This is a genomic window from Sporosarcina limicola (genome assembly GCF_014873855.1).
GTDB classification, from domain to species: Bacteria; Bacillota; Bacilli; order Bacillales_A; family Planococcaceae; genus Sporosarcina; species Sporosarcina limicola.
Window position 1 is genome coordinate 1 of the sequence record NZ_JADBEL010000028.1, and the last position, 43527, is coordinate 43527.

The 43527-nt window shown below is 40.8% G+C and carries 41 protein-coding genes; 9 read left to right on the forward strand and 32 right to left on the reverse strand.

Going from position 1 to position 43527, the window contains the following annotated elements; genetic code table 11:
* Positions 1–268 precede the first annotated feature (268 nt).
* Positions 269–1033 carry a peptidoglycan editing factor PgeF gene (pgeF, locus tag H4683_RS17540; RefSeq protein WP_192600131.1) on the forward strand — a complete coding sequence of 255 codons (765 nt, stop codon included), beginning with the start codon at positions 269–271 and terminating at the stop codon, positions 1031–1033.
* Between the two features lie 87 nt (positions 1034–1120).
* On the opposite strand, the gene H4683_RS17545 is transcribed toward pgeF, so the two are convergent.
* The 18 genes from H4683_RS17545 to rpsF form a co-directional block, all read right to left on the reverse strand.
* On the reverse strand, positions 1121–2584 hold the full coding sequence (locus H4683_RS17545; protein WP_225942192.1) for a protein adenylyltransferase SelO: 1464 nt from the start codon (positions 2582–2584) through the stop codon (positions 1121–1123).
* 111 nt (positions 2585–2695) lie between these two features.
* Complete coding sequence (gene rlmH, locus H4683_RS17550; RefSeq protein ID WP_192600133.1) at positions 2696–3175, reverse strand: 23S rRNA (pseudouridine(1915)-N(3))-methyltransferase RlmH; 480 nt, start codon at positions 3173–3175, stop codon at positions 2696–2698.
* Positions 3176–3254: 79 nt separating this feature from the next.
* Positions 3255–3419, reverse strand: coding sequence for a CxxH/CxxC protein (locus tag H4683_RS17555; protein WP_192600134.1), 165 nt, complete (start codon positions 3417–3419; stop codon positions 3255–3257).
* A 168-nt stretch (positions 3420–3587) separates the two neighbouring features.
* A complete protein-coding gene (locus H4683_RS17560; protein ID WP_192600135.1) occupies positions 3588–4838 on the reverse strand; it encodes a S1C family serine protease in 1251 nt (416 codons plus the stop codon).
* A 100-nt stretch (positions 4839–4938) separates the two neighbouring features.
* The gene (locus H4683_RS17565) at positions 4939–5727 is read right to left on the reverse strand and encodes an MBL fold metallo-hydrolase (RefSeq protein ID WP_192600136.1); all 789 of its coding nucleotides are present in this window, start codon (positions 5725–5727) and stop codon (positions 4939–4941) included.
* A 12-nt stretch (positions 5728–5739) separates the two neighbouring features.
* Entirely contained in the window at positions 5740–6552 is an 813-nt protein-coding gene (locus H4683_RS17570; RefSeq protein ID WP_192600137.1) for a two-component system regulatory protein YycI, read from the reverse strand.
* Positions 6539–7867, reverse strand: coding sequence for a YycH family regulatory protein (locus tag H4683_RS17575; protein WP_192600138.1), 1329 nt, complete (start codon positions 7865–7867; stop codon positions 6539–6541). Before H4683_RS17575 ends, H4683_RS17570 begins: the two co-directional genes overlap by 14 nt.
* Positions 7858–9687, reverse strand: a complete 1830-nt coding sequence (gene walK, locus H4683_RS17580; RefSeq protein WP_192600139.1) for a cell wall metabolism sensor histidine kinase WalK — start codon at positions 9685–9687, stop codon at positions 7858–7860. Before walK ends, H4683_RS17575 begins: the two co-directional genes overlap by 10 nt.
* Before the next feature lie 5 nt (positions 9688–9692).
* On the reverse strand, positions 9693–10403 hold the full coding sequence (yycF, locus tag H4683_RS17585; RefSeq protein WP_192600140.1) for a response regulator YycF: 711 nt from the start codon (positions 10401–10403) through the stop codon (positions 9693–9695).
* 212 nt (positions 10404–10615) lie between these two features.
* On the reverse strand, positions 10616–12088 hold the full coding sequence (locus H4683_RS17590; protein WP_192600141.1) for a M23 family metallopeptidase: 1473 nt from the start codon (positions 12086–12088) through the stop codon (positions 10616–10618).
* A 368-nt stretch (positions 12089–12456) separates the two neighbouring features.
* Positions 12457–13743 (reverse strand): adenylosuccinate synthase, encoded by a 1287-nt coding sequence (locus tag H4683_RS17595; RefSeq protein WP_192600167.1) that lies wholly within the window; start codon positions 13741–13743, stop codon positions 12457–12459.
* A 138-nt stretch (positions 13744–13881) separates the two neighbouring features.
* Positions 13882–15237, reverse strand: coding sequence for a replicative DNA helicase (gene dnaB, locus H4683_RS17600; RefSeq protein ID WP_192600142.1), 1356 nt, complete (start codon positions 15235–15237; stop codon positions 13882–13884).
* A gap of 12 nt (positions 15238–15249) precedes the next feature.
* A complete protein-coding gene (rplI, locus tag H4683_RS17605; RefSeq protein WP_192600143.1) occupies positions 15250–15699 on the reverse strand; it encodes a 50S ribosomal protein L9 in 450 nt (149 codons plus the stop codon).
* Entirely contained in the window at positions 15696–17672 is a 1977-nt protein-coding gene (locus H4683_RS17610; protein ID WP_192600144.1) for a DHH family phosphoesterase, read from the reverse strand. Before H4683_RS17610 ends, rplI begins: the two co-directional genes overlap by 4 nt.
* Before the next feature lie 12 nt (positions 17673–17684).
* Entirely contained in the window at positions 17685–18623 is a 939-nt protein-coding gene (locus tag H4683_RS17615) for a YybS family protein (RefSeq protein ID WP_192600145.1), read from the reverse strand.
* A 204-nt stretch (positions 18624–18827) separates the two neighbouring features.
* On the reverse strand, positions 18828–19064 hold the full coding sequence (rpsR, locus tag H4683_RS17620; protein ID WP_192600146.1) for a 30S ribosomal protein S18: 237 nt from the start codon (positions 19062–19064) through the stop codon (positions 18828–18830).
* Between the two features lie 42 nt (positions 19065–19106).
* On the reverse strand, positions 19107–19643 hold the full coding sequence (gene ssb / locus H4683_RS17625; RefSeq protein ID WP_192600147.1) for a single-stranded DNA-binding protein: 537 nt from the start codon (positions 19641–19643) through the stop codon (positions 19107–19109).
* A gap of 57 nt (positions 19644–19700) precedes the next feature.
* Complete coding sequence (gene rpsF / locus H4683_RS17630) at positions 19701–19988, reverse strand: 30S ribosomal protein S6 (protein ID WP_192600148.1); 288 nt, start codon at positions 19986–19988, stop codon at positions 19701–19703.
* A gap of 146 nt (positions 19989–20134) precedes the next feature.
* Between rpsF and H4683_RS17635 the strand changes: the two genes are divergently transcribed.
* A complete protein-coding gene (locus H4683_RS17635; RefSeq protein ID WP_225942193.1) occupies positions 20135–20692 on the forward strand; it encodes a DUF3267 domain-containing protein in 558 nt (185 codons plus the stop codon).
* A gap of 66 nt (positions 20693–20758) precedes the next feature.
* Here the strand turns inward: H4683_RS17635 and ychF are convergent, their stop codons facing one another.
* From ychF to H4683_RS17650, 3 genes are all read right to left on the reverse strand, one after another.
* The gene (ychF, locus tag H4683_RS17640) at positions 20759–21859 is read right to left on the reverse strand and encodes a redox-regulated ATPase YchF (protein WP_192600149.1); all 1101 of its coding nucleotides are present in this window, start codon (positions 21857–21859) and stop codon (positions 20759–20761) included.
* A gap of 122 nt (positions 21860–21981) precedes the next feature.
* Positions 21982–22179: a DUF951 domain-containing protein gene (locus H4683_RS17645; protein WP_192600150.1), complete on the reverse strand. Its 198-nt coding sequence runs from the start codon at positions 22177–22179 to the stop codon at positions 21982–21984.
* Positions 22180–22212: 33 nt separating this feature from the next.
* Positions 22213–23091: a mechanosensitive ion channel family protein gene (locus tag H4683_RS17650; protein ID WP_338062496.1), complete on the reverse strand. Its 879-nt coding sequence runs from the start codon at positions 23089–23091 to the stop codon at positions 22213–22215.
* A 118-nt stretch (positions 23092–23209) separates the two neighbouring features.
* Between H4683_RS17650 and yyaC the strand changes: the two genes are divergently transcribed.
* Positions 23210–23767 (forward strand): spore protease YyaC, encoded by a 558-nt coding sequence (gene yyaC / locus H4683_RS17655; protein ID WP_192600151.1) that lies wholly within the window; start codon positions 23210–23212, stop codon positions 23765–23767.
* Here the strand turns inward: yyaC and H4683_RS17660 are convergent.
* The 11 genes from H4683_RS17660 to rpmH form a co-directional block, all read right to left on the reverse strand.
* Complete coding sequence (locus H4683_RS17660; RefSeq protein WP_192600152.1) at positions 23762–24466, reverse strand: DUF554 domain-containing protein; 705 nt, start codon at positions 24464–24466, stop codon at positions 23762–23764. The two genes, yyaC and H4683_RS17660, sit on opposite strands and share 6 nt — an antisense overlap.
* Before the next feature lie 63 nt (positions 24467–24529).
* Positions 24530–25369, reverse strand: coding sequence for a ParB/RepB/Spo0J family partition protein (locus H4683_RS17665; protein WP_192600153.1), 840 nt, complete (start codon positions 25367–25369; stop codon positions 24530–24532).
* Positions 25362–26123 carry a ParA family protein gene (locus H4683_RS17670; protein ID WP_192600154.1) on the reverse strand — a complete coding sequence of 254 codons (762 nt, stop codon included), beginning with the start codon at positions 26121–26123 and terminating at the stop codon, positions 25362–25364. The genes H4683_RS17665 and H4683_RS17670 overlap by 8 nt, the downstream gene beginning before the upstream one ends.
* Before the next feature lie 118 nt (positions 26124–26241).
* Positions 26242–27105 (reverse strand): nucleoid occlusion protein, encoded by an 864-nt coding sequence (gene noc / locus H4683_RS17675; RefSeq protein ID WP_192600155.1) that lies wholly within the window; start codon positions 27103–27105, stop codon positions 26242–26244.
* Positions 27106–27271: 166 nt separating this feature from the next.
* A complete protein-coding gene (gene rsmG, locus H4683_RS17680; protein WP_192600156.1) occupies positions 27272–27985 on the reverse strand; it encodes a 16S rRNA (guanine(527)-N(7))-methyltransferase RsmG in 714 nt (237 codons plus the stop codon).
* A gap of 60 nt (positions 27986–28045) precedes the next feature.
* A complete protein-coding gene (gene mnmG, locus H4683_RS17685; RefSeq protein ID WP_192600157.1) occupies positions 28046–29935 on the reverse strand; it encodes a tRNA uridine-5-carboxymethylaminomethyl(34) synthesis enzyme MnmG in 1890 nt (629 codons plus the stop codon).
* Positions 29936–29960: 25 nt separating this feature from the next.
* The gene (gene mnmE / locus H4683_RS17690; RefSeq protein WP_192600158.1) at positions 29961–31346 is read right to left on the reverse strand and encodes a tRNA uridine-5-carboxymethylaminomethyl(34) synthesis GTPase MnmE; all 1386 of its coding nucleotides are present in this window, start codon (positions 31344–31346) and stop codon (positions 29961–29963) included.
* Between the two features lie 247 nt (positions 31347–31593).
* On the reverse strand, positions 31594–32349 hold the full coding sequence (gene jag, locus H4683_RS17695) for an RNA-binding cell elongation regulator Jag/EloR (RefSeq protein ID WP_192600159.1): 756 nt from the start codon (positions 32347–32349) through the stop codon (positions 31594–31596).
* The gene (gene yidC / locus H4683_RS17700) at positions 32346–33110 is read right to left on the reverse strand and encodes a membrane protein insertase YidC (protein ID WP_192600160.1); all 765 of its coding nucleotides are present in this window, start codon (positions 33108–33110) and stop codon (positions 32346–32348) included. Before yidC ends, jag begins: the two co-directional genes overlap by 4 nt.
* An 84-nt stretch (positions 33111–33194) precedes the next feature.
* The gene (gene rnpA / locus H4683_RS17705; protein ID WP_192600161.1) at positions 33195–33539 is read right to left on the reverse strand and encodes a ribonuclease P protein component; all 345 of its coding nucleotides are present in this window, start codon (positions 33537–33539) and stop codon (positions 33195–33197) included.
* A gap of 96 nt (positions 33540–33635) precedes the next feature.
* The gene (gene rpmH, locus H4683_RS17710) at positions 33636–33770 is read right to left on the reverse strand and encodes a 50S ribosomal protein L34 (protein WP_192600162.1); all 135 of its coding nucleotides are present in this window, start codon (positions 33768–33770) and stop codon (positions 33636–33638) included.
* A 505-nt stretch (positions 33771–34275) separates the two neighbouring features.
* Here rpmH and dnaA point away from each other — a divergent pair.
* The 6 genes from dnaA (at position 34276) to gyrA (ending at position 42985) form a co-directional block, all read left to right on the forward strand.
* Positions 34276–35625, forward strand: a complete 1350-nt coding sequence (dnaA, locus tag H4683_RS17715) for a chromosomal replication initiator protein DnaA (RefSeq protein ID WP_192600163.1) — start codon at positions 34276–34278, stop codon at positions 35623–35625.
* Between the two features lie 166 nt (positions 35626–35791).
* On the forward strand, positions 35792–36928 hold the full coding sequence (dnaN, locus tag H4683_RS17720) for a DNA polymerase III subunit beta (RefSeq protein ID WP_192600164.1): 1137 nt from the start codon (positions 35792–35794) through the stop codon (positions 36926–36928).
* A gap of 98 nt (positions 36929–37026) precedes the next feature.
* Entirely contained in the window at positions 37027–37266 is a 240-nt protein-coding gene (gene yaaA / locus H4683_RS17725) for a S4 domain-containing protein YaaA (RefSeq protein ID WP_192600165.1), read from the forward strand.
* Positions 37256–38374, forward strand: coding sequence for a DNA replication/repair protein RecF (gene recF, locus H4683_RS17730; RefSeq protein WP_192600170.1), 1119 nt, complete (start codon positions 37256–37258; stop codon positions 38372–38374). The genes yaaA and recF overlap by 11 nt, the downstream gene beginning before the upstream one ends.
* Positions 38375–38474: 100 nt before the next feature.
* Positions 38475–40397 carry a DNA topoisomerase (ATP-hydrolyzing) subunit B gene (gyrB, locus tag H4683_RS17735; RefSeq protein WP_192600171.1) on the forward strand — a complete coding sequence of 641 codons (1923 nt, stop codon included), beginning with the start codon at positions 38475–38477 and terminating at the stop codon, positions 40395–40397.
* Positions 40398–40441: 44 nt separating this feature from the next.
* A complete protein-coding gene (gene gyrA, locus H4683_RS17740; protein ID WP_192600166.1) occupies positions 40442–42985 on the forward strand; it encodes a DNA gyrase subunit A in 2544 nt (847 codons plus the stop codon).
* Positions 42986–43527: the final 542 nt, after the last annotated feature.

Below are 43527 nucleotides of genomic sequence, written 5' to 3' on the forward strand. Positions count from 1 at the left end.
TAGCTTTGACTGAACTTGGGGATTCACGAAATTCAGGAATAAAACTTCGGAAATAATAAACTAGCTAAATGCGACAACTATGTTGACAACTACCGATAACACTAGTAGGCCAATATGAGGAAAACTATGTATCATACCCGCATCTATAATACATCATAGGTATGGTCTTTTGCTCCTTCAATAAATTTATCTGATTGGATTACTATAATTCCCAGACCTGCCCTATACATCAGCAGTACACTACTATATATTAAAACAAGGTGATGATATGAAAACAAACATTTACGTAAACAATGAAAAATTCATAACAGGAATGACCATGAAGGATGATGCCGAACTTGAACACAACAACATGGCTCTTCATGCCTGTGAAAACCCTGATTATATAGTGGAAAATCGTAAGAAACTAGCTACTTCCCTTCATTGCGAGCTGCACAATTTCGTTTGTGCCAATCAAACACATAGCGCGAATTTCCATCGGGTAACGCTTGATGATAAAGGGCGAGGCGCTGAGCAAATGGACACCGCCATTACGAATACAGATGCCCTATACACCTATGAGCCAAATTTAGTATTATGCAGCTTCACTGCCGATTGCGTCCCCGTGATTTTTTACAATGAAGTGAACGGTCTCATTGGCGTAATTCATTCCGGATGGCAAGGTACAGTCAAAGAAATCTCCTTGAAACTTTTTGAGCATTTAACACAAGTTGAACAATGTAATCCGAGTGATTTACACGTCCAAATTGGTGCAGCGCTAAGCCAGGAAAATTTTGAAGTCGATGAAGATGTGTACTTAAAATTCCAAGACCTTGGCTATGCGGATGATTTTATGTATACCAATGACCACACCCATAAGTATTATATTGACATTCAGCAAACCGTGAAAAAGCAATGTGAGTTGGCAGGAATACCGGCCGAGCAAATTACGATTGATCAGACCTGTACGTATGTAAGCCTAGATGGTTTCTCTTATCGGCAAGACAAACAAAGCGGAAGGCATTTGAGTTTTATTATGAAAAAAGGCGATTGACCAAGTGGAGATAAAGTAACAATCGGTTTTATCAGCAAAATATATTCAAAAAAGCACATCGACTTTATACACCGATGTGCTTTTTTATTAGGTACCGCAAAAGGTTTGATAAGGAGTTGTTGACGCAGGCAATGTGGCGTATTCAGCCTGTTCGGTGGAGTGCATGTAAGGGTTTGAAAGAACACCCAAAAGTCTTTCCATCACGCTGTAGTCTCCATGTTCCACCGCGGCTTCCAGTGCCGCTTCCACCCGATGGTTCCGTGGGATTAGCGCTGGATTGCTGTTACGCATCAACTGATTCGAGGAGGCTTTCGATTCCTGTTGTCTGCCTAGTCTCGCCTGCCAGAGTCCATGCCATGGAGCGAATTCCGGAGTTCCAAACAGGACCGTATCTTCCGGCGTATCAAAAGTTAATGCGCGAAAGGTATTGGTATAATCCGCATGATACTTCTTCATCAAACTGAGGAGTTCATTAATAAAAGCCTCATCTTGTGTCTCTTCATTCAATATCCCCAGTTTTGCCCTCATTCCCGTGAGCCAATTCCAGTGATACAACCCCTTAAAACCCGAAATCTTATCCTGGGCCAGTTGGACAGCCTGCTCCTGGTTATCATGCAACAGCGGCAATAGGGTTTCAGCAAATCGCGCAAGATTCCACCCGGCAATAGTCGGCTGATTACCATAGGCATAGCGACCTTGCATGTCAATGGAACTGAACACCGTTTCCGGATCATAGGCGTCCATGAAGGCGCAGGGACCATAATCGATGGTTTCTCCGCTAATGCTTATGTTATCGGTGTTCATCACCCCATGAATAAAACCAACCAGTTGCCATTTAGCAATAAGCTCAGCCTGGCGCTTGATCACTTCCTGAAGTAGTGAAAGGTATCGGTTCTCATCAGCTTCGACGTCTGGAAAATGACGCTTTAGTGTATAGTCAGCCAGGGTCCGGAGTTCCTCAACTGTGCCCCATTTTGCAACGTATTGAAAGGTACCCACGCGCAGATGACTGGCAGCAACACGGGTCAGAATTGCACCAGGTAGCTCGGTTTCACGGATGACTGACTCACCAGATGTCACCACCGTCAGACTACGGGTGGTAGGAATACCAAGCGCATGCATAGCTTCGCTGATAATATATTCACGTAGCATCGGTCCTAGTGACGCTCGACCATCACCTCCGCGGGAATACGCCGTTCTACCTGAACCCTTAAGCTGAATATCAATCCTTTCACCATGGGGCGTGATCTGCTCGCCTAGCAACACAGCCCGGCCGTCCCCTAACATATTAAAATGCCCGAATTGATGCCCCGCGTAAGCTTGAGCAAGAGGCCAAGCACCTTCGGGAATCTGATTTCCAGCAATCACCGCTACGCCATCCTCGCTTTGCAACGCCTGAACATTCAAACCTAGGGATGTCGCCAATTGATTATTGAGAATGATCAACTTCGGCGAGCGTACAGGGGTTGGGTTGACGTTGGTAAAAAATGATTTCGGCAGACGGGCATAACTGTTGTCTAAGTTCCATCCTGTTTCTTTACTCATTGTCATCGTTTCTCCTTTTCTTCTTTTGTATAATGGTTTTTTCTTTTATGGAACAAAATTCATAAGCTATTTAGTATTTTTTTATAGTGCAACATGGGTAGAAAATTAAAACCTTCTTTACTTATGATACGGCGCCCCATTAATTATCCGAAAAGCCCGATAAACCTGCTCCAGCAAAATCAATTTCATCATCTGATGTGGAAAGGTCATCTTTGAAAACGACAACAGCTCATCCGACCTCGTCATCACACTGTCATGCAAACCAAGTGATCCCCCAATTACAAACACCACTTTACTCCGCCCATACGTCATCAATGAATCCAAATCAGCTGCCAATTGTTCCGATGTTTTCATTTTTCCTTCGATAACAAGTGAAATGACGTAGGCATCTGCTCCGATTTTCGCAAGAATTCGCTCAGCTTCTTTTTTCTTGACAATTTCCATATCAGCTTCACCTAATGACTCCGGTGCTTTTTCATCAGTCACCTCTATCAAATCGATTTTCGCATAGGACCCGAGTCGTTTTGTAAACTCTTCAATGCCCATTTTTAAATACTTCTCTTTTAGTTTACCTACAGTCAAAATTATTATATTCACAAGTTGTCCACCTTTTTTTATTTGTTATAAACAGAACTTATACACATATCCACAATACTTATCTACATCTTGTGTCTACTTATTCGTTCGCCACAACATATAATGCAACCATTTCACAGTAAGCACAGTTTGTGGATAACTTTTCTTCTTCCGCTATCGATTCCATTATTGGAAATTTTCCTTGCTCTGCCACAAAAACATCAAGTGTATGATTTATATGGGTTTCGCAGCTATACAACTTCATCTTTATCCCTACTTTCGGTTTTTTTCTTTTACACAAAGTTATTCACAAATAATTCGATTTATCCACAAAGCGTGAAAATATGAGAAAATCAGGCAGATAGCACTCACTTTGCTATTCTGCCTGATTGTGGATAAGTTTTTATAATTAACTATGTGTACAATTTTATAATTAGAACGAGGTTCCGTTCTTCAACACCATTTCAATTTCCATTAGTTGACCTTCCCGGTACACTTTCATGTGCATGGCGTCGCCCACTTCCTTTGCATTGTACAGATGTTTTCGTAGGCCGACCATGTCTTCAATTTTTTTGCCATCCATTTCTACGATTGTATCATATTTCTTAACTCGCGCTTGTTCTGCTGGTGATTTGGGAATGACATCCGTGATAACGACACCGGCTGTTACATCAGCAGGAAGTCCAAGTACTTCCCGTTGTTGTCGTGCTGGCACATCCCTAAGATCGAGTAATGTGACACCCATCGTCGGCCTGTCTACTACACCCTTCGTTTCAAGTTGTTCTATAATTGGCGTGGCAAGATTGATGGGAATTGCGAGTCCGATTCCTTCGACTGTTGCCTCTGATATTTTCATCGAGTTGATGCCAATCAATTGGCCTGCCATGTTAATAAGCGCACCGCCCGAATTCCCTGGATTAATGGCGGCATCTGTTTGCAGTACATCCGCTTGCCAATCGATTGTTCCATTCTTGTCAAAGTCGATTGGGATGGAACGATCTTTTCCCGACACGACACCGACAGTTACAGAACCTGAAAAGCCAAGTCCAAGCGGATTTCCAATTGCGATGACCGGTTCACCACGTTTCAGTGCATCCGAATCACCGAATTCGACGATTGTAGTAACGTCTTTAGAATCAATCTCAATCACTGCCAGATCTGTCCATATATCGCTAGCAATTAATCTTCCTTCTGTTTTCGTACCATCATCAAAAGTGATTTCAAGTACCTTTGCATCTTCTACGACATGCTGATTGGAAACAATATACGCCTTGTCTCCCTGCTTTTTATAAATAACACCTGAACCCGATCCTTTTTCAGCCGTCTTTTCTGCCGTTGACCAAAAATCGCGGACCGTTTGTAAATTTGACACACCAACAACCGCATTCGCCACTTGTCCAACAATCTCCGTGACATCTGTATTCACATCCACTGAAAGTCGTTTAGTCTGTGTATTTCCTTTTGGCAGTTCCGATTGATTGGATTCCTGTTTTGGCGCACCATTTAGATTCGTCATTAAAAACCAGACAAGGAGTCCCCCGATGACCGCACCAACTAACGATGGCAAAAAGCTACCTTTGCGCTTCGGTGGCTCGGTTGGCAGCCGTGTTGAATAATGCCGTTCATTTTCAGTTATAGGAAGTTCATGCTCTCTTTTTTCAGGATTCTGATTAAATTCGTCCATACTTCTCTCCCTTTCAGCTTCTACTATATAATCTTACCCTATTTACAGAAATTCAAAAATAAAAACCTTACCCGTAGGCAAGGTCCGTTTATATATTGCCCTATACGGTCACAAGTTCAGTCGGCTGATCAGCATCTGTATCATGTAAATGGACATATTCACCCGTAATGATTCCACATGTTTCTAATGTCTGTGTAACACTCATTCTTGCAAGGTCTTTCATATTATTATCTTTGCTTAAATGTGACAGATAGATTTTCGTCTCTTTCTGCTCCACCACTTCGCTCATTGCCACCGCTGCATCCTCATTCGATACATGTCCGACATCGCTCAATATTCTTCGTTTGACCGACCACGGATAGCGTCCCATCTGCAACATACTCACATCATGATTGCTTTCAAAGACAAAGGAATCTGCACCCTTGATATATCCTTTCATCCTGTCACTTACATATCCCGTATCCGTTATAATTGCCAATTTCCTATCTTTTTCATGAAAAACATAAAACATTGGATCGACGGCATCATGCGAAACAGCGAACGATTGAATGTCGATTGAACCAAATGATTGCACCGTTTCCATATCAAATTGAAACCGCTGTTCAAGTGGGATGTTGCCAACAAGACTGTCCATCGCTTGCCATGTCTTTTCATTGGCATAGATCGGTGTCCCATACTTTCGTGCTACAACTCCAATACCTTTTATATGATCGCTATGTTCATGCGTTACAAATATACCATCAATTTGTTTCATGGAACGACCAAGACCCGCCATAAGGCTATCCATCTTTTTCGCACTAAAGCCAGCATCAACAAGAAAAGCATGGTTATCATTCTCAATATAGATTGCATTGCCACTACTGCCACTTGCGAGCACACTAAAACGCATTACAAAAACCTCTCATTCGATGTCCTCTTCCTTTTTTTCAAGCTGGAATTCTATTACTTTACCTTCTATCGCATTGATGAAATAATTTTCAATTTTACCATCTTTCAATTCTACATGGACACTCCACGTTGGAGCAAACACTTGCGTTTCCGTAAACTGAACTAATGTCGAATAACCCAGCTTCATATTTATCACTTTTGAATCCTGTTTCAAATGACCGCGTGAAAATAATGAACCCAGTGCATCTATTGGAGATAGCAAATCTTTTTTATGGTTGAAGGTGACAAACTTCTCAAGCATATGCTGTTCATAATTTATCACTTCGCCTTCTTCATTCCAGTCCAACTTCAACATTGCCTTCTGGTTGAAATAGATTGGAGTATCCTTGACTTGTTGGAAAAATAACGCTTGTTGTTCCTCTTCATTTACTTCCCATAGGATATATTCTCCACCATGAAGGATATATCTTGATAGAAACTCTGTGAACTCGTAGTCCCCTTTAGCATTTCGAACAGTTACCGGAGTCTTCATTTTAGAATGGAGTTCTGTTCCATTCAATACGTTGGTTTTTTGATTCTCAAGACTTTTTAGCTGTTCATCCGTGAATATCAATGCTTTTGCGGATACGAAGGCTGAATCCTTATTCACATGTGGTAATTCCTTGACTACAATATTTTCCAACTTCAGTGATTCCTCGGTTGATGTCTTCCCCATTACCTGCATATTTTGCGTCTCTAAGCTCCGGTTAATATAAAGCGAATACAGGAATACATTCAATATCGAGAATACGATTATGAAAATCGTTTTTGTCTTATTCCAATCCAACCTGTTCACCTCCCGAAAGTTCGGGTGAAAAGCGAATCCATGTACCATTTGCCAGATAGAACCAGGATGGCTCCATGATGAACAATCTTTGTTCCCGATCGTGTTTCATGAAATAACCAGGTATAATTTCTTCAACGGTATCTAAATCCACTGTTTCCGAAGCTCGCAACATCTCGATGACTTCTATTCCTGATTTAAGAAATTTCACATCCGTTTGTAGCGTTAGATCCAGTGTATAGTAGGGTCTCATATAACGGAAGACCAGATTATCTCCCCATACTTGTGTGATTTCGGTAGATCCAGGCGTATCGCCAAAAACCGGCAAGCCATGGACGAATAGCTGGTACTTCACATAACGTTTCTGCGGATTCATATACATATACCTGTATTCATCTGTCCAACCGCCATGTTCATTGACAAATTTAAGCGTATTCAGAAATATCTCGGATGGTATTGCGGTTTCCGAACTTTCCGCAGATGGCAAGACATAATTCAATGTTTTCTTTTCTGTATCCACCTTCATCAATGCATGGTCATCCTGGTACTCCTCATGGTTAGATCCTGATTGGCTTAGTCGAACAGCATTAGGATCGGTAAATAAGGCATCCCGGAACCGAGATGGGACAATTTCCTTTTCATAATATGTGTTCCCGATGACTTCAATAGACGATGCCGGTACTGCTAAAAATGGTGATCTGTCTGGATCCACCTCCACGTATTCCCCGAGACCTCTTCCCCATGTCAAAACAGAGCGGTTAAAAGTTCGATAATCCTCCACCTTCGCCTTTACCTTATACAGATAACCATTGTTCTTTCTACTGATGAAAATGACGTCCATCGAAATACCTGCTGGGTTCCAGTCGACCACAATACGATCAAAGGATGTTTCAGGAATATTGGCATCCGTGATATTTAAAACATTATCAAAAATAGGTAGGGGAACATCACCATGAAAGTAGAGTGTAAGTCGATTCGGTTTCCGCATCAGTGCATCGAGCTTCGCAGCTGAGAAGCTATTATCTGCCAGTGTAAGGTCCGAAAATTCCCACTTTTCAAGCTCTTTCATAACATATTCAATTTCAGTGGAATCATAGGTCCCCTTTAAATTCCCATCAAAATTCAACAGCAATTTATAAGGTTTGATGACCTCATCGATTATCTGTTTTTTAGCAATTGAAATATCGACCGTTGGTAATTGTTCAATTGTTTCATAACGGGGTGTATACGTCCATATTGCAAAGGTGAACAGGAAACTCAGCATGACAAGGATTAAAAGTACAATCGATTTAACTATCTCAATATATTTCAATCCCATTCACCATCCTCCTGAATTTCAAACGGCAACGTGAAGAATATTGTCGTCCCTTCCCCTTCTTCACTCTCCGCCCAGATTTCCCCGCAGTGTGCCATAATCATTTCACGAGCAATCGCTAAGCCCAATCCGGTTCCACCCATCGCTCGTGACCTAGCTCGATCCGCACGATAAAATCTATCAAAAATCCGGTTGACGTTCGCTTTTGGAATACCCATTCCGTCATCCGAAATCATCACCTTAATGAAATTATCCGCCATGATCACACCGAAACGAATACCCCCGCCGTCTGGGGAATATTTCAGAGCGTTAGAAATAATATTATCGATAACCTGCGTCATCTTATCCGCATCGATTTCTACAAATAAATCTAAAGAAGGAAGTAATCGTTTAAAATAGACATTTTGAGACTTTGAAAATTCAAAACGATCAATGATTGCATTGAAAAAATGATTGAATTCAACCCATTCTTTATTCAAATCATAATCTCTACTGTCCATCCGTGATAGTTTCAATAAATCATTTACGAGTCGGATCATCCGCTCTGTTTCGGTTTGGGTCACATGAAGGAAAGACGGAGCAATCTCCTCATTCTTCCACGCTCCATCCGCAAGTGCTTCCAAATAGCTACGCATTGTCGTAAGCGGCGTACGTAATTCGTGTGATACATTGGAGACGAACTCCCGCCTTTCCATATCAATTTTTTCCTGTTCTGTATTATCATGAAGAACAACAATCAAACCATTTACAAAGCCGGTTTCCCTTTGAGTCACCGAAAAATTCACTCGTAAAATATACGGTTGTTCTTGCGTACTAAAATCCAATGCAATTGAATCCTTAATTTGAATAAGATCTTCAAATGTGTACTCTTGCTCAAGACCCAGTATGCTAGAAATCGGTCGATTCAAGACAAGATCCCGTGTCATTCTAAGCATGAGCAGGGCAGAATCATTAATAAGGCTAACGCGACCTTTCCGATCAGTTGCGATGACACCATCCGTCATATTTTCCAATACAGAAGCCAATTTACGCCGTTCACTTTCGGTCGTTGATTGGGACTCTTGTAGTTGGTTTGTTAAATGGTTGAAAGCAATGGCTAGCTGCCCTAGTTCATCATTTCCGTAGACTCGTACTTTCCGAGAGAAGTTTCCTTTTGCCATTGTTTGTGCTTGGCGCCTCATATCAGATATCGGTCTTGTCATAGTCTGCGCAATGAAAATTCCAATGATAATTGTAATTGTCAATGAAACAGCTGTTCCTCCAGCGAGAATATGGTTTATTTCATCGATTTGTTTAAATACCTTTTCAATATTCGATTCCACATAAAGTGTCCCAATAACTTCCTCCCCGACAATTATCGGTTTTGCACGGCCCCATATCCGATTCCTTGATTTTTGTTCAAGGAAGGTAATGTCAAATTCCGCTTCGGATGTGAGAGACTTTTTGACAATATCATCTCTTGTAAGACGACCGACCATTTGCTGATTATCTAATACGGATGTCGCACGTATCTTCTTTTTTGAGTCAATAACCCGAATTTCATTGATATCTTTATCTTCTGAAGTAAAGCCTGAAAGGACGGCCCACAGACTCGTCTCGAGTGTCGGGTCGTCCGCTGTGCGTTCCTTTGTCATCTCCTCACGTACACTGAACTCGACCAGGTTCATGCGATCGACAATCGATGTCGTGAAGTTTGCTTTCAATGTCTGTTCGAGCTCCCTTGCGAAGTAAAGTCCGATAATCTCCATTGCAATTATGATTAACATGACATAGATCAGAACGAACTTCACATGAATGGAACGGAAAATACCAACTTTCTGCATAGCTGTTACTCCTGTTCCGGATCTCTTAAATAATAACCAACCCCGCGCCTTGTCACGATCCATACTGGGTGGCTTGGTGCATCTTCAATCTTTTCACGCAAACGACGAATTGTTACATCGACAGTCCGTACATCGCCAAAATAATCGTAGCCCCATACCGTTTGGAGGAGGTGCTCACGCGTCATTACTTGACCAATATGTTTGGCTAGATAATGAAGAAGTTCAAATTCACGATGAGTCAATTCAATCGTTTCATCCCTTTTCAATACAAGATAAGCATCTGGCTGAATAATAAGATTACCTACCGTGATATTATTATTCAGCTCTTCCTGCCCATCCGAAACTGGTTTCATTTGTCTTCGCAAATTCGCCTTTACACGTGCAATAAGCTCCCGAGTACCAAATGGTTTAGTTACATAATCATCTGCACCCAATTCTAGACCAAGCACTTTGTCAATCTCAGAATCTTTCGCTGTCAACATGATGATTGGAAAGTCATACTTTTTACGGACTTCACGGCATACTTCCATGCCATCTCGTTTTGGAAGCATGATATCAAGCAGCATCAGATCTGGCTTTACTTCCTCTACTAACTCCAATGCCTCTTCTCCATCATACGCACAAAAGACATTAAACCCTTCTTTTTTCAAATTAAACTCCAGTATATCAGCAATCGGTTTTTCATCGTCAACGATTAGAATTGTTTTATTTTGCATAATCTTTTCCTTTCCCGCCCTATTGGCGCCTCTTTCATTGTCCTTTTACTCTATCATTCTTTATACCGATTCGCACGTTCTACAGCAAGAACACCTCTAACTATTTCCCGGGTAATATTTCCTTAAAGACTCATTAATTGTTTAAAAAAGACGATACAAGATTATGTATCGTCCCCATTTCATATTGAACCTGTATTAAAGGAAGTTTCACTTTATCTTAATACGCTTAGCGGATTGATGTTCTCACCATCTTTGAGCACTTCAAAGTGGAGGTGAGTGCCTGTGGATCTTCCTGTCGATCCCATAATTCCGATTTCCGTTCCTTGTGGTACAGTTTGTCCAACCTCTACGTCAATTGAGGAAAGGTGGGCGTACAATGTTTCGTACCCATTATTATGAGTAACAACGATACGATTACCATACGTACTATGCCATCCAGCATCTGTAACAACACCATTATCAGCTACTTTAATGGTGTATGAGGATGGTTGAGCTATATCGATACCCTCATGAACCCTTCCCCAACGTACACCTCTTTGACTTGAAACATATCCTCCATCTGCTGGCCATGTAAATGTACCTGTCCCTCTTGAAGGCATCACTTTTGTTCCGATTACTGTCACTTCATCTTGCGCTTCGACAAGTACTTTTTCTACGGATACTGACCTACCGATAACCTCACCATTTTGTTTTCGAATGAGTTCCGTGACTTCTTTTTCACCATCAGAACCTTGACGAATCACTTTCTTTTCGCCCTTGTATAAGGAGCTGTCTTCTTCAGTTATACTTTTGTGCTTAATCATTTCTTTCTTCATCGTTTCATAATGGACTTCAACTTCTACGTATGGTTCAACGGAGGTGACATTAAGTTCGTCTCCTAATTGAAGAACCGATTCTACTGTAAAGCTGGGATTAAGTTCTAAAAGCTTAGCTGTCGTCATTGTATAAGTTACAGCAATCTTCCCAAGAACATCGCCAGATTGAACAACATACTTCTTTTCGTCAAGTGTCCCTTTGTTAAGAAGTACGAGCGCTTCTTCTAGACTTTTCACCTCTTCAGGAGCTGTTTTCCCTATTTCCGCTTGCACCTTACCACTAATAACGACTTTTGCGATACGGGTTTCATTTTCCTTTAAAGCTGGGATAGGTACAGAAGACACTGTGCGGGCTTCGAATTCACTAAGCTCCATTTCATGTACAGATTGCAATTTCAATCTCCGGATTACTTCATCATATGCTCTCATATCACTGACATAGAATTCATGTTTTCCGTCAATTGTAATACCGACTGCTTCTGCTTCCACAGTAAGCATTTCATGAAGTTTTTCAAGAACGATTTCATCATCTGTTCCGGCTGTAAATACTCGTTCTGGAACAACTGAAAGATCTGTTCCTATCGTAAGTGGGAGATTTTCAAATTCGGAGGCCGCCTTTTGTAGTTCTTGTTCTTTCAATTTTTCAAGCTTTGCTTCGTCGGATAAGATTCCTATATACTTACCTTCCGAATAGATATGGAATACAGTCAAAAGGCCTGAATTTTCCCCTTCATTTGCAAAACCTACATTTATCCCCAATCCCACTAACATCAAAGTGATGACAAGAACTTTTTGAACTTGCTTAAGAGGTTGTTTCAACTTGGACAAGGTTGTTTCCTTTTCACCCTGTTCACTTTTCTTATAAATCATGATAAGACTCCTTCCGTTTTTCAACCGCAAGACTGGTAGAGGTCATTACTCATAGTGCATATTTTTCACGCTTCTTTAATCTAACATATCCTACCCAATCCTTGTAGTGTTGTAGACCATTGTAATGACATTGTATAATAACATCCATTTATTGTTATATATTAGGAGTAAGTATCAAATTTACTCCTTTAATTTTGTTTTTCTAACATATTACTCGACTATTACATTCTTATTTATACATTTAGCGACTTTTTTCTGTAATACTTGTAATAATTATTACTTTTATTGGACGAGAAAAATTATTTCTCTACAAAAAAAAGACATCCTGCATACCGGAAATTTCCGACTACGCAAGATGTCTTTCTTTTTCAACTCCAAACACTCGTAACGATATTCGTCTGATTGCGGTCAGGTCCTACAGAGAATATTGATAGTTGAACGCCTGTCAGCTGGGAGATCCGTTCCAAGTAATGACGAGCATTTGTAGGTAGTTCATTGAGTGATTTACAGCTTGTCACATCTTCAGACCAACCAGGTAGTTCCTCATAGATTGGTTCACATTCTGCAAGGACCCGCAAGTTTGCCGGATACTCAGTAAGAAGTTCCTCTTTATATTTATAAGCTGTACAAATTTTAACCGTTTCTAGCCCTGATAGAACATCAATTGAATTCACCGTAAGGTCTGTCAGGCCACTGACACGTCGTGCATGTCGAATTACAACACTGTCAAACCAGCCAATCCGTCGGGGACGTCCAGTTGTTGTACCGAATTCCTTACCAATTGTTCGAATTCTTTCACCCGTCTCATCAAACAATTCCGTTGGAAAAGGACCGTCGCCGACACGGGAAGTATACGCTTTACAAACGCCAACAACGTGGTCAATCTTCGTTGGGCCAACCCCTGCTCCGATTGTCACTCCTCCAGCAACGGGGTTAGATGAAGTAACGAAAGGATAGGTTCCTTGGTCAATATCCAACATAACACCCTGTGCGCCTTCAAAAAGAACACGACGACCTTCGTCTAGCGCATCATTCAATACTTTCGATGTATCCGTTACGTATTTGGCGATTTCTTGCCCGTAGTTATAATACTCATTCAAAATCTCTTCGATTGTGAACCCTTCTGTTTCATAAAACTTCTCAAACATCCGGTTCTTTTCATTGAGATTAAGTAGTAGCTTTTCTTCAAAAACTTCGCGATCCAACAAATCTGCTATACGGATTCCGACACGCGCTGCTTTGTCCATATAAGCAGGTCCTATTCCTTTGCCCGTCGTTCCAATTTTATTTACTCCACGTCTTGCTTCTTCCACTTCGTCCTGCTTCAAGTGATAGGGCAAAATGACGTGCGCACGGTTGGAAATACGTAAGTTATCCGTATTTACTCCACGATCTTGGAGTCCTTTTAATTCATTTACGAGCGCTTTCGGATCTACGACCATTCCATTTCCTATGACAGATATCTTTTCCTTGTAGAAAATACCTGATGGTACGAGATGAAGTTTATAGGTCTCCCCTCCAAAAATGATTGTGTGCCCAGCATTATTGCCACCTTGATAACGTGCAATCACTTCTGAGTTCTTCGATAGGAAATCGGTGATTTTTCCTTTGCCTTCGTCTCCCCATTGTGTTCCGACTACTACTATTGATGGCATAATTAGCACCTCCGTTAGATGCATTCGCATCCCCATTAAAATACGCTTAATTGTAGCAAGTAAAAGCCACTTCGTCAATCAAAATCACCCAAAAACACGAACGATACAAAGTTATTCACTTCACATCGTTCGTGTTTGTTAATAAACAGCCGACTCGTGCTGACTCCAGTCGATATTGACGAACTTATTATATTCTTTTGCAAAGGCAAGCGTAACCGTCCCTGTTGGACCATTCCTTTGTTTAGCTATAATAATTTCAATCATATTCTGATTTTCTGTTTCTTTATCATAATAATCTTCACGGTAAAGGAATGAAACGATATCCGCATCTTGCTCAATACTTCCGGATTCCCTAAGGTCAGACATCATTGGCCGCTTATCTTGACGTTGTTCAACGCCCCGTGAAAGCTGGGATAGTGCGACTACTGGTACTTTTAATTCTCTCGCGAGTGCTTTCAACGATCTGGAAATTTCCGAAACCTCCTGCTGCCGGTTTTCACCTGGCTTGTTACCACTTCCTGCAATCAGTTGCATATAGTCAATCATAATCATGCCAAGTCCGTGTTCTTGCTGCAAACGACGGCATTTTGAACGGATTTCATTGACCCGGATACCAGGTGAATCATCGATGAAAATACCTGCATTCGATAGGCTACCCATCGCCATCGTCAATTTCCGCCAGTCTTCCGCTTCGAGCGCACCAGTCCTGAGCACTTGCGCATCAATATTTCCTTCAGCACAGAGCATCCGCATGACAAGCTGCTCCGCACCCATTTCCAAACTAAAAATTGCAACGTTCTCATCGGTTTTTGTTGCCACGTTTTGAGCTACATTCAAAGCAAATGCAGTCTTACCGACGGAAGGACGTGCCGCGACGATGATTAGGTCATTGCGCTGAAAACCAGCTGTAATTTTGTCTAAATCACGGAAACCTGTCGGGATACCCGTAACATCCCCTTTTCTCGTATGAAGAAGTTCGATGTTGTCATACGTTTCAACAAGGACATCTTTAATATGCCTGAAGTCTCCCGCATTTTTCCGGTTGGAAACTTCCATCATCTTCTTTTCTGCTTCAGAAAGAAGTGCTTCCACCTCATCCTCCCGTGCGTAGCCGTCTTCGACGATTGATGTAGCAACACGAATCAGACGACGTAGAAGCGCTTTTTCCTCCACAATACGAGCATAATGCACAATGTTTGCCGCGGTGGGAACTGAATTAGCAATTTCCGTCAAATACGAAATCCCACCGACATCTTCCAATTCCTTTTTTGCGGATAATTCTTCTGTAACGGTGACAACATCAATAGCCTGCCCTTTGTCGCTCAAAGAAATCATTGTATTGAAGATTTTTTGATGCGCCGTCCGATAAAAATCTTCTGGCATAAGAAGCTCTGCCGCTGTAATGAGTGCCTGCGGTTCAAGGAAAATTGCTCCGATGACCGACTGTTCCGCTTCATTATTATGTGGTGGGACACGATCGATCATCTGGTTCATCTATTTCTCTCCTTATCCTTCTTCCGTAACATGCACTTTGAGTGTTGCGGTTACATCCGGATGAATTCTGATTGGTACATTCGTGAAACCAAGTGCACGAATTGCATCCGAAAGTTCCATTTTACGTCGATCCACTTTAATTCCTGCATTCTTATTCAAGGCTTCTGCAATTTGCTTTGTTGTAATTGAACCGAATAGCCGTCCACCATCGCCCGATTTTGCTTTCATTTCAACTGTAATGTTGTCAATCTGTTCTTTTAGCTTTTCAGCTTCTGCCAACTCTTCGGCAGCGTTTTTCTCGACCCTTTTTTTCTGCCCTTCAAGTTGACTCAAATTCCCTGGCGTCGCTTCTACTACTAACTTATTTTTTAATAGGAAATTTTGTGCGTATCCTATAGAAACCTCTTTCACTTCACCTTTTTTGCCTTTTCCTTTGACATCCTGTAAAAAAATTACTCTCATTTTGAATTTCCCCTTTCCATTTTTAAATCTAGTATGGATTTCAGCAGTTTTTCAGCCTCTTCCACCGTTTCAACATCCAGTTGACATGCAGCGTTCGTCAAATGACCGCCACCTCCAAGTTCCTCCATTATCAGTTGAACATTCAATTCACCAAGTGAACGCGCACTTATTCCTATTTTACCATCTGCACGGCTCGCGATAACAAATGAGGCGGTCACCCCTTGCATTGTAAGTAGGATGTCAGCAGTTTGGGCAATCAAGACAGTACCATAGATGATGCTTTCTTTCCCTTTTACTATCGCAACTCCTTCATTGGACAGCTCAACCGTTTCAATCAATTTAGCTCGCTGGATATACGTCTCGATATCCTCTTTTAATAGGCGTTGAACGAGTACTGTATCCGCTCCATAGGTCCTTAGATATGATGCCGCTTCGAATGTCCTCGCCCCTGTACGAAGCGTGAAGCTTTTCGTATCGACGATAATACCTGCAAGCAATGCCGTCGATTCGAGCATTGTAAGTTTTTCATTTTTCGGTTGATATTCAATCAGCTCTGTAACCAGTTCGGCTGTGGATGATGCATAGGGTTCCATGTAAACAAGCATCGTATTCTTGATAAATTCTTCTCCACGTCGATGGTGATCGATGACAACAACCTTTTCCGCCTTACCAAGAATCCGATCATCAATGACAAGACTCGGTTTATGTGTATCGACAATGACAACAAGTGACTTTTCCGTAATCATCGATAGCGCATCTTCTGGGCTAATGAACTGACTGAATAGATCTTTTTCGCGCTCGATTTCATCCATAAGTCGTGTGACACTATTGTCCAACTCATTGAATTTGACGACAATATAGCCTTCTATATTATTCATGCGGGCCATTTTCCGAACCCCGATTGCCGCACCTATCGCATCCATGTCTGGCATTTTATGACCCATTATAAAAACTTTATCACTGCCTTGTATGAGGTCACGTAAAGCATGGGAGATGACCCTTGCCCTAACACGTGTCCTTTTTTCCACTGGGTTCGTTTTACCACCAAAAAATTTCAATTTCCCATCAGAACGCTTAATGGCTACTTGGTCACCGCCGCGCCCAAGTACAAGATCCAAACTGGATTGTGCAAGTTCACCCAATTCGGTGAGTGATATAGACCCCACCCCGACACCAATACTAAGTGTAAGTGCAGTGCTTTGCTTGGCTGTTGTTTCACGAATATCATCCAAAATTGAGAACTTTGTTTTTTCTAATTCCATTAATGTAGCCTCATTAAACACGGCGAAGAAACGATCCGAAGCAATCCGTTTGACAAAAATGCCGTTTTCTGTTCCCCATCGATTTACGAGTGACGTAACAAGGGAATTGAGTTGACTTCTTGTCTGATCATCCATTGCTTGTGCAAGTTCATCATAATTATCGACAAGAATAATTCCGATAACAGTGCGATCTGCATGGTAAAGTGATTCTATCTTCAATTGCTCCGTAATATCGAACAGGTAAAATAGTTTCTCTTCCACTTTGTAAAGTATGTTATAGGACCGTTCTTTAATTGTCACTACGTTGTGTTCGGGATTATCGTTCTTTACAATCTGCTGAAATCGCTCGGATAGGCTAAATAATTCATCACCGATAAGTGACACTGAGTCGAAAACCTTCGCAGCATATGGGTTTGCCCACTCTATAATGTTTTTTTCGTTGATAAGGATGATACCAATCGGTAATTCTAGAAGGGCTTCTTCTCCAACTTTCTTCACCCTATATGACAGTGCTTCAATATGCTTCTCCGTTTCAATATAGGTCTGTTCCTCCATCTTCCACGCCGCCCCTGCAGATGCTACAAAAAGGACAGAAAAGAGGAGCCCTAGCCAAAAATAAGATAAGAGTAGTAACACTGCTGCCATTACACCAAGGAGCGACAATAGTGCTAATGGATACCGTATTGTCCGTTTTCTAAAAAAAGATGTCATTGTCCCATCCCCTTATTTTGCCTTATCTTTTCCAATCCAAGCACGGATATTCATTCCTGCATCAAGTATCCCAAGTAACATGGTCACCGGACCTAACAGTATTCCAAAAATCGTTGACATGATAGTCACTATCCGTGATAACTTCATTTCATATATAAAGTAATGAATTAACGAAATACCTTGCAGTAAAAACAGGAATCTTAAAATGACAGTCGCATTTATATAAATCAGATACAGATCTGTTCCCGGTTCTATTTTAACCAGGAGCATTATAAGTAAAATTAGCCCATAAATAATGACGATGAAAATAGGTAACTTCATTCCCCTAAATGGAGGGAATTGTGGAATCTTAATACCGAGACGCTGTACGATTGACAGGTTCATTGTCAGGATGACGAAGGCCAGTAAGAATACTCCGATGATGAAAGTCGATGGGAGAGAATGTTCATAATTCATCAACATCACTTCCGCAGTTTCATCATACTTGGCAGGCAGTCGGCCGTACGTCTCCATCATCAGTCTCATTGCTTCCTGCATTTCCCGTATTCCCTTGAGCAATATATCCAGGACATTGAATTTAAACAATAGTACTGCAACTACATACATGCCCAGCGTTGTAATAAGCAGCGTGAGACCTGATGTCATGTATGTATATAATTTCGTTTTACCTGTCTGTATCGTGTCACCAATGACGAACCCCATCAATCCAGCGATAAGAGCAATCGGCAAAAGTAATTTTCCGCCGACAAGAAGTGATACTCCTATACCCGTCGTCATGATGAGGAATGATGAGGCGCGATCATGTTGTAATCTGTAAAGAATGATTGGCAATGGAATGAATAACACCGTTACTAAGCCAACCAGTGGTACATATAACGATACCGCAATGATGATTGCAAATAGAGCAATCATCATTGCTCCATATGTGATTTTCCTTGTGTTGTCTTGCATAATATAGATTCCTCCGGTCTTTCGTTGGACGACTTTTTTTATCACTTAGTTAGCTTCTAATTTCTATCGATCGATAGTTCTCTTGATTGTATCATGATTATTGTTTTTAAACCAAAAAGGAACGTATGTACTTTATTTATCCGAATAAAAAGACCGCCTTCGTACCGGTTGTGCCGGTTTGATAAGACGGTCCATATTAATAATTTATCTCTCTTCCGAACTGAATGGAAGAAGAGCCATGATACGTGAACGCTTGATTGCAAGTGTCAGTTTGCGCTGATACTTCGCGCTTGTTCCAGTTACACGACGAGGCAAGATTTTTCCACGCTCAGAAACGAATTTCTTAAGCAGGTCAGTATCTTTATAGTCGATGTTTATGATGTTGTTTGATGTGAAATAGCAGACTTTACGGCGTCTTTTACCTCCACGACGTGGTGCCATATCGCATTCCCTCCTTACTAGTTCGTTACAGACATCGGAATCTTAAAACGGCAGGTCATCATCTGATACTTCTATCGGACCGCTTCCTGTCGAAAATGGATCGTCGTCAGTACGTGTATAATTTTGTTGAGATGGTTGTTGATATTGCTGAGTTGGCTGTTGATATTGCTGATTCGGTTGCTGATAGCCAGATTGCTCGTTTTGCTGAGCACCATAGGATGGCGCTCCCTGAGCAGATCCAGACCTGTCAGCATTTGCATTCCGCGGTTCAAGAAACTGAGTGCTATCTGCTACAACTTCCGTTGTATAGACGCGTTTCCCATCTTGTCCTTCGAAGCTACCCGTCTGAATACGGCCATCTACTCCGGCAAGACTTCCTTTTCTTAAAAAGTTCGCGATATTCTCAGCTTGTTTTCTCCAAGCTACACAACTGATGAAATCAGCTTCTTTTTCACCTTGGGCATTTTGAAAAGCTCTGTTCACTGCTAGCGTAAAACGCGTGACAGCAATTCCAGTTTGTGTATACTTAAGCTCTGGATCTTTTGTTAGTCTTCCTACTAAAACAACTCGGTTAATCATCAAATTCAACCTCCCTCATCATTTTGTAAGTTTCAGCTGGTAACGGTTCTATATGAATTAGTTTTCAATGCGAACAGTCATATGACGAAGGATATCTTCGTTGATGTTTGCAAGACGTGTAAATTCATCGATTGCTTCAGAGCCAGCGTTTACCTTTACAAGCTGGTAAAAACCTTCACGCAAGTCGTCAATTTCGTAGGCAAGACGGCGTTTGCCCCACTCTTTCGACTCGATGATTTCCGCACCATTAGAAATAAGTGCTCCATCAAAGCGTTCAATTAACGCTTTTTTCGCTTCATCTTCTACCGTTGGACGGATGATATACATGATTTCGTACTTTCTCATCTTCAGTCACCTCCTTATGGACTTAGGCCCTGCTGATTTCAGCGGGCAAGGAGCAAGTAATTTATTACTCACATTAGTTTATACTAACATAACGGAACTAACCTTTCAACCATTTTCTTGTATACTTACTTAAAGAGGTGGTTTTATTGAATGAAATTCATGAACCTGACAAAGTAATTGCAATTGATTTACCGCGAGTTTCTAAACAGAGTCTACTTATTTCTTTGGCAGCATTATTTATTCTTTTCGCTTTAAATGCTGGCATTAAACGTAGCTTGTCGTTCAACATTACATTTTGGAATCTTTTTTTGTTTGTTGCCGGATATATTATCCTTATCGTTCTTCATGAACTATTCCATTTGCTTGGTTTTCGTCTATTTGGAAGGGTGCCCTGGAAAAAGATGATTGTCGGGGTAAATTTAAAACTGGGTATTGCCTATGCCACTACTGACCAATTAATGACGAACAAGGCTATCCGAAAGGCACTGTTACTCCCCTTTTGGATGACCGGTGTCGTACCTGCAGTTGTCGGTATATATTTTGGTCATGGTGTGCTTATCAGTTTATCCGCCCTATTGATTGGCGGTGCTGCTGGTGACTTTGCAATGTATAAGCAGCTATTTAAACTACCGGATGATTGGCTTGTGAGAGATGATCCTAAATTGCCGCGACTATATGTTTATTCACCGAATCGGATAATCTAATCTGCCAATAATAGAAAAAAGTCGAACCATGATCCTTAGAAATCCTGGTTCGGCTTAATTTTTCTATTAGACATTAAAACGGAATAGCATGACATCGCCGTCTTTAACGACATATTCTTTTCCTTCGAGACGGACTTTACCCGCCTCTTTTGCCGCAACCATAGAACCCGCTTCGACAAGTGCTTCGTATGCAACTGTTTCGGCACGGATGAACCCTCGTTCAAAATCGGTATGAATAATACCAGCACATTGTGGTGCTTTCATCCCTTTACGAAACGTCCAAGCACGGACTTCCTGTACCCCCGCTGTAAAGTATGTTGCAAATCCAAGTAATTGATATGCAGCTTTAATGAGTTGGTCAAGGCCTGATTCTTCTATGCCCAGTTCCTCAAGGAACATTTCCTTTTCCTCATCTTCAAGTTCAGCCATCTCTTCCTCGATTTTTGCACAAACTACGATTACCTGTGCATTGTCATTTTCTGCGAATTTACGAACTGTTTTGACATATTCATTATTATCCGCGTTCCCTATTTCATCTTCAGCAACATTGGCGACATATAACATCGGTTTAATTGTTAAAAGGTGCATCCCTTTGACAAGGTTGTATTCCTCGTCCGTGAACTCGACTGAGCGAGCCGGTTTCTCGTCCTCAAATGCTTCCCTCAATTTAATTAATACAGGTTCTTCTGCCATCGCTTCTTTTTCTTTCTGCTTCGCCATTTTCGAAACACGCATCAACCGTTTTTCAACACTTTCCATGTCCGCAAGAATTAACTCAAGATTAATAATTTCAATATCATCAATCGGATCCACTTTCCCAGATACATGTGTAATATTTTCGTCAACAAAACAGCGGACAACTTGGCAGATTGCATCCACATCACGTATATGAGAAAGGAATTTATTTCCTAGACCCTCCCCTTTACTCGCTCCTTCAACGATTCCCGCAATATCCGTAAATTCGAATGCAGTGGGTACTGTTTTCTTCGGTGTAACGAGTTCTGTTAGTTTTTGAAGTCGTTCATCAGGTACCTCAACAATTCCTACGTTTGGATCTATTGTACAAAACGGATAGTTTGCCGCCTCTACTCCGGCCTTGGTAATTGCATTAAATAGTGTCGATTTCCCTACATTCGGAAGACCTACGATGCCAGCTGTTAACGCCATTCGTTCCACAACCTTTCATTTATATTAATTATTCGTTTATCTCCTACACAACTCTATCATTATAAGGACAACAGCCCTAGATGTCCATTCGCATTCTAAGGATAGCACAGAGTTTCGAATGTTCAAGATTCAGACTTAACAAGCACTTTTTTCATCTTCTTAGAGAATTCGTTGCGCGGAATCATGACGCTATGCCCACACCCTTCACATTTGACACGGATGTCCGCGCCCATCCGGATGACTTTCCACGCATTCGTTCCACATGGATGTTGCTTTTTCATTTCCACAATATCATTCAAATTGAATTCTTTTACTTCCATTCTTCATTCACAACCCTTTCCTTTATATATGGTCTATACATCGGTAAGTGATTTCGTCACTAGATTCGGATACGGGATAGTGATGCCTTCCTTCTCTAGATAATCTTTCAATCCGATGCCAATCAATCTTGCGCAATCATAATGCCGCATCGGTTTCGTTTCCGCAATGATGCGGACAATCATTTCCGTTTCCGTAAAATCATGCGCTCCAATGAGTTTCGGCTTGTTAATAAAATCTGCTTTATCCTGCGAAACAATGGTGAGATAATATTCAATCAGTTTTTCCGTTCGATTCACCTCGACGTCAAATGGGATTGACACATCAACGATTGCTAGCGAATTTTCCAGAGAGTAATTCACCACTTGAATAATGGAGCCATTTGGCAATATATATATTTCACCTGTGAAGCTTTTGATTTTCGTTGTCCGCAACCCGATTTCTTCCACATATCCTTCAGCTATCCCAATCTTTACATAGTCCCCAACAGAAAATTGATCTTCAAAGAGGATGAAAAAACCTGTGATCACATCTTTCACTAAGCTTTGCGCTCCAAATCCGACAGCAAGTCCAAGCACTCCTGCCCCAGCTAATAGTCCTTTTACATCTATATCAAATTCCGTCAATACAGCAAGAATTGCAGAAAAATAAACTACATATGATATCGTGTTTTCCAATAGCTTCAGCAACGTATTCTCACGCCGCTCCGATTTACGAATCGGCCCCTTCAACTTCAATCTGAAAAGGCGGCGAATGATTACCTTACCGATTTTCACGGCAAGTACAGCAAATATAAGTATTAACACGATTCTTAGTGAGGTCGTACCCAGGTCAATCCAAAACTTTTGACTGAACAAAACCTTCTCCAATTTTTCTGCCTCTTCGGTTACATTCACCTTAGTAGTTAGATTCACAATTCTCCCCCTTCCGTATAATTGGCCTTCAATAAGCGTAGACTCGATTAGATCGTTTATTCAACCTACTGGATCTTATTCCAGTAACCCAGACTACTAACAGAAATGGGGTCATTTCATGCGAGCCACTCTTCCTTCAACATACGATTACCGAATCCACTACCAGGATATAGGAGCTGTTTGGAAATTAAGCACATTTTTTCTCCAACACATTCCTTTTGATACAGAAGAACTTATTTTTTTCTGCATCGGAACCGACCGCTCCACCGGTGATGCACTCGGTCCATTGACGGGTTCCCATCTTTCCGAATCTAGACTATTTCCCTTTCCAATAGTTGGGACACTAGAAAGACCATTGCACGCACTCAATCTGCAACAAAAGATTGATGAGACACGTCTGTCTAATCCCTCTGCCTTCATCGTCGCAATCGATGCTTGCCTTGGACAAGGCAGCTCAATCGGTCACGTACTCTTCCACAACGGTCCTATTCAGCCGGGTAAAGCTGTCGGGAAAGAACTACCGCCTATCGGAGATGTAGCTATTAAAGGTGTCGTCAACATTGCAGGTTTTATGGAACATGCTGTCCTGCAAAGCACACGTTTACACCTTCCGTTTGAAATGAGTCGGGTAGTTGCCCGTGCGCTGCAACTCGCCTACGGTCGCCATCATTCATAGAATATGAACGATGCCGACCACAATTCCGACGACAAAAATAGCCGGAATAAAATTAGCAACCCTTATTTTCGTCAACCCAATCAGATTCAAACCAATAGCCAGTATCATTAAGCCACCAGTCGCTGTCATTTCAGAGATGAAGTAACTAAGCAATTCATCCGGAATGAAACGACTGATTTGGGTCGACAATAATGTAATTATTCCTTGATAAAGAAAGACAGGTATAGCAGCGAAAGCGACTCCGATTCCAAGTGTTGAACTCAAAATGATAGATGTGAAACCATCAATAATCCCTTTCATGACTAAGACATCATGATCATTTCGCAATCCACTGTCAGTTGCACCGATAATCGCCATTGAGCCCACGGCAAAAATAAGCGTTGCCGTAACAAAACCTTGTGCTATACCTGGACCTTTTTTGCTTGTCGGCAGTTTTCTTTCTATCCAGTGTCCAAATTGGTTCACTTTTTTGTCAATATCCATCCATTCACCCAGAACCGCCCCAATGACGATACTAACAATGACGATTAAAATCTGAGAACTCTCAAACGTCATTTGTATACCGATGACCGTAACAGCGAGCCCAATACCATACATGACGGTTTCTTTCACCCGTTCGGGGATATTATGTAAAAACCGACCTACAAATGCACCTACAATTATTAACAAAACGTTCACTATCGTTCCAAATAAAACCAAATCATCACTTCCGACCATTAAAAATAATACCTATTTTGCACACTCCGCAAAATAGGTATGTACTTATTCATTCAACAACTCAAGAATTCTTTCTAGATCATCTTCAGAAAAGAAATCGATTTCGATTTTCCCTTTATTCTTTGTCTTCTTAATTGTTACACTTGTACCGAAGTAGTCGCGTAGCTTCGACTCATGTTCTGCTAAAAATAGTTCTTGCTTCTTTTCAGGTTTTGTTTCACGTGGAACATCTTCATTCATTCTTTGGATAAGTCTTTCAAGTTGGCGAACGTTAAATCCTTCCTTTAATACACGCTCCGCTACAAGGGGGATTTGTTCTTTCTTACGAAGACTCAATAATGTTCTGCCATGTCCCATTGAAAGTTTTCCCTTAGAAATATAATTCCTTATCTTTTCAGGTAATGAAAGTAAACGAACATGATTTGCAATATGTGGTCTGCTTTTACCTAGTCTGAATGCTAGCTGTTCTTGAGTAAGTCCTAAGTTTTCCATAAGATTATGATAAGCTTCTGCTTCCTCAATCGGTGTCAAGTCTTCCCTTTGTAAGTTTTCAAGAATTGCAAGTTCCATCGATTCTTCATCCGTAAATACACGTACTACTGCCGGAACTTCCTGCAACCCAGCCATTTTAGCGGCGCGAAAACGTCTTTCACCTACTACTATTTCATATGTCATTCCTATTTTTCGCAATATTATTGGTTGAAGTATTCCGTGTTCTTTAATCGAAGCACTTAATTCTTCAATTGCATTTTCATCAAATGTTTTTCTGGGCTGGTACGCATTTGCTTTAATACTCTTCACATGAATATGTTCGACAGTCTCTGCTTTTGACAGTGACTCTCCGGGAAATAAAGCATTCAATCCTTTTCCAAGGCCTTTAGCCATTGTGCACCACTTCCTTTGCCAACTCTACATATACTTCTGCTCCTCTAGATTTTGAATCATAAATAATAATCGGTTCTCCATGACTAGGCGCTTCACTCAGACGTATATTTCGTGGAATGATTGTTTTGTACACTTTATCCTGAAAATACTTCTTCACTTCTTCGATAACTTGAATTCCTAAATTCGTTCTTGCATCAAACATTGTAAGCAAGACACCATCAATCATCAAATGTTCATTTAAATGTTTTTGGACAAGTCGAACTGTACTTAATAATTGGCTCAATCCCTCCAATGCGTAGTATTCACATTGAACAGGTATTATGATTGAGTCCGATGCAGTTAATGCATTTATCGTCAGTAATCCAAGTGACGGTGGACAATCGATAAGTACATAATCGTATAATTCTTTCGCTTCCTGAATTGCATGTTTCATCCTTACTTCTCTTGAAATTGTCGAGACTAACTCAATTTCTGCTCCTGCCAATGAAATTGTTGCTGGAACGACATCAAGATTTTTCACCTTTGTTGGACGGATTACATCTTTAATGTTGACATCATCTATTAATACATCGTAAATACATTGTTGAACATCTCCTTTGTTAACACCTACTCCACTTGTTGCATTCCCTTGCGGATCTGTATCAATTAGAAGAACCTTTTTGCCTATATGAGCAAGGCAAGCACTTAAATTTACGGATGTTGTCGTTTTTCCGACCCCCCCTTTTTGATTGGCGATTGCTATAATTCTGCCCATGCTTGCACCTGCTTTCCAACTCTTGATATTTCATTCTATTCTAGTTTATCAAATAATCAGTACATGTGGGGCTTTTATGTAGAAAAAAACTCTTGCTTCAGTCTAGCAAGAGTTTTTATTACTTATTCTTTGGAATTTTTACTGTTATTGTGTAAAAATCCTCAGAATCCTCTTCTTCAGTCTTCACATCTATCCCACTTTTCGTAACTAGAACTAATGATTGTCTGATTGTATTGAGGGCTATTCGTACATCTTTACTAACCGATTTTCTTCGTGGGGCTCTTTTTTTCTGTTTTACTTCCTCTTCAGGATTCAGTAGCTGTTGAATTCTATTTTCAAGCTGTTTCACATTCAGTTGATGTTCAATAACTTCTTTATAAAGTTGAAGTTGTAAATCACTATCTTTTAATGGAATCAATGCACGCGCATGACGCTCAGATAATTCTTTTCTCATGATTGCATTTTTTATATCCTCAGGCAGTTTCAATAGACGTAATTTGTTTGCAACTGTCGATTGCCCTTTTCCAAGTCTTTGTGCCAGTGCTTCTTGTGTCAAGGAATGTAGTTCAAGAAGCTTTTTATAAGCATATGCTTCTTCAATCGCAGTCAATTCTTCACGTTGCAAGTTTTCGATAAGAGCAATTGATGCCGTTTCTTTATCATCTAATTCTCTTATGATGGCAGGTACTTCTGTCCAGCCAAGTTTTTTCATAGCCCGGTATCTGCGTTCTCCAGCAATGATTTCATATTGATTTCCATTGATTTTACGGATAACAATCGGTTGGATGACACCATGTGTGTGAATTGTCCTAGCAAGTTCCTCAATCTTTTCCTCGGAGAAGACTGTTCGAGGTTGATATTTATTAGGCACTATGGAATCTATTTCTACTTGTTCAATTATTTCTTGCTGACGAACCCCACTTATTTGTGGAGGTTCCTCTTTTTCTCCACTGCCAAAAAAACGCGAAAAAGGACTCTTCATTCTCTACACCACCCTTTTCAAGACTATTCCCTATTTCTATCTTAATTCGGCATAGAGATAATATATCCTCTTTACCTATTGTTCCACGTGAAACAATTTAATTTAATTCAGTAGGGGTTCAAACCCCGACTGAGTTAAGTTAAATCCTCCGGCGTATTTGATCAAATTAAATTGGCGACTTATTTGGAACTCCAGGTTTGCGAGGATACTTTTTAGGAGTTATTTTTTCCTTTTTAAACACAAATAACTTCCGTTCACTATTTTCAATCGGCAAAGTGAATGTATGTTGTTCTTTTATGACTGCACCCAAGACGTTAATCGCTTTCTTTGCATCTTTAAGCTCGTCAATTGCTGCTGCACCCTTCATAGAAACAAATATACCACCTTGTCTAACTAAGGGTAAACATAATTCGGAAAGAACGGAAAGACGTGCAACTGCACGTGCAGTGACAACATCAAATTTTTCACGGTACTTGGGATTTTGTCCGAAATCCTCAGCCCTAGCATGAACAAACTGCACGTTATCAAGGTTCAATTCCTCAGCTAGGAAAGTTAGAAAACCAATTCTTTTATTCAACGAATCAACTATAGTTACATCGAGATTTGGGTAACATATCTTTAAAGGAATACTTGGAAAACCTGCGCCTGCTCCCACATCACAAATCGTTTTTCTTTCGCTAAAGTCGATATAAAAGGCAGCAGTAATCGAATCGTAAAAATGTTTAAGATAAACCGATGGTGCATCCGTAATGGCTGTCAAATTCATCTTTTCATTCCATTCGACTAAAAGTTCGAAGTACCGGTTAAACTGCGTTATTTGTGTTTCATTTAATTCGATTCCTTGTTCTTTTAATGCGATTACAAATTGCTCTTCATTCATCAATATTGCCCCCTTGTAAAAAAACTGATACGGAAATAACATCCGCATCAGTCTAACAACTTAGCCTGATACTTTAGCAATTTTCCCATGTTCGATATAAACCAGAAGAATTGCAATATCCGCCGGATTAACGCCTGATATGCGAGATGCTTGAGCGATGGATAATGGTCTTACTTCATTCAACATGCTCTTCGCTTCTGTCGCAATACCAGATATCGCATTATAATCGATATTCTCAGGAATTTTTTTATTTTCTAATCTCTTCATCTTATCAACTTGTTGCAATGATTTCCCAATATAACCTTCATATTTAATGAATATTTCAACTTGTTCTTGTACATCTTCAGATACTTTCTCATCTGGTGGGATGATTCTTTCAATTTGCCCATATTTTATTTCAGGACGCTTCAAAAGATCTACCGCTTTCATTGGTTCCCTTAACTCTGCACTTCCCGTTTCACGGAGAATTTCTTGAACTCGTTCATTAGGTTTAATCGTCATTTTTCGAAGCCTTTTAATTTCTTCTTCAATCTGCTGTTTCTTTACAAGATAAGCTTCATATCGTTCTTCGCTAATCAACCCTAATTCATATCCCACTTCAGTTAGGCGCATATCTGCATTATCGTGACGTAATAAAAGACGGTACTCAGCACGCGAGGTGAGGAGCCTATATGGTTCACTTGTTCCTTTTGTAACAAGGTCATCAATAAGTACACCGATGTAAGCATCTGCACGCCCTAGAACACGTTCTCCTTTGCCTAACACATAAGAAGCGGCGTTGATGCCTGCCATAATGCCTTGTGCAGCGGCTTCTTCATATCCTGAAGTTCCGTTAATTTGACCTGCAGTATATAGATTACGAATTTTCTTCGTCTCGAGTGTTGGCCATAGCTGTGTTGGAACAATTGCATCATATTCAATTGCATAGCCGGCTCGCATCATTTCTGCCTTTTCTAGTCCAGGAACACTTTCAACCAACATTCTCTGAACATGTTCAGGTAAACTTGTCGATAATCCTTGTACGTATACTTCGTTCGTATTTCGACCCTCAGGCTCTAAGAAAATCTGATGACGTGATTTATCAGCAAATCGGACAATCTTATCTTCAATAGATGGACAATAGCGTGGCCCTTTTCCTTTAATCATCCCAGAATACATGGGCGATAAGTGAAGATTTTCATTGATAATTTCATGTGTTCTAGGTGATGTATGTGTAAGCCAACATGGTAATTGATCCATGATGAACTCTGTTGTTTCATAACTGAATGCCCGTGGTACATCATCACCTGGTTGGATTTCAGTTTTGCTATAATCGATTGTTCTGCTATTGACGCGTGGCGGTGTACCTGTTTTGAACCTAACTGTATCAAATCCAAGTTCTCTCAAGTTATCTGCTAACCCAATTGAAGGCATCTGATTATTTGGTCCACTTGAATACTTCAAATCCCCGATTATAATTTCACCACGGAGGAAAGTCCCTGTTGTTACAATGACCGTTTTTGCATGGTACACTGCCCCTACTTGAGTGATAAGACCTTTGACTTCCCCGTCTTCCACAATCAATTCTTCAACTATACCTTGATGGAGAGTCAGGTTTTTCTGTTCTTCTAGAAGTCGTTTCATTTCTTGTTGGTACAGGACTTTATCAGCTTGTGCACGAAGCGCACGTACCGCGGGTCCCTTTCCTGTATTCAACATCCGCATTTGGATATGTGTTTTGTCAATGACTTTCCCCATCGCTCCACCTAGTGCATCAATTTCACGGACAACAATCCCTTTTGCAGGACCACCGAGTGACGGATTACACGGCATAAAGGCAATCATATCTAGGTTCATTGTAAGTACAAGAGTTGATGCACCCATCCTTGCGGCGGATAACGCTGCCTCAACACCGGCATGACCGGCTCCGATAACTATACAATCGAACGTGCCTGCTTCAAATTTTGGCATGTTCTTCTATCCTTCCTTCTATTATCTATTTTCCGAGACAAAATTGTGCAAACAGTTGGTTTATCAAACTTTCTTGGACAGTGTCCCCGATTATTTCACCAAGGATTTCCCATGTCCGGGTGACATCTATCTGAATCATATCCACTGGGACACCTGCTTCTGCAGCATTTATTGCATCCTCAATTGTCGCCCGCGCATTGTGTAATAACGCGATATGTCTTGCGTTTGAAACATATGTTAAATCACCTGATTCGATATTTCCTTCAAAAAAAAGTCCGGCGATTGCTTCTTCTAATTCGTCCACACCCTCGTCCTTTAGAAGCGAGGTTGTGACAACTTTTCCGTTACCGACTAGTTCCATCACTTTTGGTAGATTTATTTTTTGTGGAAGGTCGGTCTTGTTGATAACGACAATTGTATCCATTCCTGACACCGCTTCGAAAAGCCGGATATCTTCCTCCGGTAATTCTTCGGAACTATCGAGAACCAAGAGAATGAGATCTGCCTCTTTTAACACTTGCCTCGATCTTTCGACACCGATCCGCTCAACGATATCTTCCGTTTCTCGGATTCCAGCAGTATCAACAAGGCGAAGTGGCACCCCTCGCACGTTGACGTACTCTTCAATAATATCACGCGTCGTCCCTGCTATGTGGGTAACAATGGCTTTATTTTCTTGCACAAGGCTATTCAACAATGAAGATTTCCCTACGTTTGGTCTTCCTATAATGACGGTTGACAGCCCTTCACGAAGAATTTTACCTTGTGAAGAGGTGTGTAATAACTTATCGATTTCACTTTTCACCCATGTACTTTTTTCAATCATAAGAGGAACTGTCATTTCTTCGACATCGTCATATTCGGGATAATCGATATTTACTTCAACTTGTGCCAACGTCTCAAGAAGCGCTTGTCTTAATTCCCCGACCAATCTCGAAAGTTTTCCTTCCATTTGATTCAAAGCAACGTTCATAGCACGATCCGTTTTTGCGCGGATTAGATCCATAACTGCTTCAGCTTGTGATAAATCCACACGTCCATTGAGAAATGCACGCTTCGTGAATTCACCTGGCTCTGCAAGACGAGCTCCTTCTTTTAGTACAAGCTGTAATACCCGCTTGACAGTAACAAGTCCTCCGTGACAGTTCACCTCAACGACATCTTCACGTGTAAATGTCTTCGGTGCCTTCATAAGGGACACCATCACTTCTTCGACAATTTCACCTGATATAGGGTCAGTCAAATGACCGTAATGGATTGTATGTGATTTTTCTTCTTTTAGTTTTTTACCCGACGGTGAACGAAAAATATAATCTACAATTTGGACTGCTTCATCCCCACTTAGCCTAACTATCGCAATCGCCCCTTCCCCCATCGGAGTGGAAATGGCAGCTATTGTATCAAAATGCATATGCTTCACCTTACTTTCTTAGTTACTCACATGTGGATAACCTATTCCAGACACGACTCTCTAACATAATATACTATCACAAATCAGATCATCCTCATAGTATCCCTACTGAAAAAATGTGGATAAACGAAAATGGAAAACTATCCACAAATCGAAATTTCCACCAGTAAATATTTTACTGCACATAAATTTAGTATAAAAAAATTCCACAAAGATGAAATACGTCTTTGTGGAATTTCCATTATTCTTAGCGCATCGCTTCAATAACGAGATACCGATGTGGGTCAGATCCCTCGGAATAGGTTTCAATATCCAATCGATTTGATAAAGCATTATGAATGACTTTTCTTTCGTACGAAGGCATTGGCTCTAGTTGGACTTTGCGACCTGTACGAGCTGCTTTATCTGCCATTCTCTCAGCAAGTTGTTCCAATGATTGTTCTCGTCTTTCTCGGTAATCACCGACGTCAACCCGAACCATTTTGAATTGATTGGAAGTTTTATTTGTTACCAGTTGAGATAGTTGCTGTAAGGCGTTCAATGTTTGTCCACGTTTACCGATTAAAAGTGCTGCCTTGGCACTCTCCAGTTGGAAGGTGACATATTTACCATGAATTTCATGACTCACTTGAAGATCATCTATACCCATTCCCACTGCAACACTTTTTAAGTATTGCTCAGTGTCTTCTATTGCAACTTCATCAGATAAGCCTTCTACACATACCTCCTCTTGTTTTACAGAAGGTTTAGTAGATTCGATTTCTAAATGTTGTGAAATTTCTATGTCATTCACAACTTCCACTATTTCTTCAAAGACGGAAGGTTTATTCACGTCTACGGTGGTTACAATCACTTCAGCTTCTTTTGCACCAAAACCGAGAAATCCTTTTTTCCCTTTATCGATTACTTCGACTTCCACTTCATCACGCGTCACGCTGAGTGCTATTAATGCTTCTGAGATTGCCAATTCCACCGTGGCGCCCCTTCGCGTCATCCTTGTCATTTTCTTTTGCCTCCCACTTTTACAGGCTCCACTTCTTTTTTCTTAAATGGTTTGTAAATGAAGATATTTTGAATGATTGAAATGAAGTTACCAATTACCCAGTAAAGTGCAAGTGCTGCCGGAAGGAATGAACCAAAAATCATAATCATGAAAGGCATGATATACATCATCACTTTCATTTGTGGATTGTCCATCGCTGGTCCGGTTCGAAGAACGACAAATTGCATTAAACCGGCTAAAACAGCAAATGTAATACTTGGTGCTGCCAATTCAAACCAAAGAAACTTCCCGATGTCGTATGTGACGTTCATTCGGCTGATAGCGTGGTAAAAACCGAAGAGAATTGGCATTTGAATTAGGACGGGTAAACAGCCCGCCGCGGGATTGATTTTCCGTTCCGACATAATTTTTTGCATTTCTTCACGGTACTTCTGTTGAGTGACAGCGTCTTTCGACTTGTACTTCTCTTTAAGTGCCTTCAGTTCAGGTTGAATTTCTTGCATCCGCTTCGAGCTTTTTGTCTGCTTTATCATCAAAGGTAATAAAACAAGTCTTATGATGATGGTTACTGCAATAATTGCGAATCCATAAGATCCAAGTAAATCTTTGAATGTCGTGATAAGAGAAACTAATGGCCATACGACATATTCATTCCAAAATCCTTCACTATCTTTGTAGATTGGTTTATTAAATTCTGAACACCCTGCCAGGAATATGGATAGAGCCGTTAACATAAGTACAAGTCCTAATTTCTTTTTCAAATTGGTTCCCCCAAATCGTATCTTCTTTAATAGTGAAGTTATATTGGCTAATAATTTCATTTTATCATTTTAAATTCAATCATTCTACTTCTTCTTTAGTACACGTGCAATCCGTAACACATGTTGTAAGTTTTTTTTAGTTTCATGAAAATCCAGTGTGGCCGCCTGATGTCTGGCGATGATAACATAATCCATATCATTTCGAAGCTCTTCCTTCATTTCTAGAAAGGATTGTCTTAAATAGCGTTTAATTCGGTTTCTTGTTACTGCATTCCCTACTTTTTTGCTAACGGAAAGGCCAATCCTGAATTCCAGTTGCTCTTCTTTCCTATAGAAGTAAACGACAAATTGCCGATTAGCGAACGACTTCCCTTTTTTGAATACCTGCTGGAACTCTTCATTTTTCTTGATCCGTTGGCGTTTATTCATATCATGCACCTACTCCGTCACTATAATTATACGTAAAATAATAGTTCAAATTGAACCTTCTCCTAAAAAAAAAAGACCACTGAGATAACAGTGGCCTTATGCTGAAAGCACTTTTCTTCCTTTGCGTCGACGAGCTGCAAGAACTCTACGTCCGCTTTTCGTGCTCATTCTCGCACGGAAGCCGTGAACTTTACTACGTTTACGTTTATTTGGTTGGTAAGTACGTTTCATCTTTTAAGACACCTCCTGCGTTGATTGTCTATTTACATATGTGACAGTCTTGACTAGTATATCGAGGTTTCATAGTAAATGTCAACCTTTTTTTATCTAGTTGTCAACCCGTATTTCTCCCCCCTGAATTTCACCTTACAAAGTTATCCACACTTCCACCAACTTTTTTACGATGACGTTGTGCATACCTTTTTTGTTTGTTTTTTTACTCAACGTGCTTATCTACATCTTTTTCACATACCAAGGCCTGTGGATAAAGGATTCATCCACATCCCTCTTCATTGTGGATAAACCATGAGAGTCCTTGTAATGCTTATCATTTCCTGTTACAATGAAATGGATTTTGTTTGTGTATATAATTTCATAAATATTTGTTATCCACAAGTGTTGATAGGTTGTGGATAATTTTTTCAACAAATTTGTATAAATGTTATCCACACGAGCAGATTATGTGTATAATACATATCTTCAGGCTTTTAATCTTCATTGTAAAGGAGGCACAGTATTGGAACACTTAGAAGAATTATGGATTGAAGTATTATCAAAGGTTGAACAAAAAATTTCAAGACCTAGTTTTGAAACCTGGCTAAAGTCAACAAAATTGATTTCATACGGTGAAGAAAATGTTACAATCGCCGCACCGAATTCATTCGCGAAAGACTGGCTTGAAAGCCATTATGTACATCTCATTACTGGTATTCTGTCTGAGCTCACCGGTGAAGACCGGATTATTCATTTTATTGTTCCAAAAAATATGGAAGAAAATGATTTCATGTTACCTAAATCTACTATCAATCCGGTAGAAAAAGTAAAATCGGCGTCAACACCTGGCATGCTTAATTCAAAATATACATTCGACACATTCGTGATTGGTTCAGGAAACCGTTTCGCCCACGCAGCATCGCTTGCTGTCGCTGAAGCGCCTGCAAAAGCCTACAATCCATTGTTTATCTATGGAGGAGTTGGGCTTGGAAAGACCCACTTAATGCATGCAATTGGACATTATGTACTTGAACAGGACCCATCAGCGAAAGTCGTCTATCTTTCATCCGAAAAGTTTACGAATGAATTCATTAACTCAATCCGTGATAACAAAGCCGTCGAGTTTCGGGATCGATATCGTAACGTTGATGTGCTTCTAATAGATGATATTCAATTCCTCGCTGGAAAAGAACAAACACAGGAAGAGTTTTTCCATACATTCAATACACTCCACGAGGAATCAAAACAAATCGTCATTTCAAGTGATCGCCCTCCAAAAGAAATCCCGACACTTGAAGATCGGCTTAGATCTCGTTTTGAATGGGGACTTATTACAGATATAGCACCTCCAGACTTAGAGACACGAATCGCCATATTGCGTAAAAAAGCGAAAGCGGATGGACTTATTGATATCCCTAACGAAGTGATGCTATACATTGCGAACCAAATTGACTCGAATATTCGTGAACTCGAAGGCGCACTCATACGAGTAGTCGCTTATTCATCACTTGTCAATACAGATATTAATACTGATCTTGCTGCTGAAGCACTTAAAGATATCATTCCTAACTCAAGACCGCGTACAGTAACAATTCTTGATATACAAAAAGCTGTGGGAGAACATTTCAATATTCGACTGGAAGATTTCACTGCAAAAAAAAGAACAAGGGCAATAGCATTTCCTCGTCAAGTTGCTATGTACTTATCTAGAGAACTTACAGACTCCTCCTTACCTAAAATCGGATCAGAATTCGGTGGCCGAGATCACTCTACTGTCATACATGCGCACGAAAAGATTTCAAAAATGCTGAAAGATGAACAGGCACTTCAACAAGACGTCCAAGATATAAAGAATGTACTTGGACGAGGCTGATCTGTGGATAACATGAAGTGAAAGATGCATACTCATAAACAGGTTATACACATGTGGAAAACGTTCTTACCGCTGATAAATTTCGGGTTATCCACTTTTCCACAGGCCCTACTACTATTACTACTACTTTTATTAATAACTAATATTATATAAGCGAGGGTATGGAATGAAATTTGAAATCATGAGGGACCGGTTGCTTGACGGATTGAGCGACGTAATGAAAGCAATTAGTCAAAAGGTAGCGATTCCGATTCTAACTGGAATCAAAATCGAAGTAAATGACACTGGAATAACTATGACAGGTAGTGATTCTGATATAACAATATGCACCTTCATTCCAGCTGAGGAAGATGGAGAACAAATTATTCGCATCGTAGAAAAAGGGAGTATCGTTTTACAAGCAAGGGTTTTTAGTGAAATTGTGAGAAAACTACCAACGAATGATGTGACAATAGAAGTTGCAAATGGATTACAAACCAAAATTCAATCTGGAAAATCTGATTTTCATTTGATTGGACTAGATGCGGAAGATTATCCGGTATTACCCGTAGTGAAGGATGAATATAGTTTTTCATTACCTTCTGATTTAATGAAATCAATCATTCGGGAAACTGTATTCGCTGTTTCTCAACAAGAAACGAGACCAGTTTTGACAGGCGTTCATTGGGAAGCCAATGAACGCGGTCTTTCTTGTGTCGCAACGGATAGCCACAGATTGGCAAGAAGACTGACTATGCCCGAGGAAATGCCTGCGGTACCTTTTAGTGTTGTAATTCCAGGAAAAAGTTTACAAGAGTTAAATAAAATCTTACCGGAAAATACGGAACCTGTAGAAATTGTTATTGCCGATCAACAGGTGTTATTCAAAACACGGAATGTCCTATTCTATTCACGATTACTGGAGGGCAATTATCCAGATACTTCTCGCCTGATACCGATTGAGTATAAAACGACAGTAATCGTAAATGGCCGTCTACTCCTTCAAGCGATTGACAGGGCTTCCTTGCTTGCTCGCGAAGAACGGAATAATATTGTTCGGTTTTCCGCGGATGAAGGGAAAGTCATTGAAATTTCTTCTAATTCGCCGGAAGTCGGTAAAGTTGAAGAATTGGTCGAAGCAATTGGGGTAACAGGAGAAGATTTAAAACTTTCCTTTAGTGCAAAATATATGATGGATGCGTTGAAAGCAATTGATGGACAAGATGTTTCAATCCAATTTGCCGGAGCGATGCGACCATTCATCTTAAAATCAGTTGAAGACGACTCGATATTGCAACTAATTCTACCTGTACGGACATACTAAACCTCGAAGGATAGTCACTTATTGGACTATCCTTTTTACTTACGGTTGAAAGTTAGGTAAAATGAGAGGATATACTAACTTGAAAAGGGTTGAGGCAGATGGAAGAGCTTGAAATTAATACTGAATTCATAACACTTGGTCAAATTTTAAAAATGACGGATGCAATCAGTTCTGGCGGTATGGCCAAGTGGTTTCTTGAAGAACATGTAGTCTATGTCAACGATGAGGAGGAAAAACGCCGTGGGAAAAAACTCCGTGATGGAGATATCGTAAATATTCCGGGAGTCGGTAAATATAAAGTGAATGGCATTCCGAATGGACAAACGGATGTACATTGAACGGCTTGTATTAACCGATTATCGGAATTATACATCCCTTGATCTACCGTTTTCTCCACAAATAAATGTCCTGATTGGTGAGAATGCGCAGGGAAAGACAAATATTATGGAGGCGATTTATGTCCTCTCGATGGCAAAATCACACCGTACATCCAACGATCGCGAATTAATACGTTGGGACCAAGAATATGGTAAAATAGAAGGGGGCATTCAGCGTAAATATGGACGTCTTCCTCTAGAATTGATTATTTCTAAAAAAGGAAAGAAAGCCCGTGTCAATCATCTTGAACAGAAACGACTAAGTCTCTATATTGGTCAGTTAAATGTCGTCATGTTCGCTCCAGAGGATTTAAACCTTGTAAAAGGTAGTCCACAGGTACGCAGACGTTTTCTTGATATGGAAATCGGTCAAATTTCACCAGTCTATCTACATGACCTCACAACATTTCAAAGGATTCTGAAACAGCGTAATGCTTTGTTGAAAAGTAATCGGGGTAAACTGGAACTCAATGATGTTATGTTTGATGTTTATACAGAGCAGTATATTCAAGTAGCAGTACAAATTATTCGTAAACGATTTTATTTCATGGAACTTTTACAGAAATGGGCAGAACCAATTCACAAGGGAATTTCCCGCGGAATTGAATCACTTAAAGTATCTTACGGGACGCTAAAAGAGTTCGATTCGGGACAGACCGTGGAACAAATGGAGTCGATACTGGGTCAGCGCTTACTTGAAGTGAAACGTCGCGAACTAGAACGCGGCATGACACTAGTTGGACCTCACAGAGACGACCTCCACTTTTTCGTGAACGGCTATGATATTCAGACTTATGGTTCGCAAGGACAGCAGCGGACGACGGCGCTGTCCCTTAAACTTGCGGAAATTGAGCTTGTGAAACAAGAAGTCGGGGAGACACCTGTACTTCTTTTGGATGATGTCCTGTCTGAACTTGATGATTACAGACAATCTCATCTTCTGAATACGATTCAGGGACAAGTACAGACAATCATCACAACAACGAATATAACAGGGATTGATCATGAAACAGTCCGTCAAGCGAATGTATTCAAAGTCGTGGCAGGAGTAGTAGCTAGAAATGGGTAATCATGATTGTGCCTATACTTTATTCTATTTCTGCTAATATAAAGGTGTCGTTTATTATGTAATGTTAGACGTTCAGAAAGGAATGGTGAACAGTTTGGCAATGGAAGAGAAAGATATACAGATGACCTATGATGCAAGTCAGATTCAAGTTCTTGAAGGGCTAGAAGCTGTCCGTAAACGACCAGGCATGTATATCGGGACAACGAGTTCGAAAGGGCTTCACCATCTTGTTTGGGAAATTGTTGACAATAGTATAGACGAGGCACTAGCTGGCCATTGTGATCACATTGAAGTAACAATTGAAAAAGATGACTGGATCCGTGTAGATGATAATGGTCGTGGAATTCCGGTTGGTACTCAGGAGTCCACGGGCAGGCCTGCCGTGGAAGTTATCATGACTGTACTCCATGCCGGAGGTAAATTCGGCGGTGGCGGTTATAAAGTTTCAGGAGGACTGCATGGTGTGGGTGCTTCCGTCGTCAATGCATTGTCCGAAACAACGGAAGTGTATGTCAGACGTGATGGTAAAGTCCATTTCATTCAGTTCAAACGTGGAGATCTGACGCAAGAACTTTGCGTGGTAGGTGAAAGTGATGAAACTGGGACAAGAACCCGTTTCAAAGCAGATGCTGAAATTTTTACAGAAACGACGACGTATGAGTACGATATTTTAGCAAACCGTCTACGGGAACTTGCTTATCTAAACCGCAGTCTTCGAATCACGATTGCGGATGAGCGAGGCGAAGAAGAACGGACTGACACTTATTATTATGAGGGCGGCATTAAATCGTATGTCGAACATCTAAATAAAAACAAAGAACCGATTCATGAAGAACCTATCTTTATCGAAGGTGAAAAAGATGGGATTTCGATTGAAATCGCAATGCAATACAATAGTGGTTACGCTGAAAATCTGTTTTCATTCGCCAACAATATCAACACATATGAAGGCGGTACACATGAGTCGGGCTTTAAGACTGCACTAACACGTGTTATTAATGACTATGCCAGGAAAAACGGTATGCTGAAAGAAGCAGATCCGAATTTGTCTGGAGATGATGTCCGTGAAGGTTTGACGGCCATCATCTCCATTAAACACCCAAATCCGCAATTTGAGGGACAGACAAAAACGAAACTTGGAAACTCAGAAGTGAGTACTATAACAAATTCGTTGTTTTCTGAAGGATTCCAACGATTCTTACTTGAAAATCCGACAACGGCACGTCAAGTCATCGATAAAAGTCTTATGGCAGCACGGGCACGACTTGCAGCCAAAAATGCACGTGAATTTACACGCCGTAAATCTGCACTTGAAGTATCCAGTCTTCCAGGGAAATTATCGGATTGCTCATCTCGTGATCCGGCTATAAGCGAACTATATATTGTTGAAGGAGATTCGGCGGGCGGTTCAGCAAAAAGTGGACGTGATCGTCATTTTCAAGCAATACTTCCACTTCGCGGAAAAATATTAAACGTTGAAAAGGCGCGACTTGACCGGATTTTAGGAAATACAGAAATCCGTGCGATGATTACGGCACTTGGTACAGGGATTGGCGATGAATTTAAACTTGAAAAGGCCCGTTATCATAAAATTGTCATCATGACTGATGCAGACGTCGACGGAGCACATATCCGTACACTTATGTTAACGTTTTTCTTCCGCTTTATGCGACCGCTTATCGAAGCAGGATACGTCTATATCGCCCAGCCACCGTTATATCGCGTGAAGCAAGGGAAAGTAGAAGAGTATTGCTATAAAGAGGAAGAGCTTCAAGTGATTATTAATCAAATGTCATCCACACCAAAACCGGTTATCACACGCTATAAAGGTCTTGGGGAAATGGATGCAACCCAATTATGGGATACAACGATGGATCCGGCCCAGCGCACATTGTTACAGGTGCAACTCGAAGATCCACTCGATGCTAATGCTACATGTGAACAGTTGATGGGCGACGACGTCGAGCCTAGACGTAAATTCATCGAAGATAACGCAATGTACGTGAAAAATCTAGACGCTTAATCTACATTTTTATAGGATCGTTGAGTTGAAAGGAGTTTACCAACATGGCAGATATGCCGAATCGTGGTGTCCAGGGGATTAACATAAGTACGGAAATGAAGGCTTCATTCCTTGATTATGCAATGAGTGTCATCGTTTCACGTGCCCTTCCCGATGTTAGGGATGGTTTGAAACCGGTCCACCGTCGTATTCTGTACGCGATGCAGGATCTTGGCAACACCGCCGATAAACCACATAAGAAATCCGCACGTATTGTCGGGGACGTCATCGGGAAGTATCACCCGCATGGTGATAGTGCCGTATACGAAACGATGGTACGGATGGCACAAGACTTCAACTATCGCCATATGCTTGTAGATGGTCACGGGAATTTCGGTTCCGTCGATGGGGACGCTGCAGCTGCGATGCGTTATACGGAATCACGTATGTCGCGAATCGCAATGGAACTTTTACGTGATATCAATAAAGATACAATTGATTATAAAGATAACTACGACGGACAAGAAAGGGAGCCAGTTGTTCTTCCTAGCCGTTATCCGAACTTGCTTGTCAATGGTACAACTGGGATTGCGGTAGGAATGGCGACCAACATCCCTCCCCATCATCTCGGAGAAACGATTGATGCTGTCTTGGCACTGGCCGACAATCCTGCCATTACGACAGAGGAACTGATGGAAATCATACCTGGTCCTGACTTTCCAACCGGAGGTATAATCCTTGGTCGCAGTGGAATAAGAAGAGCCTATGAAACGGGTCGAGGGTCTGTTGTCATCCGTGGTAAAGTCGAAATAGAACAACAATCAAACGGCAAGGAAACAATTATTGTCAATGAATTGCCCTTCCAAGTGAACAAAGCACGCCTAATTGAAAAAATTGCTGAACTTGTTCGCGATAAGAAAATTGACGGCATCACACATTTGGCAGACGAATCGGATCGAACAGGAATGCGAATTGTTATGGATGTGCGCCGCGACGCAAATGCCAATGTACTGTTGAACAACTTGTACAAGCAGACGGCATTACAATCAAGTTTTGGTGTCAACATGCTTGCACTTGTCGATGGCCAGCCGAAAATACTTGCACTAAAAGAAATTTTGTATCACTATCTCGAACACCAAAAGGTTGTCATTCGTAGACGTACACAATTCGAATTGAGAAAAGCGGAAGATCGTGCCCATATTTTAGAAGGGCTTCGTATCGCGCTTGATCATATCGATAAAATTATTGCGCTTATTCGCGCATCGAAAACTACGGATGAAGCCAAAACAGGATTGATTGACCAATTCGAGTTATCTGACCGTCAGGCACAGGCTATTCTCGATATGCGTCTTCAACGTTTGACAGGACTTGAACGCGACAAAATAGAAGATGAATACAACCAGCTCCAATTACTTATCGCTGAACTGCGTGCAATTCTTGCAGATGAAGAGAAGCTGATTGAAATTATCCGTGAAGAATTACTTGAAGTGAAAAACCGTTTTGCAGATAAACGAAGAACGGAAATCACGACAGGTGGCGCAGAAATGATCGAGGACGAAGATCTCATACCAGTCGAGAACTCCGTATTGACACTTACACATAACGGTTACATCAAACGCCTACCTGCCAACACATACCGTAGCCAACGTCGTGGCGGACGTGGGATACAAGGGATGGGAACGAATGATGATGACTTTGTCGAGCATCTCCTGAACACATCAACACATGATACGATTCTATTTTTCACGAGTAGGGGCCGTGTATTCCGTACGAAAGGCTATCAAGTACCTGAATTTAGCCGAACTGCGAAAGGACTGCCAATCATCAACCTATTAGGTGTCGATAAAGATGAGAAAGTAACAGCTATGATTCCCGTTGAGGAATTTGAAGCTGATAAATACTTATTCTTTGCTACCCGTAATGGTGTCGTCAAACGCACACCAATTGCTGAATTCGCCAATATCCGATCAAATGGATTAATCGCACTTACACTACGGGGAGACGATGAACTCATCGGTGTGAAGATGACAAATGGTGAGGAAAATATAGCTATTGGAACAAAGGATGGCATGCTAATTAAGTTCAATGAGACGGATATCCGTTCCATGGGTCGAATAGCTGGCGGCGTCCGTGGTATTCGTTTGCGAGAAGGTGATATTACAATTGGAATGGATACAGTCCAAGAAGGTGATGAAATCCTCGTTGTCACGGAAAAAGGTTTTGGAAAACGAACTCCTGAAGAGGAATATCGTATCCAATCACGCGGTGGTTACGGACTTAAAACATTGCATATAACAGAACGAAACGGTTTACTTGTAGCAATGAAAACAGTAGATGGCACGGAAGATCTTATGCTAATCACTATTAATGGCATTCTAATTCGCATGGACATACACGATATTTCCGTTATTGGCCGGAGTACACAAGGCGTACGTTTAATACGTCTCGGAGAAGATGAACTTGTTGCGACAGTTGCTAAAGTTGAAAAAGATGGCGAAGAAGACGAATTAAACGATAGTACTATTGAAGGAAGCGAAGATTCTTTCGAAAGTAATGAGGGGATAGTATCTTCATCTGAGACTATTGACGAAGAAGATTCCGAATCCTAATAATGAAGAAGTTATTGAAACGGTTGATTTTACCGTTTCGATAACTTCTTTTTTTGTATTATATATTGAAATGAGATGGGAGAAAGTTAACCTATTTATCATCTCCCTTCATTAAAGAGAAGTGAAATGTAATTCTACTTAGGGGAGTGAAAGAAACTTTTTTTGAAAAGGTATTGCATTTTATTCAATGAGCTGTTATATTTAATAACGTTGCACATCCGACAAACGAAAACAACGAAAAAGAAATTGAAAATAGTTGTTGACAAGAAGAGTGCAACTTGATATGATATAAGAGTTGCTGCTGAAACGATAGCAAACAACTAATAAGGAGTGTAACTTAATTCCTTTCAAATGAACCTTGAAAACTGAACAGCAAAACGTCAACGAAATACAGTTTGGGAAACCGGTTCTGCCGGTGGAACAAACACAATCGAATCTTCGGATTCAAAATTGACATTAACGAAAGATTGAAATATATCTTTCTTACTTAATGCCAGCAAAAAGAAATGAGCAATCATTTTCTTCCACTGGCGGTCGAGACG

Coding starts and splice junctions, on each gene's coding strand:
- pgeF (WP_192600131.1), top strand. CDS start 269: ATGAAAACAAACATTTACGTAAACAATGAAAAATTCATAACAGGAATG.
- H4683_RS17545 (WP_225942192.1), bottom strand. CDS start 2,584: ATGACAATGAGTAAAGAAACAGGATGGAACTTAGACAACAGTTATGCC.
- H4683_RS17555 (WP_192600134.1), bottom strand. CDS start 3,419: ATGAAGTTGTATAGCTGCGAAACCCATATAAATCATACACTTGATGTT.
- H4683_RS17560 (WP_192600135.1), bottom strand. CDS start 4,838: ATGGACGAATTTAATCAGAATCCTGAAAAAAGAGAGCATGAACTTCCT.
- H4683_RS17565 (WP_192600136.1), bottom strand. CDS start 5,727: ATGCGTTTTAGTGTGCTCGCAAGTGGCAGTAGTGGCAATGCAATCTAT.
- H4683_RS17575 (WP_192600138.1), bottom strand. CDS start 7,867: ATGGGATTGAAATATATTGAGATAGTTAAATCGATTGTACTTTTAATC.
- walK (WP_192600139.1), bottom strand. CDS start 9,687: ATGCAGAAAGTTGGTATTTTCCGTTCCATTCATGTGAAGTTCGTTCTG.
- yycF (WP_192600140.1), bottom strand. CDS start 10,403: ATGCAAAATAAAACAATTCTAATCGTTGACGATGAAAAACCGATTGCT.
- H4683_RS17590 (WP_192600141.1), bottom strand. CDS start 12,088: ATGATTTATAAGAAAAGTGAACAGGGTGAAAAGGAAACAACCTTGTCC.
- H4683_RS17595 (WP_192600167.1), bottom strand. CDS start 13,743: ATGCCATCAATAGTAGTAGTCGGAACACAATGGGGAGACGAAGGCAAA.
- dnaB (WP_192600142.1), bottom strand. CDS start 15,237: ATGAACCAGATGATCGATCGTGTCCCACCACATAATAATGAAGCGGAA.
- rplI (WP_192600143.1), bottom strand. CDS start 15,699: ATGAGAGTAATTTTTTTACAGGATGTCAAAGGAAAAGGCAAAAAAGGT.
- H4683_RS17610 (WP_192600144.1), bottom strand. CDS start 17,672: ATGACATCTTTTTTTAGAAAACGGACAATACGGTATCCATTAGCACTA.
- H4683_RS17615 (WP_192600145.1), bottom strand. CDS start 18,623: ATGCAAGACAACACAAGGAAAATCACATATGGAGCAATGATGATTGCT.
- rpsR (WP_192600146.1), bottom strand. CDS start 19,064: ATGGCACCACGTCGTGGAGGTAAAAGACGCCGTAAAGTCTGCTATTTC.
- ssb (WP_192600147.1), bottom strand. CDS start 19,643: ATGATTAACCGAGTTGTTTTAGTAGGAAGACTAACAAAAGATCCAGAG.
- rpsF (WP_192600148.1), bottom strand. CDS start 19,988: ATGAGAAAGTACGAAATCATGTATATCATCCGTCCAACGGTAGAAGAT.
- ychF (WP_192600149.1), bottom strand. CDS start 21,859: ATGGCGTTAACAGCTGGCATCGTAGGTCTTCCGAATGTAGGGAAATCG.
- H4683_RS17645 (WP_192600150.1), bottom strand. CDS start 22,179: ATGGAAGTAAAAGAATTCAATTTGAATGATATTGTGGAAATGAAAAAG.
- yyaC (WP_192600151.1), top strand. CDS start 23,210: ATGCGAGCCACTCTTCCTTCAACATACGATTACCGAATCCACTACCAG.
- H4683_RS17665 (WP_192600153.1), bottom strand. CDS start 25,369: ATGGCTAAAGGCCTTGGAAAAGGATTGAATGCTTTATTTCCCGGAGAG.
- H4683_RS17670 (WP_192600154.1), bottom strand. CDS start 26,123: ATGGGCAGAATTATAGCAATCGCCAATCAAAAAGGGGGGGTCGGAAAA.
- noc (WP_192600155.1), bottom strand. CDS start 27,105: ATGAAGAGTCCTTTTTCGCGTTTTTTTGGCAGTGGAGAAAAAGAGGAA.
- rsmG (WP_192600156.1), bottom strand. CDS start 27,985: ATGAATGAAGAGCAATTTGTAATCGCATTAAAAGAACAAGGAATCGAA.
- mnmG (WP_192600157.1), bottom strand. CDS start 29,935: ATGCCAAAATTTGAAGCAGGCACGTTCGATTGTATAGTTATCGGAGCC.
- mnmE (WP_192600158.1), bottom strand. CDS start 31,346: ATGCATTTTGATACAATAGCTGCCATTTCCACTCCGATGGGGGAAGGG.
- jag (WP_192600159.1), bottom strand. CDS start 32,349: ATGACAAGGATGACGCGAAGGGGCGCCACGGTGGAATTGGCAATCTCA.
- rnpA (WP_192600161.1), bottom strand. CDS start 33,539: ATGAATAAACGCCAACGGATCAAGAAAAATGAAGAGTTCCAGCAGGTA.
- rpmH (WP_192600162.1), bottom strand. CDS start 33,770: ATGAAACGTACTTACCAACCAAATAAACGTAAACGTAGTAAAGTTCAC.
- dnaN (WP_192600164.1), top strand. CDS start 35,792: ATGAAATTTGAAATCATGAGGGACCGGTTGCTTGACGGATTGAGCGAC.
- yaaA (WP_192600165.1), top strand. CDS start 37,027: ATGGAAGAGCTTGAAATTAATACTGAATTCATAACACTTGGTCAAATT.
- recF (WP_192600170.1), top strand. CDS start 37,256: ATGTACATTGAACGGCTTGTATTAACCGATTATCGGAATTATACATCC.
- gyrB (WP_192600171.1), top strand. CDS start 38,475: ATGGAAGAGAAAGATATACAGATGACCTATGATGCAAGTCAGATTCAA.
- gyrA (WP_192600166.1), top strand. CDS start 40,442: ATGGCAGATATGCCGAATCGTGGTGTCCAGGGGATTAACATAAGTACG.